The organism is Corynebacterium sp. HMSC075F02 (genome assembly GCF_001838335.1).
Classification (GTDB): domain Bacteria; phylum Actinomycetota; class Actinomycetes; order Mycobacteriales; family Mycobacteriaceae; genus Corynebacterium; species Corynebacterium jeikeium_D.
Map to the genome: position 1 here is coordinate 1 of NZ_KV836330.1, position 40658 is coordinate 40658.

Genomic DNA, 40658 nt, shown 5'->3' on the forward strand with positions numbered 1-40658 from the left:
AAAAGACACACTTTTCTTTACTTAACCCCCGACGCCCAGCGCACCACTAACCAAAAGCAAAAAACGCCAGCTCCAACCGGAACTGGCGTTTAGAATTGCGACCCTGACGGGACTTGAACCCGCGACCTCCGCCGTGACAGGGCGGCGCGCTAACCAACTGCGCCACAGGGCCATCATGATTTTTAGTGGTACTCCCAACGGGATTCGAACCCGTGTTGCCGCCGTGAAAGGGCGGAGTCCTAGGCCTCTAGACGATGGGAGCCCGACTTAACGCTGCAAAGAGTTGGCCACTCAATGGCATATTCCGCGTACATCTGCAGTGTATGAACATTGCAATTGCGCGCGCTCTTGGCAACGTAAAGAACTATAGAGGATAAGTACCCTTTTCCCAAAATCCACGGTTGAACTGGAGTTTCTTACTATTTCCGCGGACGCTACTAGTACTCAGATAAGCTCGCAATTATGGCAATTCCGGATTTCATTGTTCAGCTCCGCGAAAAAGTGGGCCACGCTCCGCTCTGGCTCCCCGGTGTCACGGCTATCGTCATTCGCGATGTTCCGCCGAATGCACCGATGTACGCCTTGCCCGAGGTCTTGCTGGTTCGTCGCTCCGATAATGGTGAATGGACCCCAGTCACCGGAATTATCGACCCGGACGAGCAGCCTCACGACGCCGCCGTGCGAGAGGTAAAGGAAGAAACGGGACTCGATGTCACAGTTGAGGCCCTGCTTGGAACTGGCGCCGTTGGCCCTATCGAACACCTCAACGGCGATGTTGCCTCATATCTGGATATCTCCATGCGCTGCAGTGTTGTTGGCGACGACGTCCCCTATGTCGCTGATGATGAATCCACTGATGTCGGATGGTTCCAGATCTCACAGATGCCACCGATGAAGCCACGCTTCCGCTTGATAGTCGCCGATGCAGTGGCGCAGCTCAAGCACCCGGCGGGCTTCAAGCCACGGATGGGCTACCACAAGCGGGAGAAGTAGGTGCCACAGAGGGCAAATACAGGCAAGATACGACAAAACCCCAGGCCGTTGATGACCTGGGGTTTTTCGTGCTTGTGGGCCCTGCGGGGCTCGAACCCGCGACCTGCGGATTAAAAGTCCGTAGCTCTACCAGCTGAGCTAAAGGCCCGCGCAACAAAATAGCCTAGCAATTACGCGCTTGTTTTTAATAATTGCCCTCCGGAGTTTTGCCCTGCCCGCGTCGATAAGTTCACGCCCCGGAACTTTTTACCCCTCCTGTCCGACTGAATTAATAAGCAGGAATACTGCGGACACTTGATGCAGGCTTCGACAAATCCGTCGGAGTACACGCATCGTTTATGTCTACTTTTTCAGTCGAGGAAACATGGATGTCGTCGATATATCTCGTTGGCAATTTGGCATAACCACCGTCTACCACTTCATTTTTGTCCCGCTGACAATTGGTCTAGCTCCGCTCGTCGCGCTCATGCAGACACTGTGGGCCACGACGAAAAATGACCTCTGGTACCGAGCGACACGATTTTTCGGCACCATCTTCATTATTAACTTCGCCATGGGCGTAGCCACGGGTATCGTCCAGGAATTCCAGTTCGGTATGAACTGGTCGGAGTACTCCCGCATGATCGGTGATGTCTTCGGCGGCCCGCTGGCTCTTGAAGGACTCATCGCGTTCTTCCTGGAATCCACCTTCCTGGGCCTATGGATTTTCGGCTGGGGGCGTATCCCCACCTGGATGCACACGCTCTCGATTTGGATTGTCGCTATTGCGGTGAATATCTCGGCGTATTTCATCATCGTCGCCAATTCGTTCATGCAGCATCCTGTAGGCGCGGTCTACAACCCGGAAACCGGCCGCGCAGAGCTTACAGACTTTGGCGCACTGTTGACCAACTCCACTGCCTTGGCAGCTTTCCCGCATGCCGTGGCCAGCTCTTTCCTTACCGCCGGCACGCTCGTTGTCGGCGTCAGTGGCTGGTGGCTGGTTCAGAGCCGCCGCGGTGGCCAGAGCAATACTGTTCACGAACGGACGTTTCACAAGTCCATGAAGGTCGGGCTCTGGACAACTGTGCTCAGCTCGCTGGCGGTGTTTATCACCGGCGATATCCAGGCCAAGCTTATGTTCGAGCAGCAGCCGATGAAGATGGCATCGGCCGAGTCCCTGTGCCACACGCAGACAGATCCAATGTTCTCGATTCTGACCGTCGGTACGCACAACAATTGCGACTCGGTGCTGCATCTCATCGAGGTGCCATGGGTGCTGCCTTTCCTGGCCGAGGGCAAGTTCAGTGGCGTCACGCTCCAGGGCGTGCAGGACCTGCAAGAAAAAGCTGAGGCGGTCTTCGGCCCAGGCAATTACTCTCCGAATCTGTTCGTCACATACTGGTCTTTCCGCGCCATGATTGGGCTCATGGTCGGTTCTCTGGCTATCGCGTTTTTCGCTTGGCTATTTACTCGCAAGGGGCGCGTGCCGACGGGCAAGCGAGCCCGCATTTTCGCCGCTTGCAGTATCCTCGCGATTCCGTTCCCGTTCTTGGCCAGCAGCGCTGGCTGGATCTTTACGGAGATGGGCCGTCAGCCCTGGATTGTGCACCCGAACCCGGATCACGCGGGCGACCCGCGCACCGAGCTGATTCGCATGACCGTCGATATGGGTGTGTCCGACCACGCACCGGCCACGGTGATTATCACCCTGGTGGGCTTTACCCTGCTCTACCTGATTTTGGCAGTGGTGTGGTTCTGGTTGATTCGCCGCGCAGTTATTGCCGGACCTCCGACCGAATCCGCTGAGGCTATCAACGCCATCGGCAATGACCCCGAGCACGCTGGCCCGTCGTCACCAATCGCTACCAATCTGGGCGCGATCATCTCGTCTCCGGTTCGATTCAACAAGGTCCATGCCCAGTCCGCTGCCAGCCCCGACTCCGAAGTCTCCGCGACTGAGGACACAAAGTAGATAAGGATGTATCTCTGACATGTTCGGATTAGATCTTCCCGTTTTGTGGTTTGTCCTGATCGCGTTCCTGTTCGCCGGCTACTTCCTTCTCGAGGGCTTTGACTTCGGCGTCGGAATGCTGCTGCCGTTCGTTGGCCGCGATGAACCGCGTCGTAAAGCGATGCTCGGAACTATCGGGCCGGTATGGGACGGCAACGAAGTGTGGCTAATTACCGCTGGCGGCGCGCTCTTCGCGGCGTTTCCGGAATGGTATGCGTCTATGTTTTCCGGCTTCTACCTGCCGCTCTTCCTGATTCTGGTGGCGTTGATTGTCCGTATCGTCGGGCTGGAATGGCGCTTCAAAGTCAACGATGAGCACTGGCGCGCCTGGTGCGACCGCGCGATTATCTTCGGCTCCTGGCTGCCTCCAATTCTGTGGGGCGTAGCGGTCGCGAACCTGGTGCGCGGTGTCCCGCTGAATGCCGACAAGAACTTGGACTCCGGCTTTAGTACCCTGCTCGGGTTGCTGAACCCGTACGCCCTGGTCGGCGGGATTGCGTTTGCGGCTGTGTTCGCTCTTCACGCAGTTACGTTCCTGCGGCTGAAGACCGCCGGCAAGCTACGCGACGAGGTCGGCAACGCCGCTCGAATTCCGGCACTGTCGGCGCTGATATTTGGCGGCGTGTTCCTCATCTGGACACAGCTGGGCTACGGAAAGACCTGGCTGTGGGCTGTTGTCGTCATCGCCGTCGCGGGGTTGGTCATTGCCATCTCCGCAACCGTAGGCAACCGCGATGGCATCGCTTTTTCCGCAACCGCGGTCACCGTAGTCGCCGTCACCACCGTTGTCTTCGGCGCCATGTACCCGTATCTGATGCCGACGACGCTTGCCGACGGCGTTTCCCTCGATATCTGGAATTCCGCCTCTAACCCTTACACGCTGAAAATCATGACCTGGACCGCGCTGGTGATTACCCCACTGGTGATTGCCTACCAGGCGTGGACATACTGGGTATTCCGCAAGCGGTTGATGGCTGAACGTAAGGTCTCGCAGTAGACCGTCCGTTGGAGGTTAGTTTCTAAAAAGTGGCACCTGTCGATCCGAAACTATTCAAGCTGTCGGCCCCAGCCTGGCGTTGGGTCATTTTCGCGGGCGCACTGACCGCCGCGAGCACAGGTGCCACAATCGCGTTGGGGCTGGCAATCGGCACTATTACGGCGCAGGTTCTGGGTGAGGCAACTCCTAATTGGACATTATTCGCGCTGATAGCCACGGCCGCTGTATTCGTTCGGGTGGCCTGCTCCTACGCGCTCGTGCGTTTCGGCCAATCTGCGGGTGCACGCGTGGCCACAGACCTGCGCAGCCGGGCACTGCGAGCCCTGGCTCTGCGCGATCCTCGCACTGTCGACACCGCGCACTGGCGCGCATTGCTTTCGGTCGGGCTCGATGGTGTGGCCGTCTACGTGGCGGAATTCCTCCCCGCACTGGTGGCCGCAGCGCTGGCTACCCCGATGGCACTGGCCGCGGTCGCTTGGTTGGACCTCCCATCTTTTGCCATCGCGGTTGTCACGCTGCCTCTTATTCCGCTGTTCATGTGGCTGGTAGGTCGCCTCACTGAGGGCCGCACAGAACGTCGTCTGGCCGACATCGGCACCGTGCGTGGCCAAATCCTCGACCTGGTCATCGGCCTGCCAACTCTCAAAGCGCACAACATGGCTGATGCCCCCAGCGAGGAAATCAAGCGCCTGTCGACCCGCCACCGGAAATCCACCATGGAGGTCCTGCGCATCGCTTTCCTATCCGCGTCGGTCCTGGAATTCCTCACCACCCTGTCAATCGCCCTCATCGCCGTCGGCATCGGTTTCCGACTTCTGGGAGGCCACATGACGCTGGCAACCGGCCTGGCAGTGCTCATCATCGCCCCAGAAATCTATGGCCCGGTGCGCCAGGTTGGCCAGAAATTCCACGCCGCCCAGGACGGTGTGGTCGCTGCCACCGAAGTCACGGAACTGTTAGACAAGGACGCTGGCCAGACTCCAAACTCCACAGACACCATCTCTGAAACTGTGGAAGAGGTGGCCGAAGGAACGTCGTCAAGCAGTGTCCCCAACGCCCCCACGGTCGTGTTCGAACGCCTTTCCGCGCCGGGGCGAGACGGCGTGCGGCCAAGTGAATTAAGCGCCATCGCGCGGCCGGGCACAGTGACGGTGCTGGCGGGGCCGAACGGCGTGGGCAAGACGACAGCGCTGCTTGCGGTCGCCGGCATCGTGCACGAGGGGTTGGAAGGCTCCGTAACTATTCGCGACGGCCAGCGCATTCTCCGTGACCAGGATCTGCTGCGGCGCATCGCGTGGCTGCCCCAGCGCCCAGTGTTGGACGCAGCGACGGTGGGAGACAATTCGCGGCGCTCGCTCGGGCAACGTCAGCGGGAGGCGCTTCGGCGCGAGCTTGCCGACGACACCCGCGACCTCGTCCTCCTCGATGAACCGACAGCTCACCTGGATACCGACAGTGCGCAGTCCGTGATTAGGCTCCTGCACGCACGTGCCCGGCGCGGAGCCACAGTGATTGCCACCAGCCATGATCCGCTGTTGATTGCGGTCGCCGACGGCGTGGTGGAGGTGCAGTCGCGATGACTACTCTGCAAGCGCTTCGTCGCCTGGTGAAACCCCGCGACCTGGTTTGGCCGGTGTTGGCGGGCACCATCACGCTGCTGTCCGCGCTGAGTCTGACCGTGGTGTCGGCGTGGCTGATTACGCGTTCTTGGCAGATGCCACCGCTGATGGACATCACCTTGGCGGTGACGTCTGTGCGCGCGCTGGGTATTTCGCGAGCTGCGTTTCGATACCTCGACCGGTTGGTCTCCCACGATGTGGCGTTGCGCACCGCCGAGCGCTCGCGCGTGAAGCTATGGGAGCATTTCGTGGCCGACCGTACGCTGGCGCTGCGTGAGCGTTCCGATATTGTCACAGCGCTTGGGGCGAATATTGACGCACTTGCCGATGCCGTCGTGCGATCAATAGTGCCCGCATTGGTGGCGCTGATGACCTCTCTCATCGCCGTCATTTTTGTGGCTCTACTCTCGCCTGCCGCTACGGTTCTCCTGGCGGTGGGACTGCTTCTGGCCGGCGGTGTTGCTCCTTACCTGACGTATCGCACCACTGCGCGCTCAAGTCAGCGTCGCGCGGCCGCGCTTCAGTCGCATGCCGCTGCCGTCGAAGCGCTGCTTTCCGACGCCGCCGGCCTGCGTATCCACGGCCAGTTGGATGAGGCAGTCTCTGCCGCGTCATCCTCCAGCAAAACGGTTGCGGCCATCGATGACGCCGCAGGTCGAGCAAATGCCCGCGCCTCCGCACTGAGCACCGCGGCTAGCGTGTTGACCGCTGTCCTGACCGTGGTCGTAGCGTCGTGGTTAGTGACGGATTCGGCCGGGGGCGCTGGCGGCGGTTTGCTGCACTCTCCCGAGTGGCTGACGGTTCTGGTTCTGGTGCCGCTGGCGGCTTTTGAGTCGGTTGGTCCGCTGCCAGCTGCTGCGCAAACACTGGCGCAATCGAGGGAAGCCTTGCTGACGCTCGCGTCAAGTGCGAGTGAATCAGGGGAAGCGGATGCCATGCGCTCAGCCCCAGTCCCCACAGCGCCAATCCACACGTCCCCGCTCGCTCAGAACCACCTGACAGTTCGGCCAACTCTGCAGGTTCAAGACTTAATCGTGGGCTACCCCGACGACAACAGTTCGAATACTGCGGAAGAGCCCGCTGCCCAGCCAGCTCAACTGCCGATGCAAAACTTCGAGGTTACCTTTGGCGACTACCGGGAGATCACGGCGCCGTCGGGAAGCGGAAAGACCACGCTGCTGAAGACAATCGCCGGACTAATCCCGCCGGTTGCGGGCACGGTGACTATCACTGACGGAGACGGACGCGAGCTGTGGCGCAGTGCGACAAGTGCCGGCGAGCCCCACGAAAGCACGCAGCAGTGCGACCTGGTGCGCTTCGTCGCCGAGGATGAGCACATCTTCGCCACGACTGTGCGGGACAACATCTCTATTGGTAACCCGCAGGTCAGCGACGATGACATCTACTCCGTACTGGACGCCGTGGGCCTGCGCAATTGGGTCGATGCCGCACCCGACGGCCTGGACACGATTCTGGACAGCGGCGCGGACAGTCTCTCGGGTGGTCAGCGGCGCAGGCTCATTCTCACCCGGGCACTTGTCAGCACAGCGCCAATCCTGCTTCTCGACGAACCCACCGAACACCTCGACGAAGAGTCGAACCACATCCTGGAAATTCTTCGGAATACCACCGACCTGCCCGGTGGGAGGGGTCGCCGGACGGTGATCGTCGTCAGGCATCCGCGGACGCAGCGCTAACCGGGGCGATTCAACCGGCCGCCCAAAACAGATTCGAAAACGGCAGTTCAGCGTGACACAATACTGTACGTGTTAGATACCTCCACGAGTCCACTCAGCGCCGCCAAGCCCGCCGATGCCACGTCCGCGCACATGCACATCGGCCCCTTTGAGCTCGCTTCCCCCGTGGTACTCGCTCCGATGGCCGGTGTCACCAACGTGGCATTCCGAACGCTGTGCCGCGAGCAGGAGCTGCAGCGTACAGGCACGGTCTCGGGCCTCTATGTCTGCGAGATGGTCACCGCGCGAGCACTGGTCGAGCACAACGAGAAGACCATGCACATGACCACCTTCGCGCCTGACGAAAACCCGCGCAGCCTGCAGCTCTACACCACTGACCCGAAGTGGACCTACGAGGCCGCAAAGATGATTGTCGACGAAAACCTCGCCGACCACATCGATATGAACTTCGGCTGCCCGGTACCGAAGGTCACTCGCAAGGGCGGCGGCTCGGCACTGCCGTATAAGCGCCGTCTCTTCGGCAACATCGTCGCCGCAGCGGTAAAAGCCACTGAGGGCACGGACATCCCGGTGACCGTGAAATTCCGCGTCGGTATCGACGACGAGCACCACACGCATCTCGATGCCGGCCGCATCGCCGCTGAGATGGGCGCCCAGGCTGTGGCTCTGCATGCCCGCACCGCAGCGCAGCGCTACTCCGGCCACGCTGACTGGTCGCAGATCGCGCGGCTGAAGGAGCACATGGTCGACTCCGGCTACAGCGATATCCCGGTGCTTGGCAACGGCGACATCTTTGCCTCCACCGATGCCCGCAAAATGCTCGACGAGACCGGCTGCGACGGTGTCGTCGTCGGTCGCGGCTGCCTTGGCCGCCCGTGGCTGTTCGCGCAGTTGTCCGCCGAGCTGCGTGGCGAAGAAGTGCCACCGGCACCAACATTTGGTGAGGTCGCGGGGATTATCCGTCGTCACGCGGAACTGCTCGTGGAGCACGAGGGCGAACGTAAGGGCTGCCGCGACCTGCGCAAGCACATCGCCTGGTACCTGCGCGGTTACCCTGCCGGCAGTGAGGTGCGGAAGTCTCTTGCGCGCGTCGATTCGCTGGCAACGCTCGACGAGATTCTCGCACCGCTTTACGACGGCCCCAGCGCCCACGCCCGCCCGGAGGACGCCGACGGCGCCCGCGGCCGACAGGGGTCCCCTGCAAAGGTGGTCTTGCCGGAGGGCTGGCTGGACGACCCGGAGGACGACACCGTGCCCGAGGGCGCGGAGATTATGCACTCCGGTGGCTAAGCTTCGGTTCTGAGCGAGTGTTTACATAACTTTACGAGGGGTAATTGGGGGCTCCCCACTAACGCGCGACGTTGTTGAGGATTGCCTACTATGGAACGCATGCGCACTGTCTACCGAGAACAAATGGACAACTTGGCCCACAGCCTGATTGTGATGTGTGACCGAGTTGGCTCCATGCACAAGCTTGCGAACAAGGCCCTCTTCGAGGCTGATTTGGTCTCGGCTGAAACAGTTCTTTCCCAGATTGATTCTCTTGAGGACCTACGCCAGGATGCGGAGCAGCGAGCCTTCGAGCTGTTGGCCCGCGAAGCTCCTGTGGCTGGTGATCTCCGACAGATTGTCAGTGGCCTCTACATTGTCGAGGACATCTCCCGCATGGGCGCGTTGAGTGTGCATATTGCCAACGTTGCCCGGCGTCGCCACCCGAACAAGGCACTGCCGGAGCCCGTGGAGGGGTTCTTCCGCGAGATGGCCTCCGTATCTGAACAGATGACGCACGAAACCCGTCAGGTGCTCATCGACTACGACGTTGACCAGGCATTGGCCTTGGATAAGACCGATGACAGCATCGATGACATTCACCAGCACCTGTTTACGCTGACCAACGACGATAATTGGCCGCACTCCCCTGCGCAGACAGTGGATGTCACTCTGCTGAGCCGCTTCTACGAGCGTTACGCGGATCACGCTGTCGAGGTTGCCGCCCGGATTATTTACCTGGCCACCGGTTACAAGCGCGATGTCTACCTGGACAAGCTTGAGGACGAACGCGACCAGCGCAGCTTTAACCAACGCCTGCAGGCCTTGGAGCGTCACCTGCGGATGTAGGTCCGTGAAGTTGCAGGCTGTTGGGGGTTGGGCTGTAGGGCTGCTGGGCGGGGCTGGGTGTTGGGCTGAGCTGTAGGGATGTTGGGGGTGGCTGCTGGCCTGGGGCGCGGGTTTTTAGGCCGGAGTGGAGCCGTTTTTAAGCCACACCAGGCTAAACACCTCCCCAGCCACAACACCGCCTCAAACCGAGAAACTGACTAGGTTTATGACACTTTACTGTGAGTAAACGCTATTCATCTGACATAAACCTAGTCAGTAACTGCTTGATCCCGCCACAAAAACTGTTTTCCCCGGCACAAATCACCTCCGCGGTTAGACAATCAGGTGGCAAAACATGTGCGCGACATAGCAATCTCATAAACTGCAACAACAATAAGAGCCCCGTACCTCGCGTGAACACGCGTGAGGTACGGGGCTCTTTCTTTTGCTTATTACGGCATACGCCAAGCGTTTAACCGAAGCGACCGGAGATGTAGTCCTCGGTTTCCTTCTTGTCTGGATTCTCGAAGATCTTCTTGGTCGGGCCAACCTCAACCAGGCGACCCGGCTTACCGGTTGCCTCGAGGGAGAAGAATGCGGTCTGATCGGACACACGAGCTGCCTGCTGCATGTTGTGGGTCACGATGACGATGGTGAATTCTTCCTTCAGCTCATGAATCAGGTCCTCGATTGCCAGAGTGGAAATCGGGTCCAGTGCGGAACACGGCTCGTCCATCAGCAGAACTTCCGGCTCAACTGCAATTGCGCGTGCGATACACAGACGCTGCTGCTGACCACCAGAGAGGCCGCCACCCGGCTTGTCCAGGCGGTCCTTGACCTCATCCCAGAGGTTGGCGCCGCGCAGGGACTTCTCGGCAACCTCCTGGAGATGAGCCTTGTTCTTAACACCGGCCAACTTCAGGCCAGCCACGACGTTGTCCTCGATGGACATGGTCGGGAACGGGTTCGGACGCTGGAACACCATACCGATGGTGTTACGAACAGAGACCGGATCGATCTTCGGGCCATAGATGTTTTCGCCGTCGAGAAGCACCTCGCCAGTGACGTAGGCACCCGGGATGACCTCGTGCATACGGTTCAGCGAACGGAGCACGGTGGACTTACCACAGCCGGACGGGCCAATGAATGCGGTAACGGAACGCGGCGGGACGTGCAGGTCGACGTTCTGCACAGCGTGGAAATCGCCGTAGTAGATGTTGACATCGTTAAGGTCTAGGCGCTTAGCCATGGTCTTTCAAAAACCTTCCTTGAAATAGCGGACGTTAGGCGCCCAGCATTAACTGCTCTTGACGGAGAACTTGGCGGATATGACGCGCGCCAGGATATTGATGAGGGCAATGATGAGAACCAGCGTGAGCGCTGCGCCCCACATCTTGTCGAATGCCGCACCGGTATTACCGGCCTTGTACATGTCCAGCATGAACAGCGGCAGCGAGGACTGCGACTGGCCGAACGGGTTATAGGTGATGATTCGTGAGGTTGCAACCAGGATCAGCATCGGTGCGGACTCACCCATGACGCGGGCGACGGCCAGCATGATGCCGGTGACGATGCCCGACAGTGCGGTCGGGAGCACGATCTTCAAAATGGTCTTCCACTTCGGAACACCCAGAGCGTAAGAGGCTTCACGCAACTCGTGCGGAACGATGCGCAGCATTTCCTCGGTGTTGCGGACAACGATTGGCAGCATCAGCAGAACCAGCGCCAGCGAGACGGCGAAGCCGGAGCGACTCATGCCGAACATGACCACCCACATCGAGTAGATGAACAGCGACGCGACAATCGACGGCACACCGGAGAGAATGTCGACCATGAAGGTGGTGACCTTGCCCAGGCGGGAGTTACCTGCGTACTCGACCAAGTAGATGGCGACGAAGATACCGAACGGCACGGTCATGAGAGTAGTAACCAGAGCCTGAACCAAGGTACCGACGATTGCATGCGCAACACCGCCGGCAGACGCACCAACGGTGACACCGCGCTGGGATGCAGTCCACCACTCACCACTCAGCAGTGACGGGGTACCTCGGACGACAAGCTCGAAGAGAACCCACACCAGCGGGACCAGAGCAAGAGCCATGCAGAAGTAAATCAGGACCGTGGAGACGCTGTCCGCCACCTTGCGGGAACCCTTAATCTGGGTGAATGCCGACTCGGTGGTGGGGACCATGTCTGCAGGGCCGTGAGGCGAAGAATCAGTAGTTGAACTAGTCATTGTTACTTCTCGTTTCTTTTCCTACGACCTTGCTACTTCTTCGCAATCATTCGGGCTGCGGAGTTGACCACGAAGGTCAGCAAGAACAGCACCAAACCTGCGGACATGTAAGCGCCGGCCTTGAGGTTGTCATTGAACTCCGGTGCCGCATTAGCAATTGCGGTTGCGAAGGTGGTACCACCGTCGAAAAGCGAGCCACGGAATGCCGAGGACGGGGAGATTACGAGGTACAGAGCCATCGTCTCACCGAGGGCACGTCCCAGACCCAGCATCGAGCCGGAGATAAAGCCAGAACGACCGAATGGCAGAATAGCCAGCTTGACCATCTCCCAACGGGTCGCACCGAGAGCCAGCGATGCCTCAATGTGACCACGCGGGGTCTGAACAAAGACCTCACGGGTGGTAGCCGCAATAACCGGCAGAATCATAATTGCCAGCACAATGCCACCGGTGAAGAGGTTTCGACCGGTCTCGAATGCCGGCGAGTTTGGGTACAGGGCAAACATCGGGATAAAGCCCAGCGTCTTAGCCAACCACCCGTACAGACCAGCCAATGCCGGACCGAGAGCCATAAAGCCCCACAGACCGTAAACAATCGACGGCACTGCGGCCAGCAAATCCACGAGGTAACCCAGCGGCTTGACCATCTTCTTTGGAGCATAGGCAGTCAGGAAGATGGCAATACCCAGCGCAACCGGCATAGCCAGAATCAGCGCCAGGATGGAAACCGCGACGGTCACCAGAAACATGTTCGGAATACCGAAGTACATGGCGGAGGTATCCGCCAGGTTCCATCGTTCGGTGTAGGTGAAGAAGTTCGCTTCGTTACGGGACATTGCCGGAACTGCGCGCAGGAGCAGGAACACTGCAATTGCGATGATGGCAGCAGTCACCAATGCGGAAGATCCTACCGCCAGAATCTTGAAGATTCGGTCACCAGGACGAACAACGCCGGTCTGAATGGCTTGCTCTTCCGAGCTCTCGTCGCCGGAGGAATCCACCTGCGGTGCTGAGGACTGCAACAGACTGCTGTCTACAGCCTCCTGCTTCCCTTCAATGGGAGTCGAGGAACTCATGATCTCATTTCCTAAGTAGAAGTGATTTGTGCTTCAACGCACATGAAGACCGATTGGCCTCAGTACCCCTCTACGAGCGGTACCCAATCAACTGAGGTGTCGATATATAAAGCCAACCGGTCTACGTCAGGTTTTCGGCCTACAGCTCAAATCTGCGTGGCCGGCTGAAGTGACCCTCGCGCCAACTGGGGTAACGACAGAGCTCACTCTGCTTTCACCCGCGTTGCACGCAAAGAATTACTTGATAGCGTCAACCGCTGCGGACAGCTTGTCCTTGAACTCACCTTGAACCGGGATGTAACCCAGCTCTTCGAGCTCTGGGCCCTGGCCCTCTTCCAGAACAACCTTCAGGAAGTTCTTAACCAGGTCACGAGTCTGCTCGTCGTAACCAGCGGAGCAGACGATTTCGTAAGTGGTCAGAACCAGCGGGTAAGCGCCTTCCTCATCCATTGCGAACAGAGCGTCGGTGTCAACAACCATGTTGTGACCCTCAGTCTTGAACGTGACGGAATCCAGAGCCTTACCGACGGTGTCGTTGTTCAGCTCAACCGGACCATGACCGAAGTCCATCTTGGCGATGCCCAGGTCCTTGTCCTCAGCGAAGCCAGCCTCGACGTAGGTGATAGCACCGTCGATGTTGGCGACCTCGTTGACAACACCAGCCGAGCCGTTAGCACCCTGGCCAGTAGCAGTCGGGAAGGACTTGGAAGCCTCGTGCTGCCACTGCTCCGGAGCAGCTGCGCTCAGGAACTTCATGAAGTTATCAGTAGTACCGGACTCCTCAGAGCGGTAGACAACCTTGATGTCCTTCTCCGGAAGATCGACACCCTCGTTGACCTCAGCGATCTTCGGGTCGTTCCACTTGGTGATCTTGCCGTCGAAGATTTCAGCAACCAGAGCCGGGGTCAGAGCGACGTCAACACCCTCGAGGTTGTAGGCAACGGCAACCGGACCGATAACCATCGGCAGGTGCCATGCTTCATTGCCGTCGCAGCGCTTCTTAGCCTCTGCGACCTGGTCCTTGCCGTCCTTCTCCTTCAGCGGGGAGTCAGAGCCAGCGAAAGCAACGGTGCCGGCAATGAACTGAGTCTGACCGGAACCAGAGCCAGATGCGTTGTACGACAGGGTCGAGCCGGTCTCTTCAAACTTGGTGGCAAACAAATCCATGGCGCGCTGCTGCGAGGTAGCGCCCTCGCCCTGCAGCTCACCGGTGACGTCAGCCAGACCCTCAACGTTAGAAGCGCCTTCGCCGCCCTCTTCAGAGCAAGCAGCCAGGGTAAGGCTTGCAACAGCGGCCAAACCAATGACAGATGCCGCACGGTTCTTCTTCAGCACAGTAAATCCTCCGGGGTTTTACACAATGAGTGAAACAGTTCACGTGGAACCGCCACACTCCGGTCCACTGCGCTGAACCTATCTACCGATAGTAACCGGAACCTGTTCAGAACATTAACAATTGGTGAACGGCGCAAGTAATTCTTTATTTATCCTCATTTTCCCTGTAAGAGGCCCTAAAATGCGCCCCTGAAACACTGAGGATTGGACAGCATCTCCTCAAAAACACAAGAATCATTGCCCCCGCGCCAGAGGAAAACCACCTAAAACTGAGATAAAGCTAAGCTCCCCCTTCAACAACTCGCCTTCAATAACTCCCCCAATAAACCGAACCGTCGCATCTACGCGCCGTACATCACATCACGGCGGGCCACCTCGAAACCGACCGCACGGTACGTGCGCACTGCCGGCGCATTGTCGCCTTCCACATAGAGAATTACCTTTTCCGCTCCCCGGTTCCGGAGATAGGAAAGCCCAACATTGGTCAGCCATCGCCCCAGGCCACGTCCGCGTGCCTTCGAGCTCAGCCCGATCACATACACCTCACCAGTTGGCACAGACTCCTCGGCGTGCCACTTCGTCCAGTGGAAACCGCAAATCTCCTCCGCACTGTCGCGCGCCCCGGCCACATCCGCAGCAAAGAAAACGCCCTCCGGGTCGAACCACTGCACGTTTCGAGCTCGATCGAGTTGTGGCTGCGACCAACCACCCTGCTCCGGATGCCAGTCAAACGCCTCGTTATTCACAGCCAACCACGCCCGATCCACGGCCGCCTCACCCCACTTCGCACGTGCCGCAGTCAGGGTTAGCGCTTCAACATCATCACGCTTATCGACGTCCCCCGCCGCCTTCTCCAACGCTGAGCTCGAAATGGACATCTGCAACAGCTCGCGGATGACCTTGCGTCCCGTCAACTCTGCCAAACGACTGGCACCGGCAACATCTCCGTGAGCCCAGATAGGCAGGCGCTCGCCGACCTCAGCATCGATGTGCGCTAGCAGCTTCGCCCCCACTCCTTGCTTACGAAACTCCGGATCAACAACCATCTCCACTGCATCCGGCGCAACGGCTGCCAGGCCCAAGTAACGGTCGTTCTCAATAATCGCAAAGTGTCGATGCCCGAAAGAGTCGTCGTCAAGCCCTCGGACGAAAGCCTCGCCGAACGCCTCCACGCCGTCGGTGGAGTGGGCGTGCTGCAGCAGCGTACTGGCGACGGTGGTGTCTACGTCAAGCAGTTCGGTTACGTTCATACGCCCCACCCTATACACAGCAGCGAATTCAACACTTCCCCGATGTCGTCTGAGCCAAAAGCGATGGGGTACTAATAGAGTGTGTCCATTTCCCGACGACAGAAGAAGATCGGTGGCTCTATCCTCGCCGTTGCCGCGCTGGTAGTCGCCACCGACATGGGCTTCGCCAGCCATGCGGAGTACAAGCTCTCCGAGCATATTCAGGAGACTGCTCAGCTGGAGATGACCCCATACGTCGCCATTGGTGGCAAGGCCTACTTGTCTTCCTTTGTTACGGGTAAGTGGAGCTCCGTAACCTCGCGCATCCGCGATGTCGAGGTGCCCGACTTCGGCTTGGTATCTCTGGAGTACGGAGCTTCCAACGTTAAGATCCCGGCATCGGCAGTGCTCAGCGGTAATTTCCCAGAATCGCCGACGAAGCAGTACTTCACTAAGCTCTCGCTCGACGGTGTCTCTCTGGGAAACAAGCTGGGACTGACCGATTTGAGCATCCAGAGCCTGAAGGACTCCTCCCCCACCGGCGGCTGGGAGACCGAGGCTATCTTCGAGGCCACGCCAGCCGGATGGCAGGGAAAAACCCAGGTTACGGCGAAGTTGCGCATTGTCAGCCGCGACGTGGTCATTACGCCGATGGAGATTATTTCTGCGCCCTCGTCCCCAACGGATTCTAAAAGCCACATCAAACCTGAGCTGTCTGAGGCTGATACGCAGCACATCATGGACACCTTCGCTCTGACGCTGCGGGATTCAGAGATACCGATGGGCATGCCGGCGACTCGCGTGTACGTGTCGGGCGGTTCTATCACCATCGAAGGCGAACAGATTCTGTGCACCGTGTCGCCAACAAACTTCATGCCGCCGACATCCCAGCAGGATGCCGAGGCGTCAGCTCAATCCACGGAGAAGCTGCCGGAGAAGAACTGTCGGGTGCGTCGCTAAGGCCGTCGTCAAGCATCGCCGTTAAGCGTCGGTGCAGCGTTAGCACCATGCGACAACAGCCCATACATGGCCACAAGAGCTTCAGCGGTAGAGTGTGAAGCATGACCGAGAAGAATGGCAGCAACCAGACAGACGCCGCTGCACAGGAGCCTGCAGCTGCGGAAGCCCCTCGCCTCGACGGCAACGAGGCCATCAACCGCGCGGCCGAACAGGCCAAGAGCACCGCTACGCGCAACATCACTGAGCTTGAGGGGCTCCCGATCCCCGACGAGACCGCTAACCTGCGCTTCGGCCCGAATATTCACGACGGCCTGCTGGCACTACTGCCGCTGGTCGGCGTGTGGCGCGGTGAGGGGCAGGCGAACACTGTCGTCGACGGCGAGTACAGCTTCGGCCAGCAGCTCATCTTCAGCCACGATGGCGAGAACTACCTGAAGTATGAGTCGCGCATCTGGAAGCTGGACGAAGAAGGCAAGCCGACCGGCCCTGACCAGCGCGAAACAGGATTTTGGCGCATTAACAACGAGGACGAGATTGAGTTCATCTGCGTCCACTCCACCGGCGTCACTGAGATCTACTACGGCAAGCCGGTTTCCGAGCGTGCATGGGAACTGCAGGCAGCCTCCACAATGGTCACTGCTACCGGTCCTGCATCCCTTGGCCCGGGCAAGCGCCTCTACGGTCTGATGCCGAACAACGATCTCGGGTGGGTGGACGAGCGCCTGCGGGATGAGGAATTCGCTCCCCGCATGTCCGCGCAGCTCAAGCGCTACGCGGGCTAGGTTCTCCCCGCTTTACGACGGGCGTTGTGTGGCCTTACTGCGTCGCCCAACTGCATCAAGCCCTACTATTTGGGGCCCTACTGCGTCGCCAGCGCCTTGTCACACAGGTCGCGGAATTCCTTTTCCGCGATTGCATCCGGCTGCCGGATGGGCTCACCATCGATGGACTTAACCACGACCGCGATACGCACCGAAGACACCAGCCATACCGCATCGGCGGTGAATAGGTCCCCGGGCACCAGGACCGTCGGGGTGACTTTCCAGCCGCAGTTGGCGGCTGTTTCAAACAGCGCTGCCTGAGTTGTGCCCGGCAGCACTCCTTCACCGGGGTTGGGAGTCAGCAGTTCATTGCCGCGCTGAACGATGATGGTCGATGTTGGGCCTTCCAAGAGCTTGCCCTCTGCGGACGTGAAGATGACATCGTCAAAACCCTTGGACTTGGCATAGCGCAAAGCGGCCATATTAGCTGCGTATGACAACGTTTTCGCGCCGATGAGCGCCCACGGTGCACGGGAGCCAAGGTCGAGCGAGAAACCGCGCTCTGCAAGCATGACCGATACCGGCTTCAGACGGTTTTCCGCCACCTTTTCCGCGGAGCTAGCCAAAACGTAGCCAGTCGGCTCTCCGGTGGACTCACGACCACGCGAGTACACCCACCGCAACGTCGCATCCCCCTCAATTGACCTATCGCGCAACTCCTGTAGTGCGACCTCGGTAGCCGCCCGCCACTGCTGCAGATCTGGGGTTGGCAAATCCAGCATTAGCGCTGACGATGCGAATCGCTTCTCGTGCCGGTCAGTATTACAGGTATGACCACCCCTGACCAGGAGTGTTTCAAAAACTCCGTCGCCGCGAATAGCTCCGAGATCATCCGCGTAGAGGAACGGCTGTCCTGCCTCGACAGCAATCGGGCCGCCGTCTGCGAAGACGTCGATAAGCACTAGAGAAGAAAGCGAATCCGTCATACACACAAGCTTAATCCATGCTTAATTTGAGGATTTCTGGTTAACATGAGGGAGTGAGTGTTGAGTATGTAAGTCCTTTGATGTCTCACGTGGCTGGCGCCGCTGCCCTCGAACTGGGCGGACAGATGGAAGGTTTGGAGAAGGCCTCAGAGAACGCCCCAGACGGAAACTCAGCGAAAAACGTTGAGCAAACCACAGGGCAAGCTAGCGTGGCATGGCACTACGGCCGTCCGCTGGTAGAGCAACGTCACCTGCAGGAGGACTGCGGCGTAGTAGATCGCTCGTACTACCGCGTTATTGAGGTCACTGGCGAGGATCGCCTGACCTACCTCAACACACTTTTTTCGCAGAAGGTCGACGAAGCCGCTCCCGGCACTGTCACTGAAGCACTGAACCTGGATGCAAACGGTCACGTTCTCCATCACATGACGTTGACTGTTTTGGACGATTCCGTGCTTATCGACGTGCCCCCTGCCGGCTTCGACTCCCTGTTGAAGTACCTGAACATGATGGTGTTCTGGTCCAAGGTGGAAATTGCTGAGGTAGAAAGGGCGATTATTTCCGTCATGGGGCCGAATGCCCCTGAGGTCCTGGTAGCCGCTGGTCTCGCATTCCCGCAGGTGGGTAAAGCTACGACTGTGGGACATTCCTACGTCCGGCACCTGCCGTGGCCACGCGGCGGGCGTGTGGATGTGCTCGTACGCCGACAGGATTTAGTCGGTGCTTGGGACGCGCTGGTGGCCGCTGGCGCCTCCCCAGTCGGCCTGATGGGCTGGGAGGCCGAACGCGTAGTCTCCTTGCGGCCCGAGCTGGGAATCGACGTAGACGAGAAGATGATTCCGCATGAGGCTCCCCGCTGGATTGCTTCTGAATTCGACACGGCTGCCGTGCACTTGGACAAGGGCTGCTATCGCGGCCAAGAGACGGTATCACGTGTCCACAATGTTGGTCGCTCCCCACGAGTTTTGGTGATGCTGCAGCTCGACGGCTCGGCCACCCTGCCGGAAACCGGCAATCCAGTGATGATGGGCAAGCGCGCCGTGGGCCGCGTGGGCACCGTCGTGCAACATGCCGATTACGGCCCGATTGCTTTGGCTCTGCTTAAACGCTCAGCTCAGGAGCGCGAGGGCCTTGTGGTGGGTGACTGCGCCGTGGCCGTCGACCCTTCCTCCATCGACCGCGTTGAGCAGCTGCCGCCGGGCCGTGTGGCCATCAACCGCCTGCGTGGGAAATAGGTAACAGGAAATAGGTAAAGCCACCAGACAGAGTGGTGAAAAAATAACTTTTTCCATTCTTTTTCAGAAAGGACATTTCCCCAGGCCACAGCACATATTGAGTTGTCTGAGCGCGAGGACACGACCCACTATGGGCCTCCCCGCGTAACCCCTTCGTCTAAAAATCGGCTATGGTGTCTTACAGGAATTAACGCAATAAGACATAAGTGGGTCGGCCGTATCCCCGTGCCGCCCCACGGATTACACAAGGGGGTCAGGCCATGGGTCGCGGCCGTGCGAAAGCAAAGCAGGCGAAGGTTGCCCGTCAGCTCAAGTACGATTCACCAGAAATGGATTTGGAACGTCTGCAGCGGGAACTCGTCGGCAAGTCGAACGAGTCCGATCGAGACGACTATTACTCTGACTGGGAGGAATGGGCCTCAGGCGCTGGTCGCGACAGCTAGCGCAAGCTAACCGCTGTCGTATTTTCCGCAAAGCGTTTCTATTTCAATAAAGCAAGCACCCACCAACGATTCCGTTGGTGGGTGCTTGCTTTTGCTTAGTCGACTGCGTTTATGTTCCGCCGATTATGTTCGGCGGTGGCGGATCAATCCGAGTTACTGACTGCGTTTATGACAAAAATCGCCCGAAAAACGGCTCGAAAGTGTCATAAACTCATACAGTTTCACATTTGCAGCCCGTGGTTTTCTGGGATCTCCGTTGTGCAACCCAGAATCTAGACCGCCCCGTCGCATCAGTAGGCCGCCCTCCACGGCAGACCAGCCGGCCCAGTCCCCGGCCGCCCGTCGCAGTAAACCGACGGCCGGCCGACGCTTAGAAGCGCGGGTGGCTGCCGCGCAAAACAGCCCCGTCCTCGCCAGCCTCGCTCTTGCGGACAGTACCCAGCTCCCAAGCGTTGATGTGGCGGGCAGTCAGCAGAGCCAGGGCACGATCGCGGTCCTCTGCGGAAACAATCGCAACCATGCCAACACCCATGTTGAAGGTCTTCTCCATCTCCTCGCGGGAGACGTTGCCGAGCTCAGCAATGGTCTTGAAAATCGGACCCGGGGTCCAAGTTGCGCGGCTCATGTCGGCGGTCAGGCCTTCCGGCATGATGCGAACCATGTTGCCAGCCAATCCACCACCGGTGACGTGGCAGAAAGTGCGGACCTCGGCCTCGTTCATGAGAGCCAGGCAATCCTTCGCATAAATCTTGGTTGGCTCCAGCAGCTCCTCACCGAGGGTGCGCCCGAAATCCTCGACATAACCGTCGAGCTCCAGACCGGCCTTCTCCAGGAGAACGTAGCGAGCCAGCGAGTAGCCATTGGAGTGAAGTCCAGAGGACTCCATGGCGATAATGACATCGCCCTCACGCACGCGGTCCGGGCCGAGAAGCTTGTCCTCTTCCACGACACCGACGCCGGTAGCTGAGACATCGTACTCACCCGGTTCCATCACACCCGGGTGCTCTGCAGTCTCGCCACCCAGGAGCGCGCAACCCGCCTGGACACAACCCTCGGCGATGCCGGAAACGATCTCGGCGACGTGCTCCGGCACGACCTTGCCAATTGCAATGTAGTCCTGCAGGAACAGCGGCTCGGCACCGCACACGACCAGATCATCGACGACCATGGCGACCAGGTCCAGGCCAATGGTGTCGTGCTTGCCGACGGCCTGCGCCACGGCCAACTTGGTCCCCACACCATCGGAGGATGCGGCCAGCAGCGGCTTTTCGTAGTTGCCCAGTGCAAACAGGCCGGCAAAACCACCGAGCCCGCCACGGACCTCTGGGCGAGTGGCCTTCTTGGCAATCGGGGCGAATAGTTCAACAGCGCGGTCGCCGGCTTCGATGTCGACACCGGCTGCAGCGTAGGAAGCACCAGAAACGTTCTCGGTCATTAGAGGCTCTCGCTTTAAACTTTCTCCCCCGGGCGGCGTTACTGCCGTATCCGGGAGTATTGGCGGACCAGGAACAAAGCAACGGCTGCACTCCACGGCACCGCTTGCGCTTCGTTCTCGGTTCAGTTCTCGTAGTTCATTCTAAGGAGGTTTCGAGGCTAATTGCTCGTTGCGGCTTTGGCAGCCTGGGCTGCCTGCATCCTCTCCACAGCTGCCGCATTCGGATTGCCCTCCGGCAGCCCCAGTGGGTATTTGCCATCGAAGCAGGCACAGCACACTTCGCTCTTTGCCTGTTCGGAAGCGGCGACCATGCCATCGATGGAGACAAATCCCAGGCTGTCGGCGCCAATCGCGGTTGCGATACCGGCGACGATGTCATTCTCATCTACGCCGTTGGCCAACAGCTCGCCCGGAGAGGCGAAGTCAATGCCGTAGAAGCACGGCCATTTCACCGGCGGCGCGGCGATGCGCACGTGCACTTCCTTTGCACCGGCCTCACGCAGCATGCGAATCAGGGCACGCTGAGTGTTGCCGCGGACGATGGAGTCATCGACCACGACCAAGCGCTTACCGGCGATAACTTCCTTCAGTGGGTTCAGCTTCAGTCGGATGCCCAGCTGACGAATCGTCTGCGAAGGCTGAATGAAGGTACGCCCCACGTAACCGTTTTTGGTCAGCCCCTGTCCAAACGGGATGCCCGATTCCTGGGCGTATCCAACAGCGGCCGGGGTACCGGATTCCGGCACCGGCATCACCAGGTCACCGTCAGCCGGGAACTCACGTGCCAACTGGCGGCCCAGCTCAAGACGCACCGCGTTGACGGAGCGACCACGGATGTTGGAGTCCGGGCGCGCCAGGTAGACGTACTCAAAAATGCATCCAGCGTGGGTGGTCTCGGCAAAACGCTGCGAACGCACACCGGAAGCATCAATGGTCACCATCTCGCCTGGCTCGATCTCGCGGACGAACGATGCACCGACGATATCCAGCGCGCAAGTCTCGGATGCGACTACCCAACCACCGGACAGGCGCCCCAGGCACAGCGGGCGCACACCGTATGGGTCACGCGCGGCGTACAGCGTCTCGCCATCGGTGAAAGTAAGACAGAAAGCACCCTTCAAACGCGGCAGCAGTGCCATCGCGGCCGCTTCTACATTGGTGCTGCAGCCGTAATCTTCGGGGTGGTCAATCTTGCCGGTTTCGTCGGCAAGCAAAGTGGTCATGATTGCGGAGTCACTGGGCAGCTCGCCCTCTTCACGCAGCAGGCCCTTGTCGACCGCCTCATGGAACAGCGTGAGGTGGTTGGTCAGGTTGCCGTTGTGCCCCAGCGCGATGTCCGTGCCGTCGGAGGCCATCTGGAACATCGGCTGTGCATTCTCCCACGCAGGAGCGCCAGCGGTGGTGTAGCGCGTGTGCCCCACCGCTACGTGCCCCTTCAGAGCGTCGAGCGTCTGCTCATCAAAAACCTGGGAAACAAGGCCCAGGTCCTTGAATACGAGAATTTGGTCGCCGTCGCCGACTGCGATACCGGCGGCTTCCTGGCCGCGATGCTGCAGGGCAAACAGGCCATAGTAGGTGAGTTTGGACACGTCTTCGCCAGGTGCCCAAACGCCAAAAACGCCACATTCTTCGCGCGGGGATGTCTCCCCCAAATCGTCGTATGGCGAAATTGGCAAAAGTTTGGTCTTTGGTGCACCTGAAATGTTGGTATCGGCCACGACATTCACACTAATAGCCCCACCCGCCTGGGCACCAATTCAGCATCCCCCCACGGGCTTTAAGAAATGCGCGCCACCGGCAGATGATTCCCAATTTCCGCCGCGCGCGTTCCCGACATATCGATGTGCGCCTGCACCTGCTCTAACGTGATCATTCCGCACGCGAGTCCCAGCCAAATCTCCGGCGACATCTCCACGACATTGGGCGGCGTACCGCGCGTGTGCCTGGGGCCCTCAATGCACTGGACCGCGACGAAGGGCGGCACGCGCACCTCGACGCTATGCCCCGGAGCCTCTTGGGCGAGCATCCGCACGGACAGACGTACCGCTTTGGCAAGGCTCGCACGGCTTAACGACGACCCCTGCGCCCCATCCGGCCCGATGAAGGAGGCAGCCTCTTGGTCAGATAGCAATTCGCGGCCGAGAAGCCGTTGCGCCGCCCAGGGTGCGGCGGTGGAAAGAGCGCTGCGAACGTCGAAAGGCGAGATTTTGGATACCATAACCTCATCCTAGAGTTATGCTTTCATATATGGATACGCAGTCAACTGAAAAAGCTGAACAGGTGCATGCTCCAGCGTCACCATCTCTTGTACTCCGTTTTATGGCATCGCCGACCGATGTCATTATGGCCGGAACCAATTCTGTCCACGGCGGCCGTGTGTTGCAGTGGATTGACAAGGCCGCTTACGCCTGCGCGACCGGCTGGTCGGGACGCTACTGCGTGACTGCGTACTTCGGTCACATTCACTTCACTCGCCCGATTCCCAGTGGCCACATTGTCGAGGTGCGCTCCAAGATTGCGCATACCGGCCGCAGTTCCATGCACATCGTCAACGAAGTGCTCTCGGCTGATCCGCGCGAGGGCAAGTTCACCCGCGCAGCTGACTGCCTGGTGATCTTCGTGGCCATGGATGAAAACGGTAAGTCGACTCCGGTGCCGAAGTGGGTGCCGCAAACAGAGGAAGAAGAGCGCGTTGAGAAAGCCGCTCTTTCCCGTTTTGAGCTCCGCCGCGACATCGAAGCCAGCATGCGCGCGCAGACCTACTCCGCGGACTCTTCCGCACCCGAACTGACCACACGTTTCCTGGCAAAGCCGACCGATGTCAACTGGGGCGGAAACGTCCACGGCGGCACCGCCATGGAGTGGATCGACGAGGCTGCGACGGCAGTTACCACCAACTGGGCAGGGCGCCAGACCATTTCTGTCTACGCAGGTGGTATTCGCTTCTACAGCCCAATCCACATTGGCGACCTGGTTGAGGTGCGCGCACGCATCCTGCGTACAGGCACGACCTCGATGCACCTGTCGGTGCAGGTCTACTGCTGTGAGCCCCGCAAGGGTGTCGGCGGCCTGCGCAAGGCACTGCATTCGACCATGACGTATGTCGCAATTGATGACGATTTCAACCCGCAGCCGGTACCGCACTTCCAGCCGACGACGGATGAGGACAAGCGCCTGCACGCTCACGATCTGTCACTGAAGGCATTGCGTGACAAGTACAGCCCGCTGCCGCTGATTGAGCGCGAACAGGATTAAGCCGCCTGGCTACCCGGCTTCCTGTTTTTCCACCAGATGGATAGGAACATCCAGCCAATCAGCGCGAAGGTGATGTAGGTGACGTACCGGTCAATCGTCTGCAGGGAGCCCTGGATGCTTGGGCCAAACTTCAGGCCCAAGTACAGGTAGAAGCACTTGAGCATTGCGGCACAGAAGAAGAGGTACACGCCTACTACCCAGCCGCGCACCTTCGCAATACCACCGATGGCCACGACAATCGTGGCCGGAATCGGCGAGAATGGCACAAACGATGCCAGCACACTCAGCCCGATGCGTTCATAGATGAAGTTCTCCATCTTCTTAAACCATCGCGGTGGGTGTCCGCCGAAACTCATCGTTATGAATTCCGTGCCCCACTTCTTGCCCATCCAGTAGAAGAACGGCATGAACTTGATTGTCGAAAGCGCCGCAATCACTACAACAGCGAAGAGGAAGAGCGGCCGGTCCTCGTTTTCCGACGCGAGAATCAGCACCGACAGATTCGATCCTGTCAGCCATGTGTGCAAGAACGTGTACTTGAGCAGCAAAACCGCACGGAACGGGATGATTGCAAAGCCGTACACGGCAACCAGCATCAGCGATGCATAGAGAAGCTTGTCTATTTTGTCCGGCTCACGCAGGAAGCTCGGCAGATCCTCACGAGGGTCGTGCTCGGCCTCGTTACGCATGTCGGGTGAAGTCATGAACCACAGTTTAACTGCACGCCCTCTTCTGCAGCAGGAGCCGCAGACTAGGCCATTACGTACGGCTCAGACGCACTCGCCAAGGACGAGCGCAGCGCCGCCTACTATCCTGAGAAGATATGACCACCGATTCACCCGCGCCTGTGCCCGCACAGCAGCCTCACGCAGCACGGTCTGAGTCTTCCTCACCATCGCTTGACGACGGCCAGGAGAACGCATCCTCACCGAGCATGCTGCAACGTGTTCGCGCCGCTATCCCGCCTGTTTCCATCCTGGTACTGACGGCGGTATTCCTCTTCGCCGGGTGGTTCACGCTCTTCGGTCCTATCAATGTTCTGGCGTGGCGTGGTGGCACGTTCCCCCGCACCGAGGCAGACCGCCCTTACTATCAGCAGGCTCTGAAGGATGTTGCGCGCTATCAGTACGAGGAGCAGCCCTCCCCTGAGGTTTACTTCGGCCTGGCGTGTGGCGCTACTGATGACGACATCCGCAGCGTTATCCCCAAGGTCGGCGAGCACCCGAATTCAGACGCAGACCCAACTGCTGATGCAGATGCCGTCGCCGCCGCTGCTGCCACCAGGCCGGGTTCTGCACCCACAGCTGCGAACCAGACCGCGAAGCTGAATCCAAACCTTGACGCATTCGGCAACACGGTCGACTGCTCCGGTTCCTGGACTGCGCCATTCTTGTCATTCCTGCTCGCGTCCGCGGGTGTTCCGGTCTTTGATACGCCCGAGGATTCGGCTGCCGCAGCCGAGAACCCATGGCTGGTTACGGATGTCGAACAGCTCATGGATGCCTACAAGGCACATGATGCTTTCGTCACCGACAAGGACTTCTCTCCTCAGGTGGGTGACATCATTTTCTACCGCTACCCCGCAGGCCTTGGGGTGCACGCCAACATGGTTGTCGCGGTTCAGGGTGACTGGGTCACCATCGGTGGCGATGAGCTTGGCAAGGTCGGTCTAGCTAGCATGACCCTGCGCAACCGAGGTGGCATCGTGGGCTACGGTGCCACGGGCTACTTCGAGCAGGCACCGCTGGACGCCACCAAATAGCCAAGTTTAAATAGGCAAGTTTTCCTCGATGAGGTCGCGCAGAGCATCGTCGTCAGGCGAGACCTTGGAGCGGAAACGGCCGATGACCTCACCCTCGGGCGAGACAACGAACTTTTCGAAGTTCCACTTCACATCCCCAGCCTCGCCGTCGGCGTCCGGGGTTTCCTTCAACAGCTTGTACAGTGGGTGCGCGCCATGGCCGTTGACCTTCGTCTTTTGGAAGAGCGGGAAGGTAACGCCGAATTCGCGCTGGCAGAACTGCTTGATTTCCTCGGCGTTGCCGGGCTCTTGCCCACCGAACTGATTGCAGGGGAAGCCGAGGACGAAGAAGCCACGGGGTGCGAATTCGTCGAAAAGTCCTTGCAGATCGTCGTACTGATCCGTGAAACCGCACTCCGAGGCGGTGTTGACGATAAGCAGAACGTGGCCTGCCCAGTCATTCATCGTTGCTTCGTTGCCGTCGATGGTGGTCACTGGGATGTCGAAGAGATTGCTCATAAACCCCACACTAGGGCAGTCCCCCGATAGCCGTCAGAGGTAGCGACTAGCCGACCTGCTCCATGCCTTCAAAGAGCTCGCGGCCCAGCGGCACCGAAGAGTGGTTGACCGGCTGCGCACCCCCATCGACCGCCTGGTCAATGATGCCGACAACATCCTGGCGCAGCTTGTGCTCCCGCAGTTTCGAAGCGTTAACGGAGATGCGCACCGCGCGGCCCTTCTCCAGCGAGCGCTGCACCGAGGAGCGCACCGCACGGCGCCACCAACCGGCGCCGCCGAAGCCCTCGCCGATAGCCAGCACGCGAGTCGGATCAACAGCACCAGTGGTCAGGTCGCGGACACCATTTCGGTCCGCTGCCACTCGGAAGCCCAGCTCCGGCAGCACGTTCATGGTCTCGGGCGACATGGTCCACTTCGGTGGTGCAAAGACGTCCGTCTCAAAACCCATCGCACGCATCTGGCGCGTTGCGGCGGTCAGGCGCAAACGCGCTTCATGTTCGCTTAACGACGCAAATTCCGCGCCTCGGCCTCGAACTGACTGATCGAACCCCGCGAGAACAATCTCGATGCCGTCATCGCTACGACGGCGGAGCCAATCCAGCACCGCCGGAGCTTCCCGCAACGACCAGTTTTTACCCGCATGCGGCGCTACCAGCAGAGACGGTGTAATACCGCGCTGTTCCATCGCTGCCACGAAACGAGCGACGTCGAGCAATGTGCCATCGCGCAAACCCGACACCGACACCAAAAGCGGCGAACCGACCACACCACCGTCAACAGTTACGAGCTCTTTGCCCGCTGGACGAATGACCTGGTCGGTCGTCCGAATCTGTTCTTGCACCCCACTGCCTGCCATGGATTCAACAAAAACAGGCGTATGTAAATTTTTGGTAACGGAGAGGACAAGGCTTGGAGAATACTCAGAAGCCTTTCAAATAAGAGTTCAAAAAGCGCCATCGCAGCACATCAATGTGCGTCTGCAGCGCGGATTATCCCCAATGCACAACCTCATCGAGAGCCAGTCCCTTGCGCCAACCGAACTTCTCCAAGTCACGCTCCTCGGCCAGGTGCGTTACTGGACCAATGCACAGCCAGGCCACCGGGCGCACGGGTGCCTCGACACCGACAAAGTCAGCCAGGAAATCCTCATGGTAGAAACTGACCCAGCCGACGCCGAGCCCCTCTGCCGTAGCAGCCAGCCACAGATTCTGAATAGCCAGCGCGACTGACATGAGGCCGGTGTCATCGACGGTGTCGCGGCCGAGAATGTTCTTGCCGCCACGGGTCGGGTCATAGGTGACGACGATGCCCGTTCCCGAGTCCACGATTCCTTCAATCTGAATCGGATTGAAGGTCTCACGCCGCTCGCCTTCGAGCTTGGCCGCGAATTCAGCGCGACGTCCGGCTACGTGGTCGGCAAACTGCTGCAGGCGGTCCGGATTCTGAATGATATGAAAGTCCCACGGTTGGGACAGCCCCACCGACGGGGCTGCATGGGCCGCCGCCAACACGCGCATCAATCGCTCCCTGTCCACCACTTCTCCGGCGAATTCGCGGCGCACATCCCGCCGCCGAAAAAGGGTGTGGTAGACGGCCAACTGATCGTCGGAAAGCGAATCGGTGTCAAAACCCTGCGCGGACAGCAGCGTGCGCATATCCATGCCGTTACTCCACCGCACCAGCAGTGTGGACAATCCAGGCGTACTCGAAGGCAGTCTGACGCCAGCGTTCGTAACGACCGGAAACACCACCATGACCTGCGGACATCTCGGTCTTGAGCAGGAACTGCCCCGGCTGACCTCCGACAACCTCGCGCAGCTTGGCGATCCACTTTGCCGGCTCCACGTAGAGCACGCGGGTGTCGTTCAAACTAGTAATCGCGAGAATCTTCGGGTACTTCGCATCGGCCGAGATGTTCTCGTACGGCGCGTAGGAGGCCATGTAGTCGTAGACCTCCGGGTCGTGGTAGGGATCGCCCCACTCATCCCACTCCACCACGGTCAGCGGCAGCTCTGGCATCAGCATGGATGTCAGGCAGTCGACAAACGGGACCACGGCCTGAATGCCCGCGAACCTATCGCCAGCAATGTTCGCGACCACGCCCATCAGCATGCCGCCCGCCGAACCGCCGAGTGCTACCAGCTGCTCGCGTGTGGTCCACCCAGAATCCAGCAGGTAGTCAGCGACGGCGACGAAGTCAGTGAATGTGTTCTTCTTCGTGGTTGCGCGACCGTTCTCCCACCAGCCGCGGCCCATTTCGCCACCACCGCGGACGTGTGCAATGACAAAAATCATCCCACGATCCAGCAGCGACAGTCGCGCGATGGAAAAGCCAGGATCCATCGAGGCTTCATAGGAACCGTAGCCGTAGAGCAGCGTCGGATTCGGCTTGCTCAGGTCCAGGTCCGCGCGGTGGATAATCGATACCGGAATCTGGGCACCGTCGGCTGCACTCACCCATTCACGCTTGGCGACGTAATCACCGCGATTAAACTTCCCGCGAATCTTCTGCTCCTTGAGCAGCACCCGCTTGCCCGAGGCAATATCAATCTGCCAAAGCTGCGACGGCGTGGTGAAGGAGCCGTAAGCGTAGCGCAACACCGGGGTGTCCCATTCAGCATTGCCGGTAGTGCCTGCAGAGTAGAGCTCTTCGTCGAAGTCGAGCTCGACGAAGTTCACAGCGGACGCTGGCACTGGAGCAGCAGCATGGCTTGTATCAGAGGCATCACCAGCGGAGCCAGCACCATCCTCATCCTGACCCAATACCGCCAGCGCCACACGGCCAATACCGCCACGACGGTAACCAAACGCGATGTGCCCAGCGAAGCAGTCGACGCCCTCAACGCGGACGTCATCGCGGTGCGGAACCAGCTCAGTGAGATCCGAAATGCTGTCGAAAGACCCCGCCGGCACCATGGCCAGTGCGAAGTTCGAACCAGTCATATTGTGTGTAATCAGCCACATATCCCGGCCGCTAATGACGGCGTGATCGATGTCGTATTCAACACCGGCCTCACGCGGGCGCACGCAGGTGAACTCACCGGTCGGGTCACTGGCGTCCAGGTACCAAACCTCGGAAGTAATCTTCGAGGAGCTCTCAATAATCAGGTACTTTTCGCTGCGTACCGTGCCGACTCCAACCCAGTAGGCCTCATCGGGCTCATGGAAGACACAGACATCATCCTCGGTGGAGGTGCCCACGCGGTGACGCCACACGGAATCCGGCCGCCAGGCTTCGTCGACCTTCTGGTAGAAGATCCACTCGGAGCCGACCCAGGTAGCACCTGCGGCGATGCCCGCAATTTCGTCATCAAGCAGTTCACCCGTGCGCAGATCCTTTACGCGCAGCGTGTAGCGTTCGTCGCCTGTGACGTCGGTGGAATAGGCCAGCAGATTGCCGTCCGCGGAGACGCTCGCTGCGCCGAGGGCGAAGAAATCATGGCCTTCGGCCAGCTCGTTGGCATCCAGGATGACCTGTTCTCCTGGTGCTGGGGCATCGTCGGCGATGGTCGGCGGCGTCCACGCGGCAAGACCGTCACCGGCCTCCGCACGCACGCGACAGCTCATCCCGTAGGACTTGCCCTCCTGCGTGCGCGAGTAGTACCACCAGCCGTTAAGGCGAGTTGGGACCGACATGTCGGTCTCCTGCACGCGCGACTTGATCTCCTTAAAAATCGCGTCCGCGGTGCCGTCAAGATCGGAGGTAAAAGCCTCCGTATAGGCATTTTCAGCCTCTAGGTAGTCGATAACCTCGGAGTTTTCCTTATCGCGGAGCCACTCGAAGTTATCGGTGAAGTCCCTTCCGTGGAAGGACCGAGTCACCGGCTTCCGTTGTGCACGGGGTGCGGGCAAATCCTTTTTTGCAGGCTTGCCGACGGATGCCGAGTCCAAGGTCACTTCGCTCACGCAGGTTCTCCAATCCAGTCCGAGAAGCGGCGGCCCGACAGTCGTTCGTAGGCCTCGACGTACCGCTCGCGAGTTGCTTCCACAACACTACCCGGCAGCGCCGGCGGCGGAGTGCCCTCGTCCTTCTTCCAGCCGGACTTGGAGCAGGTCAGCCAGTTTCGGACGTACTGCTTGTCGAAGCTCGGGTTAACCGAACCCTCCTGGTAGGAGTCGGCTGGCCAGTAGCGGGAGGAGTCCGGGGTGAGAACCTCGTCGGCCAGCACCAGGTTGCCGTCGGAGTCGAGGCCGAACTCAAACTTGGTGTCGGCCAGGATGATGCCGCGCTTAGCAGCCAGTTCAGCAGCCTGGGAGTAGATGCGCAGGGTGGCATCGCGAAGCTCTTCGGCGCGCTTCTGCCCCAGGGACTCCACAACGGCGTCGAAGGAGACATTCTCGTCGTGCTCGCCCAGCTCAGCCTTGGTGGCCGGGGTAAAAATCGGTTCTGGCAACTTGGAGCCCTCGACGAGGCCCTCTGGCAGCTCAATGCCACAGACAGTGCCGTTTTCCTTGTACTCGACCAGGCCAGAGCCTGTCAGGTAGCCACGTGCGACGCACTCGAATGGCAGCATGTCCAGCTTCTTGCACACCAGCGCACGACCTAGGCACTCCTCCGGAATGCGCTCATCGTCAGCCGGGCCAGCCATGTGGTTCGGGAAGTCAATCTCATCGAAGAAGAACACGCTCATCGCGGTGAGCACTCGACCCTTGTCAGGAATCGGGGTCTCCAGAATGTGGTCGAAGGCAGAAATACGGTCACTGACCACAAGCAGCAGAGTCTCAGGGTCAATCTCGTAGATTTCCCGGACCTTGCCCGCGGAAAGATGGTTATACGAGGAAAGTTCAGGTCGCATGGCGATAAAGTCTAAACCCCTATACGCCTTTGCACTCTATTGATACCTCCGGCCGCCACCCCAACTAGTGGGGATTGACGCAATTACCGTCGTCAAGCGGGAAAACTTTTGAGATTCCGCAGTGCTGCCCATCGAATTTTTCACAGGTGGACGACGGTGTTTACCCCTCACCTCCCCCGCTCGGTAGATGACTGGGCAAAAATATTTCTAAAAACGTGACAGAAAACACCGATACCAGTATTGTCTAAATTTAGTAATTCACGTCACACTTCAAGGATTTTGAAGGGAACAATCACATGGCAGCTCAGGCCAACAATAACTCTCTGCGCCGCGCAGTCGTCGTCGGCGGTAACCGCATTCCGTTCGCTCGTTCTAACAAGGAATACGCTAACGAGTCGAACCAGGACATGCTGACCGCCGCAATCGACGGTCTCGTCGCTCGCTTCGGTATCGGCGGCGAGCGCCTCGGCGCAGTCTCCGCCGGCGCTGTACTGAAGCACTCCCGTGACTTTAACCTCACCCGTGAGTGTGTCCTCGGCTCCGCACTGGCGCCGGACACCCCGGCTTTCGACATTCAGATGGCATGTGCCACCGGCATGGAAGCCCTCAACTCTGTCTCCAACATGATCAAGCTGGGCCAGATTGACTCCGCCATCGCCGGCGGCGTGGACACCACCTCCGACGCTCCGATTGCTGTCAACGACCGTCTGCGCAAGATCCTGCTGGAGGCCAGCCGCCAGAAGTCCACTCTGGACATGGCAAAGGTCTTCCTGAAGGCTCGTCCGTCCGACCTGGCTCCAGACACTCCGTCGACCGGCGAGCCACGCACTGGCCTGTCCATGGGTGAGCACCAGGCAATCACCACCGCCAAGTGGGGCGTTACCCGCGCCGAGCAGGACGAGCTCGCCGCCGCTTCCCACCAGAACATGGCAAACGCTTACGACGAGGGCTTCTTCACTGACCTCGTCACCCCGTACAAGGGCGTTTCCCGCGACACCAACATGCGCCCGGACTCCACCCCGGAGAAGCTGGCCAAGCTCAAGCCAGTCTTCGGCCGCGGCCTGGAAGCAGAGCCGACCATGACCGCCGGTAACTCCACTCCGCTTACCGACGGCGCCTCCGCCGTCCTCGTCTCCACCCCGGAGTGGGCCGCTGAGCGCGGTCTGCCGGTGCTTGCCGACGTCGTCGATTCCGAGGCGGCCGCAGTTGACTTCGTCCACGGCGACGAGGGCCTGCTGATGGCTCCGGCTTACGCCACCCCGCGCCTGCTGGCCCGCAACGGCTGGACCTTCGACGACTTCGACTTCTTCGAGATCCACGAGGCCTTCGCCGGCACTGTCCTGTCCACCATGAAGGCATGGGAGGACGAGGAGTTCTGCCGCACCAAGCTCGGACTGGAAGGCCCGCTGGGCTCCATCCCGCGCGAGAAGCTCAACGTCAAGGGCTCTTCTCTGGCAGCCGGCCACCCATTCGCCGCTACCGGCGGCCGCATTGTGGCAGCCCTCGCCAAGATGCTGCGCCAGAAGGCAGACGAGACCGGCAAGACCACTCGCGGCCTGATCTCCGTTTGTGCTGCGGGCGGCCAGGGTGTTGTCGCAGTTCTCGAGGCTCGCGTCTAAAAGCGCACCACCGATAAAGACACTTTTACTTTCAAGGAGAATTTTCCATGACCGATAAGTACCAGGAACTCGTCAACGGTGGTCCGCTCACTGGACTGGCTAAGGCCGCTGGCCTGCCGCAGCCACCGTTCCTGCGCCGCCACAAGCCGGGCGGTCCGCTGCTGAACAACGACAAGGTGCTCGTCACCGGCGAGGGTGCAGATGCAGACGCAGTTGCAGCTCAGCTGGCTGAGTGGGGTCTGCAGGTCCGTCGTGGCAACGCCGCTGACGACAAGATTGGTGCCATTGTCCTCGTCGCCACTGAGGCCAAGCGTCCGGCAGAGCTGCAGGGCCCAGTGCTCGCTGCTGCAAAGCACATGCGCAAGCTGGACAAGGGTGGTCGCATCGTCACCGTCTCCCGCGCCAAGGATGCTCACCACAACGCAACCCCGGCCGAGATCGCTGAGAACGCTGTCGCCGGTGGTATCGAGGGCCTGATTCGCTCCCTCGGCCACGAGGTTCGTGGCGGCTCCACCGCCAACGGCATCCTCGTTGCTCCGGGGGTCTCGGTCACCGCGCCATCCGTGATTTCCTCCCTGCACTTCTTCCTCTCCGGCCGCTCGGCCTTCATCGACGGCCAGTTCCTCCGCGTCACCTCCGACGCGGGCGAGATCCCGTCCGACTGGGATAAGCCGCTGGCTGGCAAGGTTGCCGCTGTCACCGGTTCCGCCCGTGGTATCGGTGCCGCTATCGCTCGCCAGCTCAAGGCTGACGGCGCAGAGGTCATCGTCATCGACGTTCCACAGGCGGGCGAGGCTCTGTCCAAGGTTGCCAACGAGCTCGGTGGCCTGGCTCTGCAGCAGGACATCACTGCCGACGACGCCGGCAACGCCATTGCCGATGCCGCTGTGGCCCGCTACGGTCGCCTGGACATCGTCATCCACAACGCAGGCATCACCCGCGACAAGATGTTCGCCAACATGGACGACGCCAAGTGGGGCTCGGTCATCGCCGTCAACATCGAGTCTCAGCTGAAGATGAACGAGCAGCTGCTGAACCACAAGGCCTTCGAGAAGGCTCCGCGTATTGCCACCATGGCTTCCACCTCCGGTATCGCAGGTAACCGCGGCCAGACCAACTACGCCACCTCCAAGGCCGGCGTTATCGCAATGGTCGAGGCTTACGCTGAGGAGTTTGCTAAGCGCGGCGGCAACATCAACGCTGTTGCTCCGGGCTTCATCGAGACCGACATGACCGCTGCTATTCCGTTCGTCAACCGCCAGGTTGCTCGACGCGTGAACTCGCTGCAGCAGGGTGGCCAGCCGGGCGATGTCGCCCAGGCAATCGCCTTCCTGGTCTCCGACCGCGCTCTCGGCGTCAATGGTCACGTCCTGCGCGTCTGCGGTCAGAACATCGTCGGCGCCTAAGCGAAGTCGCGGCTTCCGCATAGGCTCCCGATAAGGAGGAAAGAGGAAAACTTATGGCTAAGACCCTGGATGCCATTCCCAATCTGGTTCCGCTCTACGCCAAGGCAGCTGCTGGTTCGGCGAAGAAACGCCCGAACTCCACCGAAATCAAGGTCGATGAACTAGTGGTCAAGGGCGTCACTGTCGATGCCGACCGTGACCAGGACTTCCGCGACGTCGTTGGCGCCCCGAAGTCTGAACAGGCTTTCTTCGGCCACATCCACGCCCTAATCATGCCCATCCAGATGGAGCTAATGGCTGCGGATGATTTCCCGCTGCCGATGATGGGCCTGGTCCACACCGAGAACACCTACCGCGAAATCTCGCCTGTCACACTCGGTGGCAAAGTTGATATCGCGGTGAAGGTTGCCGCATTCCGCGCTCACCGCTCGGGCACTGAGGTTGTTCTGGAGTCAACTGTTACATCGTCCACATCCGGCGCCACCTTGGTCGAGGAGCAGTCGGTGTATCTGGCCAAGGGCGTTCGCCTGAAGGATGCCGAGGGCTTCGAAGAGGTCCAGGCACAGCGTGAGGCCATCAAGTCCGGCGCCGAGACCATCAAACGCGAGCAGTTCAAGGTTCCCTTCCCCACCGCTCAGTGGAAGCTGGCTGGCAACACCGGCCGCAAGTGGGCCAAGGTTTCCGGTGACTGGAACCCGATTCACATCACCTCTGTCTCCGCGAAGGCTCTGGGCATGCCAGCAGCGATTGCACACGGCATGTACACCGCCTCCCGCGCGCTGGCTGAGGCACAGGTTCTGCCGGGTCAGTCGTACGAGTTCCAGATTTCCTTCGGTGCGCCGGTCGTTCTGCCGACCACCATCAATGTCGCACTCACCCACACCGGTGACGGCGCGGGTGCCGCACACGATCTGACTGATGGCAGCTCCAACATTGGCCGCGCAGTCAAAATCGTCGCATGGGACCGCAAGAAGAAGCGTCCGCACTTCACCGGAAGTGTTCGCCCACTGAAGTAGTGGATTTCGCTATGCATCTGTAGTTATTCCATAACGCATTGATGCTAAGCGCTGTAGAAAAGGCCGCACTTTGGAAACCCAGTCATCTCGTTGACTGGTTCATTCCAAAGCGCGGCCTTTTTGTTTGCCCTGTTTGGCTCCGCTGAGAGGCCTCTGGAATCTACCTCCCCTCGTTGGGGAGACACCCCCGCTGCCAGCCCCGCTATCTTTCTCGCCTTGAAAATCAACTGCTGGATTTTTCTGCCGTTAATACAGAGCCGCGGCTTTACTTCTCAATTGCATTACTAAGCACGTTCAGTCTTACGTAAGCAGCACCTTGTTGACACCACGTTCACTCCTGTACGTTATTGTTCAACCCATTGAACACAGGAGGTAATTGAGTGTCTTCATCCTCGAAGACGCCGCTGACTTTCACGGAACTCCCACTGGAGGAGTCACCCAGAATCGTGTACTTCTCCAGTGCCTCTGAAAACACTCACCGGTTCGTCCAAAAGCTTGCTCAACCCGCAGCACGCATCCCGTTACATCCGCGAAAAGACGGAATGATTCGCGTCTGCAGACCATTTGTCCTGATTACACCGACTTATGGCGGCGGATGTCGTCGCCGCGCAGTACCCAAGCAAGTCATCGCTTTTCTCAACGACGAAACCAATAGGAGTTTCATCCGCGGTGTCATCACCTCGGGAAACACGAATTTCGGCACCGACTATTGCATAGCCGGAGCCATCATTTCTGCAAAATGCCAGGTCCCGGAGCTGTATCACTACGAGCTACTGGGGACAGACCACGATGTGGAGAACGTCCGAGAGGGCCTGGAAAAATTCTGGAGGAGTGCTACTTCTTGAACATCTACAGCTATTCAACTACGCCACCGTCTTTTCGGAAAGACCCATCTGCACGCCTTCGGCCAATCAACTGGAACCGAGTGCAAGATGACAAAGATCTCGAAGTGTGGAATCGCCTAACAGCAAATTTTTGGCTGCCTGAGAAAGTCCCGCTGTCCAATGACCTTGCAGACTGGCGGCGTCTCACCGATCTAGAACGCGAGCTGACTATGAAGGTCTTCACAGGACTGACCATGCTCGACACAGTGCAGGCGTCTGTCGGAGAGATTTCCCAAATTCAAGATGCCCGCACTGAACATGAAGAGGCGGTCTATACCAACATCGCTTTCATGCAAGCAGTGCATGCAAAGTCCTATTCTTCAGTTTTTTCAACGCTGTCCAATACCCCTGACATCGACGCTGCCTACCAATGGGCAGTCGGCAATGACATCCTGCAGGCACGTTCAAAAGCTGTGCTCAAACACTATTACGGTGCCGTTCCACTCAAGCGAAAGGCGGCAGCAACGCTTCTTTCGTCTTTCTCGCTTTACGCCGGTTTCTACCTCCCGCTGCACTTCGCATCACGAGGCATCCTGACCAACACCGCCGACATGGTGCGCCTGATCCTGCGTGACAAAGCTGTGCACGGCTATTACTCCGGCTACAAATTCCAGCGCGGCGTAGAAACCTACGACGCCACCACGCAAACGCAGATGAAGGCTTTCGTCTTCGAGCTTCTCGACGAGCTATACCAGCTCGAACTGAGGTACTCCGAAGCTCTATACGAGCCACTCGGGCTTTACGACGACGTTGCCAACTTCATTCGATACAACGCCAACAAAGCGCTTATGAACTTGGGATATCCGCAGCGGTTTAACCATGATGAGACCGCTTTCAAACCCGAGATTCTCGCCGCCCTCACCCCGGGATCAGATGAAAACCACGACTTTTTCTCCGGTTCCGGCTCCGCATATGTCATCGGAAAAGCCGAAGACACCGCAGACGAAGACTGGGATTTCTAAACCCGCGTCTTTCCCCATACATCCTAAGAAAGGAACATTCGCATGACTGCACAGATTTCTATCCTGGTAGGAAGCTTGCGTCGAGCCTCCTATGCACGAAAGATTGCACTCAAGGCAGCCACGTACTTCCCCGATGACTTCAAAGTCGACATCGTCGAGATTCGTGACCTCCCTCTCTACAACTTCGACTACGACGACCCCGCAGTGTCCGATATTGCGACTCCCGCGGAATACACCAGTTTCCGGGAAACCATTAAAGCCAGCGATGGCATCCTATTTGTCACCCCAGAAAACAACCGCACAATTCCTGCAGCTCTGAAGAATGCCGTTGACATCGGATCTAAGCCCAACGGTGATGTGGCATGGAAGAACCTGCCCGCGGGAATTATCAGCCACTCCGTCGGCCGTATGGGAGGTTATAGCTCTCAGAAGAACTTGCGACTCGCGCTGTCGTACTTCGACATGCCGATGCTCGGTCAGCCAGAGGTCTTCCTGGGACAATCGCCAACACTCATTGACGAACAAGGAGAATTCACGTCGTCAAGCACTGAGGACTTTGTTCGCGACTACATCAACAGATTTGCAGACCTAGTTCGCGAGCAGAGCCCACGCCACTAACTGAAATCCCCTAATCAGCGCAGCGTTACTGGGGATATCACCGTATGAAGATTCTTCACTGACTAGGATCAAACGCTGCGTTCTCTGCGCGGTTAAGCGCTCGTCGTTAGGCTCATTTTCATGACTGTTTCTATTTCGGCCGTGATCGCGCTTAACGACGACCCTCGCGCCGCTGCGCGGTTTTACGCCGAAGGTTTTCACTCCAACATCAAGCCCAACTCCACCACGCTCACCATCGGTGGGATGGACTTCGAGCTCATTGAGGACGGGAACCGCCGATTAACCCCCGCTGTGTCTTTTTTGGTGCGATTTGCCCCTGGTCAGGAAAACCAGCTGCGCAGACTGTGGGAGCATCTGATGGCGGGTGATGAAACCATCAGCGGTGGTGCTACGCTCATGCCCCTGACCAGCTACGATTTCTCGCCGCTCTTTGGCTGGTTGGTAGACGGCAATGGGGTCAACTGGCAACTGATGATTAATTCCTTAACCAGCGGGGCTGCAAGCACGGACGCTGCCGCAAAGACAGCGAATCCCGCCGTTATTCCCTACTTCATGTGGACAGGCGACGAACCACAGGCTGCCGCCGCCACCGAGGTATACAACCAACTTTTCGGGTCAGAGAATTTCATGACGCTCGACTCGCCGGGCATGCACACTTTCACCTTCGGCGACGGTGTGGCGATGCGTCTCTCCAGCGATTCTGCCGAAGAGGTCGAAAGCGCCTGCCAAGCGCTTGGCCTTACAGGCGCTGAGGTTGCCGAGGGCACGGAAACCGTCGTCAAGCCTGACCGATTCGGCGTGTACTGGACGCTCTAGAGTTACTTACGGGTCAACGCGATTGTCGCGCCGACGACCAAGACCAGAAGCACCGCCCCCATAGAGAACCACATCATCTTCGAGGAGCCGTCATCCTCGTTTTCTTCGGTGGTCTTCGGATTCTGCTGGCTACTAGTCGGGGTTTCGCTACTTGGCGACTTGTGCGCGACCTGTTCAAAAGCTGGGCCCGGAATCTTCTCGCCGACCAACTCCGTGGTTAGCTGATAAGTCACCGGGACATTTTGAACATCCGCGACATCGTGGGATTTACCGGCGCCCCAACTGTTGTTGAAGAAGACAACGATGTACTGGTCACCATCCAGCCACGCTCTTTCAGCCTCGTAATCGCCCGACTTTTCACTATCTTCGCCGATCCGATTGCGGTAGTTAATCCGGGCCGAGTTACCAAATGTTGTCTCTTCGCCGATCTGGTGTTCATTTACAGGACGGGTTTCCTCGCTACCGGCGAGTTGGCGTGCCGAATTCAGCGTCTTGATATCCAGGCCGGAGATCTGTGCAAGCTTGTCCGCTTCTGGGGCGTCAATGAGTTTGACGGCGCCGCGGAGCTGCTGCCCATACTCGGACTTGATCTTGTACACGTGCGTCTCACCAGGAACAATGTCGGCCGTGACGCTGCTGATGTTGTCGACAGTAAGTTCCGTGGCGTCATCGAACCACGAACCTGGGGTGACCTTCTTAGCCTGATCTGCTTCCGGTGTCGCGGGCGGAGGGTTCAAGCTCTCCTTGTCGGACGGGAACGCCTCCGGCACATCAGTCAGGTTTTCGTTGGCGAAACGCTTGATGGTCACTTCTGCAGGAATGTCCTGACCTTCGAAGGGGCCTCCTTTTCGGGCCACGGAGAACACCATATTGCCCGACTTACAGTCCCCCTCCGCTCCTCCGGACTGCTTGGTTGTTATCGATGCGAAAAGGGGGCCATTGGAGTCGATGATGCCATTGCCGAAATCATTGGCAAGGAAGCAACTGCTGTCGTCCAAATGCATAGTAAGCGAGAAGTTGCGGACATCTAGGTCCATCAAAGTCGCGCCTGACGACGCTCCCGGCACCGTGGCCGCACTAATTGCAAGCCGCTCTCCCTCAGCGACCGGGACGGAGAAGTACTCAGCACCGTCGCCTTCCTGATTACTGATGCTGCGCTCGGACTCAGGAGTCTTTTCCCGCAGCTTGGTCGAGAACGTTTCCACGTCGGCAGGCACCTGGGGAGCGCTCGTAGGAGCGTCGCCGCCCTGTATCTCTTGCGCGCTGGACTTCGCGGTGCGTGCGGTGCGGGTCGCCAGCGTCTTCATGGACTCAGCCAGCGAATCGGAGTCCTGGGCATCTAGGTACTCGCAGCCTATTGCGCCTGTGCACGCCCTGCTTTGATTCCCGCAAAAGAGCCTACGAGCACCAGCAACATGGAAATAGTGGGCACGACCGCCGAGAGTTGTCTTGTTCTGATCATGTGGTCGGTTCCTTTTCTTCCAGCGTGAAAAGAACGTTACCCGACAAAAGCATCCGCGCAATGGAAACTTATTAGAAGTGCGGTGGCTTTCTAGGGCTCACACAAGCAGCGCCACTCGTGGCGCACTCCGAGCTAGCGCACACGTTCTTCCAGCACCTCTGGATCGACAGACAAAAAGTGTGTCTGATTCTCAAGATAATGACTGGGCAGACACCAAAAATTACGGACTCCACACGTGAATACGGGCTGCAAATGTGAAACTGTGCGAGTCTATGACACTTTCAGGCCATTTTTCGGGCCATTTTTGACATAAACGCAGTCAGTAATTCGGATCGACCCGCCGTCGCTGACATAAACTCAGTCAGTAACTCGCATTGAGGTAAGTATCGAAGGCGCCCACCCGCCGACGCGCCGGTCGACACGCCGAGCGGGCACACTTTTTGGGGATGCGGACGGAATCTTGGAGGATTCC

The 40658-nt window shown here is 59.1% G+C and carries 36 protein-coding genes and 3 tRNA genes; 20 read left to right on the forward strand and 19 right to left on the reverse strand.

Annotation, left to right across the window (positions count from 1 at the left end):
- Nucleotides 1–98 precede the first annotated feature (98 nt).
- A tRNA-Asp gene (locus tag HMPREF2920_RS10335) sits at nucleotides 99–172 on the reverse strand.
- Between the two features lie 14 nt (nucleotides 173–186).
- A tRNA-Glu gene (locus HMPREF2920_RS10340) sits at nucleotides 187–262 on the reverse strand.
- A 200-nt stretch (nucleotides 263–462) separates the two neighbouring features.
- Between HMPREF2920_RS10340 and HMPREF2920_RS10345 the strand changes: the two genes are divergently transcribed.
- On the forward strand, nucleotides 463–993 hold the full coding sequence (locus tag HMPREF2920_RS10345; RefSeq protein ID WP_016421372.1) for an NUDIX hydrolase: 531 nt from the start codon (nucleotides 463–465) through the stop codon (nucleotides 991–993).
- Nucleotides 994–1068: 75 nt separating this feature from the next.
- Here the strand turns inward: HMPREF2920_RS10345 and HMPREF2920_RS10350 are convergent.
- Nucleotides 1069–1141 (reverse strand) — tRNA-Lys (locus tag HMPREF2920_RS10350).
- Nucleotides 1142–1357: 216 nt separating this feature from the next.
- Between HMPREF2920_RS10350 and HMPREF2920_RS10355 the strand changes: the two genes are divergently transcribed.
- The 6 genes from HMPREF2920_RS10355 to phoU all read left to right on the forward strand — a co-directional run bounded on the left by HMPREF2920_RS10355 (nucleotide 1358) and on the right by phoU (nucleotide 9417).
- The gene (locus HMPREF2920_RS10355; RefSeq protein WP_016421373.1) at nucleotides 1358–2947 is read left to right on the forward strand and encodes a cytochrome ubiquinol oxidase subunit I; all 1590 of its coding nucleotides are present in this window, start codon (nucleotides 1358–1360) and stop codon (nucleotides 2945–2947) included.
- Between the two features lie 19 nt (nucleotides 2948–2966).
- Entirely contained in the window at nucleotides 2967–3983 is a 1017-nt protein-coding gene (gene cydB, locus HMPREF2920_RS10360; protein WP_049193806.1) for a cytochrome d ubiquinol oxidase subunit II, read from the forward strand.
- A gap of 29 nt (nucleotides 3984–4012) precedes the next feature.
- Entirely contained in the window at nucleotides 4013–5563 is a 1551-nt protein-coding gene (locus HMPREF2920_RS10365; RefSeq protein WP_083308248.1) for an ABC transporter ATP-binding protein/permease, read from the forward strand.
- Complete coding sequence (cydC, locus tag HMPREF2920_RS10370; protein ID WP_070854161.1) at nucleotides 5560–7299, forward strand: thiol reductant ABC exporter subunit CydC; 1740 nt, start codon at nucleotides 5560–5562, stop codon at nucleotides 7297–7299. Before HMPREF2920_RS10365 ends, cydC begins: the two co-directional genes overlap by 4 nt.
- A gap of 132 nt (nucleotides 7300–7431) precedes the next feature.
- A complete protein-coding gene (dusB, locus tag HMPREF2920_RS10375) occupies nucleotides 7432–8589 on the forward strand; it encodes a tRNA dihydrouridine synthase DusB (protein ID WP_042388893.1) in 1158 nt (385 codons plus the stop codon).
- 90 nt (nucleotides 8590–8679) lie between these two features.
- On the forward strand, nucleotides 8680–9417 hold the full coding sequence (phoU, locus tag HMPREF2920_RS10380) for a phosphate signaling complex protein PhoU (RefSeq protein ID WP_080969597.1): 738 nt from the start codon (nucleotides 8680–8682) through the stop codon (nucleotides 9415–9417).
- A gap of 451 nt (nucleotides 9418–9868) precedes the next feature.
- On the opposite strand, the gene pstB is transcribed toward phoU, so the two are convergent.
- From pstB to mshD, 5 genes are all read right to left on the reverse strand, one after another.
- Nucleotides 9869–10645 (reverse strand): phosphate ABC transporter ATP-binding protein PstB, encoded by a 777-nt coding sequence (gene pstB / locus HMPREF2920_RS10385; protein ID WP_016421380.1) that lies wholly within the window; start codon nucleotides 10643–10645, stop codon nucleotides 9869–9871.
- A gap of 48 nt (nucleotides 10646–10693) precedes the next feature.
- Entirely contained in the window at nucleotides 10694–11587 is an 894-nt protein-coding gene (gene pstA, locus HMPREF2920_RS10390) for a phosphate ABC transporter permease PstA (RefSeq protein ID WP_042388200.1), read from the reverse strand.
- A gap of 77 nt (nucleotides 11588–11664) precedes the next feature.
- Nucleotides 11665–12708, reverse strand: a complete 1044-nt coding sequence (gene pstC / locus HMPREF2920_RS10395) for a phosphate ABC transporter permease subunit PstC (protein ID WP_049173061.1) — start codon at nucleotides 12706–12708, stop codon at nucleotides 11665–11667.
- A gap of 237 nt (nucleotides 12709–12945) precedes the next feature.
- Complete coding sequence (pstS, locus tag HMPREF2920_RS10400; RefSeq protein ID WP_016421383.1) at nucleotides 12946–14043, reverse strand: phosphate ABC transporter substrate-binding protein PstS; 1098 nt, start codon at nucleotides 14041–14043, stop codon at nucleotides 12946–12948.
- 341 nt (nucleotides 14044–14384) lie between these two features.
- Nucleotides 14385–15293: a mycothiol synthase gene (gene mshD / locus HMPREF2920_RS10405; RefSeq protein WP_070854162.1), complete on the reverse strand. Its 909-nt coding sequence runs from the start codon at nucleotides 15291–15293 to the stop codon at nucleotides 14385–14387.
- A gap of 81 nt (nucleotides 15294–15374) precedes the next feature.
- On the opposite strand from mshD, the gene HMPREF2920_RS10410 reads away from it, so the two are divergent.
- A complete protein-coding gene (locus tag HMPREF2920_RS10410) occupies nucleotides 15375–16232 on the forward strand; it encodes an LmeA family phospholipid-binding protein (protein ID WP_070601616.1) in 858 nt (285 codons plus the stop codon).
- 101 nt (nucleotides 16233–16333) lie between these two features.
- Nucleotides 16334–17014 (forward strand): heme-binding beta-barrel domain-containing protein, encoded by a 681-nt coding sequence (locus HMPREF2920_RS10415; RefSeq protein WP_070854163.1) that lies wholly within the window; start codon nucleotides 16334–16336, stop codon nucleotides 17012–17014.
- 77 nt (nucleotides 17015–17091) lie between these two features.
- Here the strand turns inward: HMPREF2920_RS10415 and HMPREF2920_RS10420 are convergent, their stop codons facing one another.
- A complete protein-coding gene (locus HMPREF2920_RS10420; protein ID WP_049190238.1) occupies nucleotides 17092–17979 on the reverse strand; it encodes an aminodeoxychorismate lyase in 888 nt (295 codons plus the stop codon).
- An 80-nt stretch (nucleotides 17980–18059) separates the two neighbouring features.
- Here HMPREF2920_RS10420 and HMPREF2920_RS10425 point away from each other — a divergent pair, with 80 nt between their 5' ends.
- Together HMPREF2920_RS10425 and HMPREF2920_RS10430 are read left to right on the forward strand one after the other, a co-directional pair.
- Nucleotides 18060–19214, forward strand: a complete 1155-nt coding sequence (locus HMPREF2920_RS10425; protein ID WP_049190237.1) for a CAF17-like 4Fe-4S cluster assembly/insertion protein YgfZ — start codon at nucleotides 18060–18062, stop codon at nucleotides 19212–19214.
- Between the two features lie 260 nt (nucleotides 19215–19474).
- The gene (locus tag HMPREF2920_RS10430; RefSeq protein ID WP_005511943.1) at nucleotides 19475–19657 is read left to right on the forward strand and encodes a DUF3073 domain-containing protein; all 183 of its coding nucleotides are present in this window, start codon (nucleotides 19475–19477) and stop codon (nucleotides 19655–19657) included.
- A 370-nt stretch (nucleotides 19658–20027) separates the two neighbouring features.
- On the opposite strand, the gene purM is transcribed toward HMPREF2920_RS10430, so the two are convergent.
- From purM to HMPREF2920_RS10445, 3 genes are all read right to left on the reverse strand, one after another.
- Nucleotides 20028–21092 carry a phosphoribosylformylglycinamidine cyclo-ligase gene (purM, locus tag HMPREF2920_RS10435; RefSeq protein WP_016421389.1) on the reverse strand — a complete coding sequence of 355 codons (1065 nt, stop codon included), beginning with the start codon at nucleotides 21090–21092 and terminating at the stop codon, nucleotides 20028–20030.
- 158 nt (nucleotides 21093–21250) lie between these two features.
- Nucleotides 21251–22819 carry an amidophosphoribosyltransferase gene (gene purF / locus HMPREF2920_RS10440; protein WP_049173068.1) on the reverse strand — a complete coding sequence of 523 codons (1569 nt, stop codon included), beginning with the start codon at nucleotides 22817–22819 and terminating at the stop codon, nucleotides 21251–21253.
- Between the two features lie 50 nt (nucleotides 22820–22869).
- Complete coding sequence (locus HMPREF2920_RS10445) at nucleotides 22870–23310, reverse strand: sterol carrier family protein (protein ID WP_016421391.1); 441 nt, start codon at nucleotides 23308–23310, stop codon at nucleotides 22870–22872.
- A gap of 29 nt (nucleotides 23311–23339) precedes the next feature.
- Between HMPREF2920_RS10445 and HMPREF2920_RS10450 the strand changes: the two genes are divergently transcribed.
- Entirely contained in the window at nucleotides 23340–24347 is a 1008-nt protein-coding gene (locus HMPREF2920_RS10450) for an acyl-CoA thioesterase (protein WP_016421392.1), read from the forward strand.
- On the opposite strand, the gene HMPREF2920_RS10455 is transcribed toward HMPREF2920_RS10450, so the two are convergent.
- Complete coding sequence (locus tag HMPREF2920_RS10455) at nucleotides 24344–25051, reverse strand: hypothetical protein (protein WP_049193818.1); 708 nt, start codon at nucleotides 25049–25051, stop codon at nucleotides 24344–24346. The two genes, HMPREF2920_RS10450 and HMPREF2920_RS10455, sit on opposite strands and share 4 nt — an antisense overlap.
- 119 nt (nucleotides 25052–25170) lie before the next feature.
- On the opposite strand from HMPREF2920_RS10455, the gene HMPREF2920_RS10460 reads away from it, so the two are divergent.
- Nucleotides 25171–26109, forward strand: coding sequence for a hypothetical protein (locus HMPREF2920_RS10460; protein WP_224783816.1), 939 nt, complete (start codon nucleotides 25171–25173; stop codon nucleotides 26107–26109).
- A gap of 6 nt (nucleotides 26110–26115) precedes the next feature.
- Here the strand turns inward: HMPREF2920_RS10460 and HMPREF2920_RS10465 are convergent, their stop codons facing one another.
- The 5 genes from HMPREF2920_RS10465 to HMPREF2920_RS10485 all read right to left on the reverse strand — a co-directional run bounded on the left by HMPREF2920_RS10465 (nucleotide 26116) and on the right by HMPREF2920_RS10485 (nucleotide 31403).
- Nucleotides 26116–26607, reverse strand: coding sequence for a glutathione peroxidase (locus tag HMPREF2920_RS10465; RefSeq protein ID WP_049173070.1), 492 nt, complete (start codon nucleotides 26605–26607; stop codon nucleotides 26116–26118).
- Nucleotides 26608–26653: 46 nt separating this feature from the next.
- Nucleotides 26654–27463 carry a polysaccharide deacetylase family protein gene (locus tag HMPREF2920_RS10470; RefSeq protein ID WP_222865562.1) on the reverse strand — a complete coding sequence of 270 codons (810 nt, stop codon included), beginning with the start codon at nucleotides 27461–27463 and terminating at the stop codon, nucleotides 26654–26656.
- A 133-nt stretch (nucleotides 27464–27596) separates the two neighbouring features.
- A complete protein-coding gene (gene bluB / locus HMPREF2920_RS10475) occupies nucleotides 27597–28268 on the reverse strand; it encodes a 5,6-dimethylbenzimidazole synthase (protein ID WP_049173072.1) in 672 nt (223 codons plus the stop codon).
- Between the two features lie 4 nt (nucleotides 28269–28272).
- Nucleotides 28273–30504: a S9 family peptidase gene (locus tag HMPREF2920_RS10480; RefSeq protein ID WP_370449653.1), complete on the reverse strand. Its 2232-nt coding sequence runs from the start codon at nucleotides 30502–30504 to the stop codon at nucleotides 28273–28275.
- Nucleotides 30505–30509: 5 nt separating this feature from the next.
- Complete coding sequence (locus HMPREF2920_RS10485; protein WP_049173073.1) at nucleotides 30510–31403, reverse strand: phosphoribosylaminoimidazolesuccinocarboxamide synthase; 894 nt, start codon at nucleotides 31401–31403, stop codon at nucleotides 30510–30512.
- A gap of 296 nt (nucleotides 31404–31699) precedes the next feature.
- Between HMPREF2920_RS10485 and HMPREF2920_RS10490 the strand changes: the two genes are divergently transcribed.
- From HMPREF2920_RS10490 to HMPREF2920_RS10520, 7 genes are all read left to right on the forward strand, one after another.
- Complete coding sequence (locus HMPREF2920_RS10490; protein ID WP_016421400.1) at nucleotides 31700–33022, forward strand: acetyl-CoA C-acetyltransferase; 1323 nt, start codon at nucleotides 31700–31702, stop codon at nucleotides 33020–33022.
- Nucleotides 33023–33069: 47 nt separating this feature from the next.
- Nucleotides 33070–34428 carry a 3-oxoacyl-ACP reductase gene (locus HMPREF2920_RS10495; protein WP_049173074.1) on the forward strand — a complete coding sequence of 453 codons (1359 nt, stop codon included), beginning with the start codon at nucleotides 33070–33072 and terminating at the stop codon, nucleotides 34426–34428.
- 53 nt (nucleotides 34429–34481) lie between these two features.
- Nucleotides 34482–35444 carry a MaoC/PaaZ C-terminal domain-containing protein gene (locus HMPREF2920_RS10500; protein ID WP_070601610.1) on the forward strand — a complete coding sequence of 321 codons (963 nt, stop codon included), beginning with the start codon at nucleotides 34482–34484 and terminating at the stop codon, nucleotides 35442–35444.
- A 380-nt stretch (nucleotides 35445–35824) separates the two neighbouring features.
- Entirely contained in the window at nucleotides 35825–36289 is a 465-nt protein-coding gene (gene nrdI, locus HMPREF2920_RS10505) for a class Ib ribonucleoside-diphosphate reductase assembly flavoprotein NrdI (protein ID WP_048732089.1), read from the forward strand.
- Entirely contained in the window at nucleotides 36286–37290 is a 1005-nt protein-coding gene (gene nrdF, locus HMPREF2920_RS10510; RefSeq protein WP_080969595.1) for a class 1b ribonucleoside-diphosphate reductase subunit beta, read from the forward strand. The genes nrdI and nrdF overlap by 4 nt, the downstream gene beginning before the upstream one ends.
- Nucleotides 37291–37332: 42 nt before the next feature.
- Complete coding sequence (locus tag HMPREF2920_RS10515; RefSeq protein WP_016421405.1) at nucleotides 37333–37908, forward strand: NADPH-dependent FMN reductase; 576 nt, start codon at nucleotides 37333–37335, stop codon at nucleotides 37906–37908.
- 120 nt (nucleotides 37909–38028) lie between these two features.
- Nucleotides 38029–38724, forward strand: a complete 696-nt coding sequence (locus HMPREF2920_RS10520) for a VOC family protein (RefSeq protein WP_048732086.1) — start codon at nucleotides 38029–38031, stop codon at nucleotides 38722–38724.
- Between the two features lie 2 nt (nucleotides 38725–38726).
- Here the strand turns inward: HMPREF2920_RS10520 and HMPREF2920_RS10525 are convergent, their stop codons facing one another.
- Nucleotides 38727–40031 (reverse strand): hypothetical protein, encoded by a 1305-nt coding sequence (locus HMPREF2920_RS10525; RefSeq protein WP_210386870.1) that lies wholly within the window; start codon nucleotides 40029–40031, stop codon nucleotides 38727–38729.
- Nucleotides 40032–40658 lie beyond the last annotated feature (627 nt).

Bases quoted from the DNA above. Each gene is read 5' to 3' on its own strand.
- HMPREF2920_RS10460 (WP_224783816.1), top strand. From the start codon at position 25,171: ATGACCACCGATTCACCCGCGCCTGTGCCCGCACAGCAGCCTCACGCA.
- HMPREF2920_RS10425 (WP_049190237.1), top strand. From the start codon at position 18,060: ATGTCTCACGTGGCTGGCGCCGCTGCCCTCGAACTGGGCGGACAGATG.
- HMPREF2920_RS10345 (WP_016421372.1), top strand. From the start codon at position 463: ATGGCAATTCCGGATTTCATTGTTCAGCTCCGCGAAAAAGTGGGCCAC.
- HMPREF2920_RS10355 (WP_016421373.1), top strand. From the start codon at position 1,358: ATGGATGTCGTCGATATATCTCGTTGGCAATTTGGCATAACCACCGTC.
- HMPREF2920_RS10470 (WP_222865562.1), bottom strand. From the start codon at position 27,463: ATGGCAGGCAGTGGGGTGCAAGAACAGATTCGGACGACCGACCAGGTC.
- HMPREF2920_RS10515 (WP_016421405.1), top strand. From the start codon at position 37,333: ATGACTGCACAGATTTCTATCCTGGTAGGAAGCTTGCGTCGAGCCTCC.
- phoU (WP_080969597.1), top strand. From the start codon at position 8,680: ATGGAACGCATGCGCACTGTCTACCGAGAACAAATGGACAACTTGGCC.
- pstB (WP_016421380.1), bottom strand. From the start codon at position 10,645: ATGGCTAAGCGCCTAGACCTTAACGATGTCAACATCTACTACGGCGAT.
- HMPREF2920_RS10500 (WP_070601610.1), top strand. From the start codon at position 34,482: ATGGCTAAGACCCTGGATGCCATTCCCAATCTGGTTCCGCTCTACGCC.
- HMPREF2920_RS10415 (WP_070854163.1), top strand. From the start codon at position 16,334: ATGACCGAGAAGAATGGCAGCAACCAGACAGACGCCGCTGCACAGGAG.
- HMPREF2920_RS10455 (WP_049193818.1), bottom strand. From the start codon at position 25,051: ATGACTTCACCCGACATGCGTAACGAGGCCGAGCACGACCCTCGTGAG.
- HMPREF2920_RS10450 (WP_016421392.1), top strand. From the start codon at position 23,340: ATGGATACGCAGTCAACTGAAAAAGCTGAACAGGTGCATGCTCCAGCG.
- bluB (WP_049173072.1), bottom strand. From the start codon at position 28,268: ATGGATATGCGCACGCTGCTGTCCGCGCAGGGTTTTGACACCGATTCG.
- HMPREF2920_RS10485 (WP_049173073.1), bottom strand. From the start codon at position 31,403: ATGCGACCTGAACTTTCCTCGTATAACCATCTTTCCGCGGGCAAGGTC.
- cydB (WP_049193806.1), top strand. From the start codon at position 2,967: ATGTTCGGATTAGATCTTCCCGTTTTGTGGTTTGTCCTGATCGCGTTC.
- HMPREF2920_RS10495 (WP_049173074.1), top strand. From the start codon at position 33,070: ATGACCGATAAGTACCAGGAACTCGTCAACGGTGGTCCGCTCACTGGA.
- HMPREF2920_RS10430 (WP_005511943.1), top strand. From the start codon at position 19,475: ATGGGTCGCGGCCGTGCGAAAGCAAAGCAGGCGAAGGTTGCCCGTCAG.
- HMPREF2920_RS10445 (WP_016421391.1), bottom strand. From the start codon at position 23,310: ATGGTATCCAAAATCTCGCCTTTCGACGTTCGCAGCGCTCTTTCCACC.
- HMPREF2920_RS10490 (WP_016421400.1), top strand. From the start codon at position 31,700: ATGGCAGCTCAGGCCAACAATAACTCTCTGCGCCGCGCAGTCGTCGTC.
- mshD (WP_070854162.1), bottom strand. From the start codon at position 15,293: ATGAACGTAACCGAACTGCTTGACGTAGACACCACCGTCGCCAGTACG.
- HMPREF2920_RS10520 (WP_048732086.1), top strand. From the start codon at position 38,029: ATGACTGTTTCTATTTCGGCCGTGATCGCGCTTAACGACGACCCTCGC.
- pstA (WP_042388200.1), bottom strand. From the start codon at position 11,587: ATGGTCCCCACCACCGAGTCGGCATTCACCCAGATTAAGGGTTCCCGC.
- HMPREF2920_RS10525 (WP_210386870.1), bottom strand. From the start codon at position 40,031: ATGAAGACGCTGGCGACCCGCACCGCACGCACCGCGAAGTCCAGCGCG.
- cydC (WP_070854161.1), top strand. From the start codon at position 5,560: ATGACTACTCTGCAAGCGCTTCGTCGCCTGGTGAAACCCCGCGACCTG.
- purM (WP_016421389.1), bottom strand. From the start codon at position 21,092: ATGACCGAGAACGTTTCTGGTGCTTCCTACGCTGCAGCCGGTGTCGAC.
- pstC (WP_049173061.1), bottom strand. From the start codon at position 12,708: ATGAGTTCCTCGACTCCCATTGAAGGGAAGCAGGAGGCTGTAGACAGC.
- dusB (WP_042388893.1), top strand. From the start codon at position 7,432: ATGCACATCGGCCCCTTTGAGCTCGCTTCCCCCGTGGTACTCGCTCCG.
- HMPREF2920_RS10420 (WP_049190238.1), bottom strand. From the start codon at position 17,979: ATGACGGATTCGCTTTCTTCTCTAGTGCTTATCGACGTCTTCGCAGAC.
- HMPREF2920_RS10465 (WP_049173070.1), bottom strand. From the start codon at position 26,607: ATGAGCAATCTCTTCGACATCCCAGTGACCACCATCGACGGCAACGAA.